Source organism: Pantoea sp. X-Soil-MYKO-1289 (assembly GCF_059730625.1).
On record NZ_AP036004.1, the window covers coordinates 3958142 to 4013718 of the forward strand.

The following is a 55577-nucleotide window of genomic DNA, read 5'->3' on the forward strand; positions in this document are numbered from 1 at the left end:
CTGCTGTGGCTGGCGTGGAGCCTGGCGCGTCCGGCGCGCAAGCTGAAATATGCGGCGGATGAAGTCGCCAGCGGTAATTTGCGCCAGCATCCGGAACTAGAATCAGGGCCGCAGGAGTTTCTCGCCGCCGGCTCCAGCTTCAACCAGATGGTGAGTGCGCTCGAGCGCATGATGACCTCGCAGCAGCGTCTGCTGTCCGATATCAGCCATGAGCTGCGCACGCCGCTGACGCGTCTGCAGCTGGCCACGGCGCTGCTGCGCCGCCGTCACGGCGAAGGCAAAGAGCTGGAGCGTATCGAGATGGAGGCTCAGCGTCTGGACGGCATGATCAACGATCTGCTGGTGCTGTCGCGCACCCAGCACAAGAACGCGCTGGTCAGCGAGGCGATGAAAGCAAATCAGCTCTGGAACGACGTGCTGGAAGATGCGAAGTTCGAAGCCGAGCAGATGGGCAAGCAGCTCGATGTGCCCTATCCGCCCGGCCCCTGGCCGCTCTACGGCAACCCGCATGCGCTGGAGAGCGCGCTGGAGAACATCGTACGCAACGCGCTGCGCTACTCGCACTCGCATATCAGCGTCAGCTTTTCGGTGGATATCAGCGGCCTGACGGTGCACGTCGACGATGACGGCCCGGGCGTCAGCCCGGAAGATCGCGAGCAGATATTCCGTCCCTTCTACCGCACCGATGAGGCGCGCGACCGCGAGTCAGGCGGCACGGGGCTCGGTCTGGCGATTGTCGAAACCGCCATCCAGCAGCACCGCGGCTGGGTGAAGGCTGACGACAGCCCGCTTGGCGGCCTGCGCCTGACGCTCTGGCTGCCGCTCTACTCCTCCAGCCGCCAATAATTTGCTATGCTTCGGCCCCTGTTATCGGGGGCCTTATGCTTAACATCGTCTTATTTGAACCAGAAATCCCGCCGAATACCGGCAATATTATTCGCCTCTGCGCTAATACCGGCTTCAGGCTGCATCTGATTGAGCCGCTTGGTTTCGCATGGGACGACAAGCGGCTGCGCCGCGCCGGTCTCGACTATCACGAATTTACCGCGATTCAGAAGCATGAAAGCTATGAGGCGTTTCTACGCGTCGAGCAGCCCGCGCGGCTGTTTGCGCTCACCACCAAGGGAACGCCGGCGCACAGCGCGGTGAGCTACCAGGCGGGCGATTATCTGCTGTTCGGCCCGGAGAGCCGCGGACTGCCCGCCGAGATCCTCGATGCGCTGCCGCCAGAGCAGAAAATCCGCATCCCGATGCGTGCGGAGAGCCGCAGCATGAATCTGTCGAATGCGGTATCGGTGGTGGTGTATGAAGCCTGGCGCCAGCTTGATTACGCAGGCGCGCGGCGCAGTTAGATCCCGTCGCCGAACTCAAAGCCCGGCACGGTGCCGTTGAAGTGTTGATCCATGTCCATTGAGGGTTTGTCGCTCGCGGGTTTGCCGACGATGCGCGCCGGCACGCCTGCGGCGGTAGTATGCGGCGGCACCGGCTGCAATACCACCGAGCCTGCGCCGATCTTCGCGCCGCGCCCGACCTCGATATTGCCGAGTATCTTCGCCCCGGCGCCGATCATCACGCCCTCGCGGATTTTCGGATGGCGATCGCCGCTGGTTTTGCCGGTACCGCCCAGCGTCACCGACTGCAGGATCGAGACGTCGTTCTCTACGACCGCCGTTTCGCCGATAACGATGCCGGTAGCGTGGTCAAGCATAATGCCGTGGCCGATGTTCGCCGCCGGATGAATATCCACGGCGAACGAGACGGAAATTTCGTTTTGCAGATAGACCGCTAAGGCGCGACGCCCTTCGTTCCACAGCCAGTGGCCGATACGATAGGCCTGCAGCGCATGAAAGCCTTTCAGGTAGAGCAGCGGCGTAGAGTATTTATCAACCGCCGGGTCGCGCTGGCGCACTGCCTGGATATCGAGCGCGGCCGAGGCGATCATCGAAGGATCCTGACGATAGGCCTCTTCGACGATTTCGCGAATGGCGATAGCGGGCATAATGGGATTGGCGAGTTTGTTGGCCAGCATATAGCTCAGGGCGCTGCCGAGATTTTCGTGTTTCAACAAAGTCGCATGATAAAAGCTGGCCAGCATCGGCTCGCAATCGGCCAGCGCGCGCGCTTCCGCTTTGATGTTGTTCCAGACCAGTTCTAACTCATCAGACGACATTGCAGTTTTCTCCCGAAAAAAAAAGCGCCTGAATGGCGCTACAGGTGACTATGCTGCGCATCCCGCATCAGCCTGAACCGTTTTCATCCTTCCTTGTACGGCCTAACAGGCTCAATGCTGCCTCTCGCGCCGGTTTTCCGCAATAGAGCACCTGATAGATTTGCTCGGTAATCGGCATTTCAACGCCGACACGCTCAGCCAACGCCTTGACTTCTTTGGTGTTTTTATAACCTTCTACAACTTGTCCGATAATGCGTTGCGCGTTATCCACCTCTTCGCCCTGGCCCAGCATCAGGCCGAAACGACGGTTGCGCGACTGATTATCGGTACAGGTCAGCACCAGATCGCCCAAGCCAGCCATGCCCATAAAGGTAGTGGCATCGGCCCCCAGCGCGGCGCCGAGACGGCTCATTTCCGCCAGGCCGCGCGTAATCAGCGCGGTACGCGCATTGGCGCCGAAGCCGATGCCGTCGGAGATGCCCGCGCCGATGGCGATGACGTTTTTCACCGCGCCGCCGAGCTGCACGCCGATAAAGTCAGGATTGTTGTAAACGCGGAAGCTCTTGCCGCAGTGCAGCTTTTGCTGCAGATCGTCGGCGAAAGTAGCATCGGTCGCCGCCAGCGCGATCGCGGTCGGCAGGCCCGCCGCCAGCTCTTTGGCGAAGGTCGGCCCGGAGATGACTGCGAGCGGCGTCGCGTCGCCGAGGATGTCGCGCGCCACATCCTGCAGCAGCCTTCCGGTCTCTCTCTCCAGCCCTTTGGTCGCCCAGACGATGCGCGACTCCGCGCGCAGATGCGGTTTAATCTGCTGCAGCACGTCGCCGAACACATGGCTCGGCACCACCACCAGCAGATCGCGGCTGGCCGCAATGGCGCGGGCTAAGTCGGGCTCAAGCTCAAGGTTGTCGGGAAAAGGCACGTCGGGGAGAAAAGCGCTGTTGCAGCGTTCGGCCTGCAGCTGCGCCAGATGCGCGGGATTGTGTCCCCACAGCAGCACGGGATGGCCGTTGCGGGCTAAGGTAATGGCCAGAGCGGTGCCGTACGAGCCGGCACCGATGACGCTAATCGAAGCGTGTGTAGTCATCAGGCATCCTGATGTGGTTCGGCACCTTCGCCTTGCTGCTGCAGGTAGTTCATGAACAGCGCGTCAAAGTTTACCGGCGCCAGGTTAAGCTGCGGGAAGGTGCCGCGAGACACCAGGCTGGTGATGCATTCGCGCGCATACGGGAACAGGATGTTCGGGCAGTAAGCGCCCAGGCAGTGCGCCATCTGCGTGCCTTCGATGCCGCTGATGGTGAAGATGCCCGCCTGCTGAACTTCGCACAGGAATGCGGTTTCTTCGCCAACGCTGGCGGTTACGGTCACGCGCAGCACCACTTCATAAACTTCGTCAGCCAGCTGTGATGACGCAGTATCCAGATCCAGCTTCACTTCCGGCTCCCACTCTTTCTGGAAAACCTGCGGCGCGTTCGGCGCTTCGAAAGAAACGTCTTTGGTGTAAACGCGTTGAATCTGGAATTGCATTTCGTTGGTGTTTTGTTCTGACATCTGACTAAGTCCTGTGAGTTGAAAAATCCTGCGCCGCTCTTACGCCTGCAGTAGCGGATCTAAGCCTTCACGACTGTCCAGCGCGTAAAGGTCGTCGCAGCCGCCGATGTGCTGCGCGTCAATGAAAATCTGAGGCACGGTGGTGCGGCCGCTGCGTTTGATCATCTCTTCGCGTTTCGCGGCGTTCCCGTCGATAGGGATCTCCTGAAACGCCACACCTTTTTGACTCAACAGCGCCTTCGCCCGGTGGCAGAAAGGACAGGTCGCCTTGGTGTAAATCTCGACATTAGCCATGTTGCGTACCTCGGTAGATGTTATTTTCCGCGCACCAGCGGAAGGTTGTCTCCGCTCCAGCCGCTGATGCCGTCTTTCAGAACGGTCACCTGGCTAAAGCCGGCGGCGCTCAGTTTTTCAGCCGGCTCGCTCGCGCTCTGGCCAGTGGCGCACACCACAATTATGGGCTGAGCTTTATGCTTTTCCAGCTCGCCGAAGCTGCCTTTTTTGATATCAGCCGCTGCAACGTTCAGCGCGCCCGAAATATGTCCTTTGCGGTAATCGTCACGCGACCGCACGTCCACTACTACCGCCTCTTCTTTGTTAATCAGGCGGGTCGCTTCGCCGCGGCTGATAACTTTCACCTTAGAAAACATCCCTTTAAAGGTGGTAACAATCACCAAAACCAGTAAAACGACCCATGCCAGACTGAGGATGGTGTGATTGCTTGCAAACTGCATAATTTCTTGCATGAGGGGTAAAGACTCCAGACCGGGCTAATTAAGCTAAAAACAAGGGTTCTGAGTATACCTGCGCCACTTCTCATGTACAGACGCTAAGCGGCCAGAGTTACGATTTGTGCGTCATTTTCTAAAAAAAATTGCCGTATCGCAAAAATGGCACAACCCTTATTCGGCATCAGGATAAATACCGACATCTTTGGAAAAGGAAATCCCGCGGCGTTGCGCTGGTAAGCGGCTGTTCATCGTGGAATAATCACTGGCCTATGAAGGGAAAAGCGACTGTTTTAGCCACAAGGACTCGTCACAGCGGAAAGAAACGCCCGTTGACTGCACACCTGTCCACTCTCTCCTTCAGCCTGCTCTGCGCGGGCGTTCTGTTATTGCCTGCGGCCGCCCACAGCGCCGACGACAGTAAATCGCAGCTGAAATCCATTCAGCAAAATATCGCCGAAAAAGAGAAAAGCGTTAAGGCGCAGAAGCTTGCGCGCAGCAAGCTGCTCGATCAGCTGCAGAGCCAGGAAAAAATCATTGCGCAGGCCAGCCGCCAGCTGCGCGACACCCGCAACAGCCTGAACGCGCTCAGCCGCGAAGTCAGCCAGCTCACCGCCTCGATCGCGCGGCTCGAAAAGCAGCAGGCGCAGCAGGAAACCCTGCTGGCTCAGCAGCTGGACGCGGCTTTCCGTCAGGGCAAGCATAACGGCGTGCAGCTTCTGCTGGGCGGCGAAGAGAGCCAGCGCAGCGAACGTATTCTCGCCTACTTCGGCTACCTCAACGACGCGCGCCAGCAGAGCATCGACGCGCTGCAAAAAACGCGTCAGACGCTGAGTGAGCAAAAAGCGTCGCTGGAGCAGAAACAGCAGCAGCAAAAAACGCTGCTGGCCCAGCAGCAAGGCCAGCAGGAGAAGCTGCAGCAGGCGAGCGCGGCGCGCAAGAAAACGCTGAGCGCACTGGAAAACGCGCTGGAAAAAGACCAGGCGGATCTGGTGGAGATGCGGCAGAACGAAAGCCGCCTGCAGGACAAAATCGCCCGGGCCGAACGCGAGGCGCGAGAGCGCGCGGCGCGCGAGGCGCGGGAAGCGGAAAAAGTGCGCCAGCGTCAGGCGCAGGCGAAAGCCAAAGGCTCGACCTACCAGCCTACCCAGAGCGAGCGCGAGCTGGTGGCGCGAACCGGCGGTCTGGGCCGCGCAGGCGGCCAGGCGCTGTGGCCGGTGCGCGGACGTATCGAACATCGCTTCGGCGAACAGCTTCAGGGCGAACTGCGCTGGAAAGGGCTGGTGATCGATGCGCCGGAAGGCGCCGAAGTCAAAGCGATTGCCGACGGCCGCGTGCTGATGGCCGACTGGCTGCAGGGTTACGGGCTCGTCGTCGTGCTTGAGCACGGCAAAGGTGATATGAGTCTCTACGGCTATAACCAGAGCGCGCTGGTTAGCGTTGGCGCCCAGGTGAAGGCAGGACAGCCTATCGCCCTTGTGGGCACCAGCGGCGGACGCGGTACGCCGTCGCTCTATTTTGAAATCCGACGTCAGGGACAGGCTGTCAATCCACTCCCGTGGTTAGGAAGATAAGTGTTTTTTCAACGTCGCCATCTCGCCGCCGCTATTGGCGGACTGCTGTTAAGCTGCGCCGCCCATGCGGGCAAACTCGCCATCGTTATCGACGACTTCGGCTATCGCCCTTCTGAAGAGAACAAAGTGCTGCAAATGCCCGCCGCGATCTCCGTCGCGGTGCTGCCTGACGCGCCCGGCGCGCGCCATATGGCAACGAAAGCGCACCAGAGCGGTCATGAGGTGCTGATCCATCTCCCTATGGCGCCGCTCAGCAAACAGCCGCTGGAGAAGGATACCTTGACGCCGGAGATGAGCAGCGAAGAGATCGCGCGCATCCTGCGCAGCGCGGTCAACAGCGTGCCCTACGCCGTCGGCCTGAACAACCATATGGGCAGCAAAATGACCTCCAGCCTGCCCGGCATGGTAAAGATGATGCAGGCGCTTAATCAGTACAACTTTTACTTTCTCGACAGCATGACCATCGGCAACAGCCAGTCGGTGCCCGCCGCGCAAGGCACGCGCGTGAAGGTGCTGAAGCGCCGCGTCTTTCTCGACGACAGCCAGGATATCAACGCGATTCGCCAGCAGTTTACGCGCGCCGTGAAGCTGGCGCAGCGCGACGGCTACGCCATCGCTATCGGTCATCCGCATCCTAATACGGTGCGCGTGCTGCAGCAGATGCTGCCGACGCTGCCTGCGGATATTACGCTGGTACGCCCAAGCCAGTTGCTGAACGAACCGCTGCACGGCGGGACGGCGCCAGCGAAACCGCAGCAGCCGTCGCGTCCGCATAAGCCGGGTTTCCAGCCGCCAGGCATGTGTAAAGTGCAGCCGCAGCCGGTTCCGGCGACCAGAGCGCTTGATGCGGTATGGGAGAGCGCGAGCCAGAGCGTAGTGGTAACAGGACTGAAACAGCTTTTTTAATAAGCCATTTCATGCCGCGCTTCGGCCTTAACATTAATATTCTTTTCTGAACAGAAATCACTATAATCCGGTGCGAGTGGCGCAGACCGGTTATAAGGATTTCTGTCAGGATGAGGACGGCGAAACAAAAGATTATGCTGCTGGATAACGGCAGAGAATGGGGCGGCGGCACCAACAGCATGCTGGAGCTGCTTAAGCGCATCGACCGTGACGCTTTCGATATCACCTGCTGCTTCTACCACAATTACGCGCGCGGCAACGGTGAAACCATCGAATCTGTGCTTAACGCCATCGCCATACCTGTCGTCTTTATTCCTCAGAAAAAGCAGCCCGGCTGGGCGAAGCTCGCGAAGGAAGCGGCACGCGCCCTGCTTTTCTTCAATCGCCGCCTGAAAAAAGAGGCGGTCGACGCTATCGACGCGCGCTGGCGCGTCCGGCCAAACGCCCGCAAGCTGCGCGCGCTGCTGCAGCAAGGCCGCTACGATACGCTCTATATGAATAACCAGCCCAGCACCAATGTCGAGGGCTATCTCGCCGCTCAGGGTCTTGATATTGCCGTGGTACAGCACTGCCGCATTGAGCCGCTGATGAATACCCGCCTGGCGAAACTGGTGAATGATGAGTGCGATGCCGTTATCGCCGTCTCTCACGGCGTGAATCAGACCTTGCGCGACGGCGGCGTTGAGGCGTCGCGCTGTTTTACCGTTTCCAACGCCATTGATATCCACCAGCCGTTGCCTGAGCGCGCGGCGGTGCGCCAGCGCTTAAACCTGCCGGCGGAGAGCTTTATTTTCGGCACCATCGGCTCGCTGATCCTGCGTAAGTCGAACCACCATGTTCTGCAGGCGCTGGGCCATTTCAAACAGGCCTGTCCCGAAGCGAACTGGAAAATGATCGTGGTCGGCGATGGCCCTGAAGCGGCTGCGCTGCGCCAGCAGGCCGCCAGAGAAGCGATTCTCGATCGGGTCATCTTTACCGGCTTCCAGAATAACGCGCTGGATTACCTCGCCGCTTTCGACGTCTTTATTTTGGCTTCCCGCAGCGAGGGTCTGCCGCGCGTGGTGCTGGAAGCGATGCTGGTCAATACGGCGGTGACTGGCTCACGCGTGGTCGGCACAGAGGAGTTAATCAGCCATAACGACACCGGCCTGCTGTTCGAATATGGCGACGTGGCGCAGTTAACTCAGCACCTCGTCACGCTCTGGCAGGATGAGGCCTTGCGTCAACGATTAACCCAGGCCGCGTCGACGCGCGTTCGATCGCAGTACGCCATCGAAAACTATGTCAACGGCGTGGAAACCATCTTAAAAAGCGTCACAAGGAAGAAGCATGCTTAACTTTCTCAATCCCCGTTTTCGTCACGTGCGCGCACGCCATAATCTGCCTTACGCGCAGTCCGATGTGCAGGGCACCATCCCCGTGACCTCTATCGTTATTCCCTGTACCGGAGCGGATTACGTCGAAGAGGCGAAGCTCAGCGCGCTGTTTGCCGAGCGCTTTGCTACGGCGGCGCAGGAGATCGTTATCGTTAGCGACCAGCCCGCCGCCGCATTTGGCGAGCTGACGCCTAAAACCCGCGTTGTGACGCTGGCGGTGCCGCATCGCGAAGAGGCCTATCCTTACAAGCAAATTTATCGCAGCCGGCTGATAAAGATGCAGGCCCCGCTGCATGCGCAGGGCGACGGGATCCTGATGATCGATTCCGATCTCAACCTGCTTAAAATGCCGGAAATTCACATGAAAGACGGCCATTTTTACTCCAGCTTTCGCCAGGGAAAGATGATTGCCAAGCTGGCCGGCGCGGCGCAGGAGACGATCCCCGCCTACTATCAGCTCAGCGTGCGTCCCTACCTCGAAGATCACGTCAACGGCGCCTATCTGGCGGCCACGCGTCAGACCTGGCAGCGCGTCTGCCCGCTCTGGCTGACGCTGTTCGACGACACCTGGAAATTAATGAACGACAGCCAGCCGCCGACCGATCAGCTGCCGCTGGCGTGCCTGCTGGATCTGCTCGACCTGCGCACCGTCAACCTGGGCGAGTGGGCGAACTGGCCGGTATCCAAACGCATCGGCGGCAAGCCGGGCGTCATACCGCCAGAGGTGGTAGGCGCGCACGGCGGCTTCCCGCTTTCCGAATGGCAAAAATATCTGGCCGATCCTCGTCAGCCGCTGACCTTTAAAGGTCAGGACTACACCCGCAAGGTGCGCTATCTGACGGATGCGGAGAAGCAGCAGCAATAAGCCAAAGCCGCCGACGCGGCTTTTTTTTAATCCCAGCTCAGCACCACTTTCCCTGAACGTCCGGAGCGCATCTCATCGAAGCCCTGCTGGAAGTCGTCGATAGCGTAGCGGTGCGTGATCACGGGCGTCAGATCGAGCCCTGACTGAATCAGCGCCGCCATCTTGTACCAGGTTTCAAACATCTCGCGGCCGTAGATGCCCTTAATAAACAGCCCCTTGAAGATCACCTGATTCCAGTCGATCGCCATCTCGCCCGGCGGGATGCCCAGCAGCGCAATACGCCCGCCGTGATTCATCACCTCCAGCAGGGTGCGAAACGCCGGCGGCGCGCCGGACATCTCCAGCCCCACGTCGAACCCTTCCGTCATGCCCAGCTCGCGCATCACCGCGCGCAGATCTTCATGCGCCACATTGACCGCGCGCGTCACGCCCATGGTGCGCGCCAGCTCAAGGCGATAGTCGTTGATGTCGGTAATGACCACGTTGCGCGCGCCGACATGTTTACACACCGCCGCCGCCATAATGCCGATAGGCCCGGCGCCGGAGATCAGCACATCTTCGCCCACCAGATCGAACGACAGCGCGGTATGCACCGCATTGCCGAAGGGATCGAAAATCGCGGCCAGCTCGTCGGAAATATTGTCGGGAATGCGGAAGGCGTTAAAGGCGGGGATCACCAGATATTCGGCAAAGCAGCCCTGTCGGTTGACGCCGACGCCAATGGTATTGCGGCACAGATGGGTGCGGCCGGCGCGACAGTTGCGGCAGTGTCCGCAGGTAATATGCCCTTCGCCGGAGACGCGATCGCCGATGCTGAAGCCGCGCACCTCCTGGCCGATGGCGACCACTTCGCCGACATACTCATGCCCGACGATCATCGGCACCGGAATGGTTTTGCGCGACCAGTCATCCCAGTTGTAAATATGAATATCGGTGCCGCAGATGGCGGTTTTGCGGATTTTGATCAGCAAATCGTTATGGCCCGGCTCTGGGATCGGCGCATCGGTCACCATCCAGATGCCTTCCCGGGCGTGAAGTTTGGCTAACGCTTTCATGCAGAAGCTCCTCAGGCGATGACGCCAAGCTGTTGTCCAATGCGGGTAAAGGCCTCGATCGCTCGCTCCAGCTGCTGCTGGGTATGCGCCGCCGAAATCTGCGTGCGGATACGCGCCTGGCCGCGCGGCACCACCGGATAGAAAAAGCCGGTAACGTAAATGCCCTCCTGCTGCAGCAAACGGGCGAATTCCTGCGCCACGTTCGCTTCTCCCAGCATCACGGGAATAATGGCGTGATCGGCGCCCGCCAGGGTAAAACCGGCCGCCGTCATCTTCTCGCGGAAGAAACGGGCGTTGTCCCACAGGCGCTGCCGCAGACCGTCGCCTTCGCTCAGCAGGTCGAGCACGCGGATCGAGGCGGCAACGATCGCCGGCGCCAGCGAATTAGAGAAGAGATAGGGACGCGAGCGCTGGCGCAGCCATTCGACGACCTCGGCGCGAGCGGCGGTATAGCCGCCGGAAGCGCCGCCCAGCGCCTTGCCCAGCGTGCCGGTAATAATGTCGACGCGATCCATAACGTCGCAATATTCATGCGTGCCGCGACCGGCCGCGCCGACAAAGCCCACCGCATGGGAGTCATCCACCATCACCAGCGCATTGAACTCGTCGGCGAGATCGCAGATGCCGCGCAGGTTGGCGATCACCCCGTCCATCGAGAAGACGCCGTCGGTGGCGATAAGAATATGGCGCGCGCCTTTCTCCCGCGCCTCAACCAGACAGGCGCGCAGCGCCTGCATATCGTTATTGGCGTAGCGATAGCGCTGCGCCTTACAGAGGCGTACGCCGTCGATAATCGAGGCGTGATTGAGCGCGTCGGAGATAATCGCGTCTTCCGCGTCGAGCAGCGTTTCAAACAGGCCGCCGTTGGCGTCGAAGCAGGAGGAATAGAGAATGGCGTCCTCCATGCCGAGAAACGCCGCCAGCTTTTTCTCCAGCTGCTTATGCGTATCCTGCGTGCCGCAGATAAAGCGCACCGAGGCCATGCCGAAACCGTGCGTTTCCATGCCCTCTTTCGCCGCCTGAATCAGCGCCGGATGGTTTGCCAGGCCTAAGTAATTGTTAGCGCAGAAGTTAATGACCTGCTGCTCGCCCACCTCAATATCGGTTTGCTGCGCGGAGGTAATAATGCGCTCCTGCTTAAACAACCCTTCCCGATGCGCCGTATCCAGCTGCTGGCGGATCTGCTGATAAAATTGCGCTGTCATCATTGTTCTCCTCAGATGGCATAAATTCGGCACATCTTACTGAAGAAGAAGGGGGCTAACGATAAATCCACCAGGAGAATGTTAATTTTGCAGCATAGTTCACGTCAGAGAGCGTGGAGGGGGCGGCGTGTCAGAGTCATCTGGCTGTCTGCTCCGTGATGAAATGTTATGATGTGAGACATTAGCGCGTGAAACCGCCTGTTTCATGCCCCAACGTTTAAAGGTAGAGCACATGATTATCGTCACTGGCGGCGCAGGAATGATTGGCAGCAATATCGTCAAGGCGCTCAACGATCGCGGCATCAGCGATATTCTGGTCGTCGACAACCTGAAAGACGGCACCAAGTTCGTCAATCTGGCCGATCTGGATATCAGCGACTACATGGATAAAGAGGAATTTCTGACCTATATCGCCGCAGGCGAGGATTTCGGTCCCGTCGAGGCGGTATTCCATGAAGGCGCCTGCTCCGCAACCACGGAGTGGGACGGCAAGTACATGATGGACAACAACTATCAGTACTCGAAAGATCTGCTGCACTACTGCCTCGAGCGCGAAATTCCTTTTCTTTACGCCTCCTCCGCCGCCACCTACGGCGGCCGCAACGACAACTTTATCGAGAAGCGTGAATATGAGCAGCCACTGAACGTCTACGGCTACTCTAAAATGCTGTTCGATCACTATGTGCGCCAGATCCTGCCGGAAGCGGATTCGCCGGTGTGCGGCTTCCGCTACTTCAACGTTTACGGCCCGCGCGAAGGCCACAAAGGCAGCATGGCGAGCGTGGCGTTCCATCTCAACACCCAGATCGCCAACGGTGAAAATCCTAAGCTGTTTGAAGGCAGCGAGGGCTTCCAGCGCGACTTTATCCACGTTGACGACGTGGTCGCGGTAAATCTGTGGTGCTGGGAAAACAAGATCTCCGGTATCTATAACTGCGGCACCGGTCGCGCCGAATCGTTCCAGGAAGTGGCGGACGCGGTGCTGAAATTCCACCAGAAAGGGCAAATTGAGTACATTCCCTTCCCGGAAAAACTCAAAGGCCGCTATCAGGCCTATACTCAGGCGGACCTCACCAGTCTGCGCGCGGCTGGCTATGACAAGCCGTTCAAAACCGTCGCGCAGGGCGTGGCCGAGTATATGGCCTGGCTGAACCGTAGCGCATAAGGAACGCGTACCCGCGATGAAAATTCTGGTTATTGGCCCATCGTGGGTCGGCGATATGATGATGTCGCAAAGCCTCTATCGCACCCTCAAGGCTCACCATCCCGACGCTGTGATTGATGTGATGGCGCCGGCCTGGTGCCGTCCGCTGCTGTCGCGCATGCCGGAAGTGAGCCAGGCGCTGGCGATGCCGCTCGGGCACGGCGCGCTGGCGCTCGGCGAGCGTCGGCGCATCGGCAAATCGCTGCGCGCCAGCGGCTACGATCGCGCCTATGTGCTACCGAACTCGTTTAAATCCGCGCTGGTGCCTTTTTTTGCCGGGATTAAACGTCGCATTGGCTGGCGCGGCGAGATGCGCTACGGCCTGCTGAACGATGTGCGCGTGCTGGACAAGGTGGCGTTTCCGCTGATGGTGGAGCGCTATATTGCGCTAGCCTGCGACGCGCCGGTCGCTTCGGCGCAGCAGCTGCCGCAGCCGCTGCTCTGGCCCCAGCTTCAGGTAGAGGACCAGGAGAAAATCGAAACCTCCGCCCAGTTTCAGATCCCGGCGGAGCGGCCGCTGATCGGTTTTTGCCCGGGCGCGGAGTTTGGTCCGGCGAAGCGCTGGCCGCACTATCACTATGCGGCGCTGGCGCAGCAGCTGATTGCCGAAGGCAAACAGGTCGTGCTGTTCGGTTCGGCCAAAGATCGCGAATGTGGTGAAGAGATTATCGCGGCGCTGCCCGCCGAGGCGCGCCACTACTGCCGCAACCTGGCGGGCGAGACGCAGCTTGAGCAGGCGGTTATCCTGATTGCGCGCTGCGACGCCGTGGTCAGCAACGATTCGGGACTGATGCATATCGCCGCCGCGCTCAACCGGCCGCTGGTGGCGCTGTATGGCCCAAGCAGCCCCGATTTCACGCCGCCGCTTTCAAAGCAGGTGCGCATTATTCGCCTGATTACCGGCTACCATAAGGTGCGCAAAGGCGATGCCGCGCAGGGCTATCATCAGAGCCTGATCGACATCCCGCCGCAGCGCGTTTATCAGGAACTGAGCGAACTGCTGGCTCATCCGCAGGAGACGGCATGCACGTCCTGATCGTCAAAACGTCGTCGATGGGCGATGTGCTTCATACCCTTCCCGCGTTAACCGACGCCATGCAGGCGATCCCTGGCATTCGCTTCGACTGGGTGGTGGAAGAGAATTTCGCCCAGATCCCCTCCTGGCATCCGGCAGTGGACAAAGTCTTGCCGGTCGCCATCCGCCGCTGGCGCAAACACTGGTTCGGCAGTCAGCAGCGCGAAGAGCGGGTGCGCTTCAAGCGCGATTTGCAGTCGCGTCAGTATGATGTGGTGATCGACGCGCAGGGGCTGATCAAAAGCGCTGCGCTGGTGACCCGTCTCGCCAGAGGCGTCAAGCATGGCCAGGACAGCCGCAGCGCGCGCGAACCCTTCGCCAGCTGGTGGTACGACCAACGCCATGAGATTGATAAAAAGCAGCATGCGGTAGAGCGCACGCGCGAGCTGTTCGCGAAGAGTCTCGGCTACGAGAAGCCGCAAACCCAGGGCGACTACGCCATCGCCGCGCATTTTCTGCGCGACGTGCCGCAGGATATCGCCCCCTATCTGGTGTTTCTCCACGCCACGACGCGCGACAACAAGCACTGGCCGGAAAGCCACTGGCGCGAGCTGATCGGCCTGCTCCAGCCCTCGGGACTGCGTATCAAGCTGCCGTGGGGCGCCGAGCATGAGCATCAGCGCGCCCAGCGCCTGGCGGAAGGCTTCGACTATGTCGAGGTGCTGCCGAAGCTGACGCTGGAAGCGATAGCGCGCGAACTGGCGGGAGCGAAGGCGGTGGTGTCGGTAGATACCGGACTAAGCCATCTCACCGCGGCGCTCGATCGTCCCAATATCACGCTTTATGGGCCGACGGATCCGGGGCTGATTGGGGGATATGGACAGAATCAGCAGGCTCTCTGCCCACCTCAGGGCAACAGCATGTCAGAGATCAGTGCGCAAGCGGTGGCCGAAAGGCTGGAGACGTTTTTGGGATGAAAAAGCTCCACATTATCAATCTCGGCAAGATGGGCGGCGTCGAGCGTCTTTTTCTTCAATATATCAACGACTTTTCTGATGGAAAAGATGAGGTTATCTGCATCAGCAATGAGATTGACGAAGATATCCGACGCCAGATGCCGCAGCAAAAGATCGTTTTCGCCAGCCGGTTAGTTAATGGCCTTAGGCTAAAAGCGCCGCAGTTTCTCAGGAAGTATCTGTTGCAGAAGCGGGTTGAAGCCAGCGATGCGCAGGTCATCGTCGTCTGGGACCTGGTGCCGCGACTGACGGCCAGGCCGAAACGCGCGAAGCTGGTCTATTACGACCATGGCTGCTCCTGGCGCTATCCAGAGAATCATAAGACCCTGAGCTTTATGCGCATGCTAGATGGCGTCATCTCCGCCTCGTCAGCCTCTTCTCAGGTGATGAAGCATCGTTTTAACCTGCCCTGCCCCCATTATGTGGTCATTAACCGCATCATGACGCCGCCCGGCATACGCCCGGAACCGCGCGTGCTCACGTCGCCGATCAAAATCGGCACCGCCTCGCGTCAGGTCAGCCTGAAAGGTATAAGCGTCACGCTGTTGACGCTAAAAGAGCTGCTGAGCCGCGGTCATGACGTGACGCTTGAGATCGCCGGCAAAGGGCCCGATCGCGACGCCTTTATCGCGCTGGCCAGCAGGCTGGGCATTGAGGATAAGGTCACCTTTAGCGGCTTCCAGCAGGATATCGCGCCCTTTTTCAACCGCATCGATATCTATATGAGCACGCCGGTAACGGAACCTTTCGGTCTCTCCTGCATGGAGTCTCTCTATTTCGGCGTGCCGGTTATTTATCCATTGGTTGACGGGCAGCCTGAAGTCATAAAAAACGGCGTGTGCGGCATCGGTCTTACGCCTTCCGTCTCTATTGAAGAGCATGAAAAGCTGACGGGAATACGCGTCGATTTTCCTTACGACGTCTACGATCCCGTGCGAAATATCATGACCTGTCCGCTGCTGCTTTCGCATGTCGCCTGCGCGAATGCGGTAGAAACCTTATTTGATCAGCAGACCTATCAGCGTTTTAGCCAGCAGGCGAAACAGTGGACAAAAGAGCATTTTGATTACGCCGTTTTCAGGACTGAATTCAACGGCGCGCTGAGCGCTATAACGGGTAGTAACGATGAACATTAAGCTGACGCTATTTCGACAGGATAGGCCGCATCTCTATTTTAGCCTGCTCATTTTCGCCGGCTGCGCGCTCGCCTTTTTGACCGCGCCCTTCGGCGGTTCATTCGGCAGAAACGTTTTTTACATCACCAGCTATCTGGCGCTGGCGGGTTTTATCATCCACGCCAGATATTATCTGGAAGAGAAAAAGCATCTGGTGTTGCCTGTCGCCCTTTTTCTGGTCGGACTGGTGAGCATTCTCTGGACGACGATCTATAAACAGCCGGGCGATTACATCACGCTCTACCGCCAGTATCAGTCAACCGGCAGGCTGCAGATTGCCGCCTCGTTTCTGCTGCTGGTTACGCTGAATGACCAGCGCATCCGCCAGCGAAGCGCGCTGGTTGCCGCCATGATTACAGGACTCGCGGTAAACGCCTATGCGCTGTATCAGGGCATCCATCTCGAGATCGGCCGCGTTGAGCTTAATTACGATCGCGCCACCATCGCCGCCTATATTCTTACCGCGGTGAACCTGATTTTTATTAAATCCGCGCTGTTATTCAGAACGCGGCATAAAGTCTGGCTGTTTGCCCTGCTGTTTATGGTGACCTATACCACCATCATTCTGACCGGCACGCGCGCGGCTATGCTGGCCTATCCCATTCTGGTGCTGATCCAGGTGCTGTTCACCAAAGATGTCATACAGCGTAAGCATAAAATTATTCTCTTTACCGCCCTGCCGGTATTGCTGGTGATTAGCGCGCTGGTGTTTCAGAGCAAAATTCAGGCGCGAATTCAGGATCTCAAAGATAACATTGCGATGATGCATGAGACGCAGGGAGAGAATTCAATTATCTCCCGTCTCAGCATGCAGACCGTCGCCATGAAAACCGGCGTTACCGCTCTGGCAGGGCAATCGGCCGAAGAGCGCGGCGAGAAAGCGGAAGCCCTTATCAAACAAAACCCCAGCCTGTATGGCGCGCGAATCTATCTCAGCGTGCATATGCATAACGAAGTGCTGGAAAACTTTTCAATTAAAGGTCTGTTTGGCATTGTTTCGCTTATCGGCCTCTACCTGAGCCTGATTTACAGCGCCTTCAGGCCGCTGCGCAACCCGGCGTTACTCTCTGTCGGGATCTCGCTCATTATTTATGGCCTGAGCGACGTTATTTTCTTTAGCACGGAAGGGACGCTGCTTTATTGCCTGGCGATTATCTTCAGCGTCATGATTGTGAAACAGCCTTCTCCATCCGAGGATCGGCGTTAATGGCACAGCGGCGCTACCTGCTGAGCGTCATTGTGCCTTTTCACAATGACGAGGCGTTTATTACCGCCTGCCTGACCTCGCTGCTGACTCAGGCTGATGACGATATGCAGATCGTTGTTATCGATGACGGTTCGACCGACGGCTCAACCCAGCAGGTTACAGATCTGGTAGCGCGCTTCGCTCACCTCCATATCACCTTTATCCGCCAGAAAAATCAGGGCATTGCGACAACGCGCAATGTGGGATTACGGCATGCGCAAGGCGAGTTTGTGACCTTCCTGGACGGCGACGACCTGGTAAGCAGCAACTACTATGCGGTCATTAAGCCCGTGCTGCTTGCAGATAACGATGACCTGATTGATTTCAACTATGCACGCTTTGACGAGACGCCGCCTGTCGCGCCGCAGCGCGAAACGGCGCAGCGAACGCCCTATGATTTCTCTTCGCAGGGCCTCGCCTGCCTGCAGCCGCTGTTTCAACGCGCGATGTGGCATTTGTGGAATCGCATTTATCGCCATACCCTGCTGGCAGATGAGCGTTTTGAAGATGGCCGTCGCTATGAAGATGTTATTTTTACGCCCTTTCAGTACTTTAAAACGCGCCGGATTAGCCATCTGGAGAATACGCTCTACTACTACCGCGACAATCGCCGCGGCATAACGCGCAACGTTCGTCCGAGCGATATAGGCGACATGCTGTTCGCTCTGGAAAAAATACGAACAATGGCTGAAGCGAGACGCAGTGAGCCTGATTTTCAAAGGCTGGCGACGGGCATGATGCTGAATTGCTTTAGCGAAGTAAAAAGCATGTCAAAGGCGCTGTATGGCTACTACTACTACTCCGCCGCTACCCGAAAAGCGCTAAAAGCCGCCGCCGTGCTGTGTCGAGGCTACTGCAGGCCGAAGAAGTACTGGCAGATGCGCTATCCCGGCCTGGATACCTTTTTCTCTTCGCTGCGCCGCATCGGCAAAAAAAAGCCCGCTACGGCGCTATACCGCCGGGAGTAACGGCTGCTTTTTCTGCACGGCGAACTCCGTCAGCGTCAGGCCACGGGTGCGGCTCTGCAACCAGCTAAACAGCTGCTCCAGATCCTCATACAAACGCTCAATATCCGCCTCATTTTTAAAGGTCGGGCTGCCGTCGGGCATAAACTCGGAAGAGTGCAGCATAAACTCGACGTAGTCGCTGCCCTGGCTTAAGCACTGCTCTGCTACCCGCTTCATCTGCGCCACGTTGCCGCCGACCGGCCGGAGCCAGTTTACGGAAGGTCCCCGCTGTTTGCCGCGCAGGCCATCCCAGGCTTTTTTCAACCGGCAGGTAAAAACGCCGTGCCGGTACTGGATGCTCATGGGCACTTCCAGCAGGCTTGACTGGCCAGGCTGCGAGATATCGTTGAGATCGAGGAAATAGGCGTGGTCGGGGAAACGGCTGTAATCGGTGCCGCCCTTTCCCTGCGGCGCGCCGGCAGAGCCGCGCCAGTCAACGCGCGGCGTGACGGAACAGTCGACAAGATAGCCGTTATCCACCAGCGCCTGCGCATAGATTTCGTTGAACGCCCAGCGACCTGCGCGATGGCTGCACATTTTGGTCTGAAACGTCTCCTCCAGCAGATCGGTCATAAAGGCGACTTTGTCGCGCAGGATCTGCTCAGGGTATTCAATAAGGTAGGGCTGATAGCGCCAGTCATCATCGGTAAGCGCGTGCGCGGGCGGACTATGCCAGGCGTGCAGGTGCATACCCACTTCGCCTTGTCCGCGGGCCAGAAAATCGCGGGCAAAATCGACATAGGCGGGATCGCTCGCCATCTCGTAATTGGTCAGCCAGGTCGGTTTAAAACCATATTTTTCACAGAGCGCCTGAAAACGCGGCAGAAAACGGACGTTATGCGTCGTGACCTGGCCGCTACGGTTGCGCCACAGGTTATCGCCTTCAGTATCGAGCGTAATTAAAAATGCTGGTTTTTCCATGACTTATCCGTAATGCGAGATGCCGCTATAAAGCGTTATGTTACGCAGGCTGAGCACAAGTCGCAAAAAATTTAACCGCGCCTCCCTTTGCTTCTCTTAAAGCAGAGCATGTTTGGTTAAACTAAACTTATTTACGCTGTAATTTCTTAAGCCTTGTTAAGTTAAGGTTATGAAAAACAAGGTTAGGCTTTTCCAGCGCGGCTCCCTTAAAATCGAGCCGATAATAAGATTAGTGTTTATACACTTTTTGCTGCCAGGTCGAGACAGCCTTAGGTTTTACTCTATACAGGCTGGCATGTTGAGGTAGGTATTTTGGCAAAACGCATACTGATGATCATTGATGGCTTGCCTGGCGGAGGCGCTGAAAAAGTCGTGCTGACCCTGGCGGAAGGGCTGGTGGCGCTGGGACATCGCGTCTCGCTCTTCTCTTTACGTAGCGTATGCGACTACCCTATTCCTGAAGGCGTCGATTTCAAGGTGATCAAAGATCGCTGTAAATTGCCCTGGCGTAAACTCACCGAAACGCATCGGCGCGCGCGCCTGCTCGATCAGGCGGTTAACCAGGCACAAAAGGCTGAGGGCGCGTTCGACCTGGCGCTGTCACACCTCCATAAAACCGATCGTATCGTCAAACACTCACGCGTGCTGGATCCTCGTAAAACCTGGTATTGCCTGCACGGCGTCTTTTCAGCCTCTTACCTGGCGCGTAAGTCGGGATTCTCTCTGTGGCTGAAACGCTTAAAAATCCGCCATGTCTACCATAACAGCCAGCTGATTGCCGTCTCGCCTTATGTGCTTGAGGATTTAATTGAAAACGTCGGCGTGCGGCCGAGCCGTACCCAGGTGATCGCCAATCCATTCGATTTCGAACAGATTCAACAGCTGGCGGCGAAACCCTGCCCGCTGGCCGGCACCGATTTCATTCTTCATGTGGGCCGCTTCCACGAAACCAAACGCCACGACAGGCTGCTTGAGGCCTATGCGCAAAGCGGTATTCAGGCTCCGCTGGTGCTGCTTGGCCAGGGCAGTCCTGAACGCGCGGCGCAGCTGCGCCGCCTGGCGGATAGCCTGGGTATTGCAGAGCGGGTGATCTTTCAGGGATTTCAGGCGAATCCCTATCCCTGGATACGCCATGCCCGGCTGCTGGTCGTCAGCTCCGATAGCGAAGGATTCGGCAACGTGCTGGTCGAAGCGTTAATCTGCCAGACGCCGGTCGTCAGCACGCGCTGCCCGGGCGGACCGGCAACGATCCTGACGCACGATTTAGCGCGTGGGCTCGCTGAGATGAACGCCGCCTCTCTGGCGGAGAAAATGCGTGAAATTTATCATTACCCGCCCGAGTTGCATCATCTCGACCTAAGCATTTATAGTCTCTCCGTTATTTGCGAGCAGTATCTACAGCTTGCGCAGCGGTCGCACACGGAATTATCTGCCGCTCCGCAGCTTACGAGCTAAAAAGGTCTCCCTTTCGGCGTGACCGGATAAAGGGAAAATATTTTGAATTACGTAATACTTTTTCTGCTGTTTCTGCCGGTGAAGTGGGCGATGAAGCTGCTGCATCCTCGCACGGGTAAAAATCTGGTGATTCAGACAGCAAAAATCGGCGATTTCGTGAATATCACGCCGCTGCTTGCCCATCTGCAAAAAAGCGATGCGCTGTTAAGCCGCAGCGTTGCGCCGCTGGCGGAGCGCGACGATACGCTGGAGACTCTCTGGTATATCGAAGATCACAAAAGCAGCCTGATAAAGAAGTTCAGGCTGATTTGGCAGCTACTCAATCGTTACGACAATATCTATCTGCTGCACCCCAACAACCTGAATTTATTTATCGCCGCCTGCTGCAACGCCAGCAATAAGCAATTTTTAACCACCTATAAGCGTAAAGCCTATCAGGACATTTTTTACCTGACCGCCAGCGGCGTGGTCAGCCATGAAAAAAACACGCTAACGGTAGAGAACTATTTAAAACTGGCCGACCGCTCTTTTACCAAAGAGAGCTACCCTACTCACGCTACCCGTCCGCTCTGGCAGCCGGAAAAGCTGCCGGAAGAGATTTATGCGGGTCAGGGCGCCAGGATCGGCTTTAGCATCACCGCAGGCAACCAGGCTAAAACCATCCCGCCCGCCATCTGGAAAACGCTGTTCGATAGCCTGGACGATTTACCCTGCACGTTTTACGCCTTTGGCGCCCCCAATGAGCAGACCCGTATGCAGGAGCTCTTCAAGGTAACCGGCGAGCGAGAGAATATTGTTAGTCTCATCGGTAAGCTTCCGCTGGAGAGCCTGCCGGCCGCTATTGGCGAAATGGATTTTTACGTCGCCTCGGACTCCGGAAATGTCTATATCGCGGACGCGCAGCAGGTGCCGGTGATCCTGATATACGGGCCGTGCAGCGTTGAGGAGCAACGTCCTCTTGGTGACGTGCTGTTGATTGGCCCAGACCACATAGCGCCCTCCTCGTTTGTCTTTGAGGCGCTCTATCAGTTTCATCATCCCGCGGAACAGCTCTATAAGCTGGACGCACGCAAGCTTAACGATATCCACGATTTTATTTCCGCCAGGCTGGACAAGCAGCTGGCGCGACGGAAAAACAAACGAACAATATGACAGGACAGCCTGATTCTTCCCCTTTGCTCAGCATCATCTCTCCCATGTACAACGCAGGCGAGATGTTCGATGCCTTTATGCAGTCGCTGCTGGCGCAGACCCTGACCTCGCTGGAAATCATTATCGTCGACGACGGTTCAACCGACGATTCCGGCGCGCGCGCCGACGCCTGGGCGGCGCAGCATCCCCATATCAGGGTGATCCATCAGGAAAACGGCGGCGTATCGCGCGCGCGCAATGCCGGACTGCGAGTCGCGCGCGGCAAGTACGTCACCTTTCCCGATTCAGACGACACCATGCGGCCGGAGATGTATAAAACGCTGGTAGAGATGGCGGAACAGGACGATCTCGACGCCGCGCAGTGCAACGCCGAATGGTTTTTCCAGCGCGACCAGCGCACCAAACCGATGATCCCGCTGGAGCGCCTGCGCAGCACGCCGGTGCTGGATGGCGCGGCGTGGCTGAATACCGCGCTGAAAACCCGACGTTACCTGCATGTGGTCTGGCTGGGCATCTACCGCCGGTCGCTGATCGAGCAGAAGCAGCTCCGGTTCGAACCGGGCTTGCATCATCAGGATATTCCCTGGACCACCGAATTTATGTTCAACGCGCGGCGCGTGCGCTATACCGAACAGGTGCTTTATCGCTACTACATGCACGACGCCTCGATCAGCAACCGCAAGCGTACCGGCCAGCGCAACGTGGAGTATCAGCGCCACTACCTGAAGATCGCCCGCATGCTGGAGGAGATCAACGCGCGCTACAAAGAGAGCGTGACCCTCTATCCGGCTTTTCATGCGCAGATCACTCATGAAGCGCTGAGCGTCTGCCACTGCGTGCGCCGCGAGCCCGATCCGGCCGCGAAACAGGCGATTATCCAGGATATTTTCGCCAGCAAGACGCATCTGCGGATGCTGCGCAACGCGCGCGGCGTTAAACAGTGGTATCAGCTGCTGCTGTGGCTGAGTCGCCTCTGGCGCTGGCGAGACAAATAAGCGCCGCCGCAGGTTTCCCCTCCGAAGGGTTTGCCCTACAATCGCCTCACTGAAAATTAAGAGCATTTGTGTATGGCAAACCCGACTCACGCAGACGTCACCCCACACAATATTTTGCTAATCAAGCTGCGCCACCACGGCGATATGCTGCTTACCACGCCGGTTATCAACGCGCTGCGCCAGCGCTATCCGCAGGCCAATATCGACGTGCTGCTCTACAAAGAGACGCGGCCGATGCTGGAGGCGCATCCGGCGATTCGCCAGCTACACGTTATCGACCGCAAGTGGAAGCAGGAAGGAAGCTGGCGCAAACTACGCCACGAGCGCGACCTGCTCGCCGCCGTGCGCGCCAGCCATTACGATATCGTTATCAATCTCGCCGACCAGTGGCGCAGCGCGCTGATTACCCTGGTTAGCGGCGCGCCGCTGCGTATCGGCTTCGCATTCAATAAGCGCAACAACGCCTTCTGGCGGCGCTGCCACAACTGTCTGGTGCCGACCAGCAACCATAATCAGCTGCATACGGTAGAGCAGAATATGACGGCGCTGACGCCGCTCGGCATCTCGCCGCAGGGCGCGCGCGCCTCTATGCACTACAGCGCCGTCGACGGACAAAAAGTCGATGCGCTGCTGGCTGAACAGGGCGTCGACCAGGCGTTTATCGTCTTTCAGCCCACCTCGCGCTGGAACTTTAAGTGCTGGGAAGAGGAGAAGGTCGCCGCGACCATCGATCAGCTGGCGCAGGCGAACCGCAAAGTGGTGCTGACCGCCGCGCCCGACAAGCATGAGATGGCGATGATCGCGCGCATCCAGGCGCTCTGCACGACGCCGCATCTGGTGACGCTGGCGGGCCAGCTCACGCTGCCGCAGCTGGCGGCGCTGATCGATCGCGCCCAACTCTTTATCGGCGTCGACTCCGCGCCGATGCATATGGCCGCCGCGCTCGACACGCCCTGCATCGCGCTGTTCGGGCCGACCAAGCTGCAGTTCTGGCGGCCATGGGGCGACCATAATCGCGTTATCTGGGCAGGCGATTACGGCCCGCTGCCCAATCCAGACGCCATCGATACCAACACCCGCGAGCGCTATCTCAGCGCCATTCCTGTCGATGATGTGGTCGAAGCCGCAAGGGATTTTCTGCATGACTAAATTACGCCTGGCGATCGTCCGCCAGAAGTATCGCCCTGACGGCGGTGCCGAGCGCTTTATCTCGCGCGCGCTGGAAGCGCTTGGCAGCGAGCAGCTGGATCTCAATATCATCACGCGCAGCTGGCAGGGAACGCCGAATCCCGACTGGCATCTGCACATCTGCAATCCGCCAAAGCTGGGGCGGATTTCGCGCGAGCGCGGCTTTGCGCGCGCGGCGCGCGCCTGCTGGGAAAAAGAGCGGTTCGATATCGTTCAGAGCCATGAACGCATCGCGGGCTGCGATATTTTTCGCGCCGGCGACGGCGTGCATCGCGTCTGGCTGGAGCAGCGGGCGCGCATCGTCTCGCCGTGGCAGCGCATCAGCGCCGCCCTGAGCCCCTATCATCGCTACGTGCTGCGGGCGGAAGCGGAGATGTTCAACGCCGCGTCCCTGAAGGCGGTCATCTGCAACTCAGAGATGGTGAAGCGCGACATCCTGCGCTGCTTTTCGCTGAGTGCGGAGAAAATCCACGTTATCCATAACGCTATCGACGCTCAGCGCTTTCAGCCCGCCAGCGAGGCGAGCCGCCGTGCGACGCGTCAGCAGCTGCAGCTGCCGGAGAACGCGACGGTACTCATCTACGTCGGCTCCGGCTTCGAGCGCAAAGGGTTAAAGGCGGCGATCGAAGCGCTGGCGAACAGCGACCGCTATCTGATTGTGGTCGGCCAGGACAAGCAGCTGTCGCGCTATCAGCAGCTCGCCAGCCAGCTGAACTGCCTCGACAGGCTGCGGTTCGTCGGCGTGCAGCAGGATGTGCAGCCCTTCTACCACGCCGCCGACGGCCTGCTGCTGCCGACGCTCTACGATCCCTTTCCGAATGTCGTGCTGGAGGCGATGGCCTGCGGCTTGCCGGTGATCACCAGCACCGGCTGCGGCGGCGCGGAATTTATTACCGCTGGTCAGGAAGGCTTCGTTTGCGATGCGTTAGATATCAAGGCGTTGAACCAGGCTATTATGGCGATACCGGCGCTTTCGGTTGATTCGCGTTTAGGCGAAGCCGCAAGGCGCAGAATCGAGCCTTACGGCCCTCAGCGTCTGGCGCAGTCGCTGACTTCCCTTTATCAGCAGGTCCTGCTGCGTCGCTGACAAAGTGGTGAGCGTATCTGGGCTTTCTGGTAACATAGATTGATTTATGTGAAATTTTTACTGCCAGGCTGTCGAAACGATAACTATGACAACCCTCTATACCGTTCTGCTCTACCTCATCCAGCCGCTCATCTGGCTGCGCCTCTGGCTGCGCGGCCGTAAAGCGCCGGCGTACCGTAAACGCTGGGCAGAGCGCTACGGCTACTGCACGGGAAAAGTGGAGCCGGACGGCATCGTGTTGCACTCGGTCTCCGTCGGCGAAACCCTGGCGGCCGTTCCCCTGGTGCGCGCGCTGCGTCATCGTTATCCGACCTTGCCGATTACCGTGACCACCATGACGCCGACCGGCTCTGAGCGCGCGCAGTCGGCGTTCGGCAAAGATGTGCATCACGTTTATCTGCCTTACGATCTGCCTGGCGCCATCAACCGTTTTCTCGACACGGTCAATCCGCGGCTGGTGATCATCATGGAAACCGAGCTGTGGCCCAATATTATCCGCATCCTGCATCAGCGCCAGATCCCGCTGGTCATCGCCAATGCGCGCCTGTCGGAGCGTTCCGCTAAAGGCTATCGCAAGCTGGGCGGCTTTATGCGCGACCTGCTGCAGCGCATTACCCTGATCGCCGCGCAGAATACGGAAGATGCCGACCGCTTTCTTGCGCTGGGGCTAAAACGCTCGCAGCTGGCGGTAACCGGCAGCCTGAAATTCGATATTTCCGTGACGCCCGAACTGGCCGCCAGAGCGATAACGCTGCGTCGTCAGTGGGCGCCGCGCCGTCCGGTCTGGATCGCCACCAGCACCCATGAAGGGGAAGAGGCGATTGTGCTGGACGCGCATCGTCGGCTGCTGCAAACCTTTCCCGATCTGCTGCTGATTCTGGTGCCTCGCCATCCAGAGCGCTTCACCGATGCGCGCAACCTGACGCAGAAACGCAACTTCAGCTTTATCCTGCGCAGCAGCGGCGAAATTCCTTCCGGCTCGACCCAGGTGGTGATCGGCGACACCATGGGCGAGCTGATGCTGCTTTATGGCATCGCCGACCTCGCTTTCGTCGGCGGCAGCCTGGTCGAGCGCGGCGGACACAATCCGCTGGAGCCTGCCGCCCACGCCATTCCGGTGCTGATGGGCCCTCATATCTGGAACTTCAAGGATATCTGCGCCAGGCTGCAGCAGGCGCAGGGTCTGATTACCGTCACCGACGTGATATCGCTGGAGAAAGAGGTGACCAATCTGCTGCAGGATGAGGATTACCGTCTTTATTACGGCCGTCACGCGGTCGAGGTGCTGCACCAGAATCAGGGCGCGCTGCAGCGTTTGCTGCAGTTGCTTGAACCCCATTTACCGCCGCGGGCCCACTGATGACCGCTCGCCAACGCCTTTCCGTAGTGATGATCGCCAAAAACGAAGCGGCGCTGCTGCCCGACTGTCTCGCCTCCGTTAGCTGGGCAGACGAGATTATCCTGCTGGACTCCGGCAGCAGCGACGAGACCGCCGAGATTGCGCGCCAGGCTGGCGCTAAAGTCTATCGCGCCGAAGCGTGGGCCGGATTCGGCAAACAGCGCCAGCGCGCGCAGCGCTACGCCAGCGGCGAGATGATTCTGATGATCGATGCCGACGAGCGCGTGACGCCGACGCTGCGCGCCAGCATTGAAGCGGTTCTGACGCGGCCGCCTTCCGGTACCGTCTACAGCCTGAACCGCAGCAACCTCTTTCTCGGCCGATTTATGCGCCACAGCGGCTGGTACCCGGATCGCGTTATGCGCCTCTATCCGCGCGCGCTGAGCTATAACGACAACCTGGTGCACGAGTCGCTGGAAACGCAGGGCGCGCCGGTGGTGCGGCTGCAGGGCGACCTGCAACATCTCACCTGCCGCGACCTGATCGTTTTCCAGCAGAAGCAGCTGGCCTACGCCGCCGCCTGGGCGCAGGAGCGCCACCAGCGCGGCAAGCGCTGCGGCCTCTTCTCGCTCTTTTCCCATACGCTGGGCGCCTTTCTGAAAACGCTTCTGCTGCGCGCAGGCTTTCTCGACGGCAAACAGGGCTGGATTCTGGCCGTGGTCAACGCGCAGTACACTTTCAACAAATATTCCGCGCTGTGGGCGCTGAATCATGCCGCAGACAAAGGCCGTCTATGAGCACTAAAGCGATTTATCCCGGAACCTTCGATCCCGTTACGCTCGGCCATCTCGATATCGTGACGCGCGCCGCGCGGATGTTCGATCGGGTGGTGCTGGCGGTCGCCGCCAGCCCGAGCAAAAAGCCGATGTTTAGCCTGGACGAGCGCGTCGAGCTGGCGCAAAACATGGTGGCGCATCTGCCGAACGTCGAGGTGGTGGGATTTAGCGATTTGATGGCGAACTTCGCCCGGGCGCAGCAGGCCAATGTGCTGGTGCGCGGCCTGCGCGCGGTGTCCGACTTCGAGTATGAGATGCAGCTCGCCCATATGAACCGCCATCTGCTGCCGACGCTGGAGAGCGTATTTCTGATGCCGACCGAAGGCTTCTCTTTCGTCTCTTCTTCGCTGGTGAAAGAGGTGGCACGCCACGGCGGCGACGTCAGCGCCTTTCTACCGCCGCACGTGCTGCAGGCGCTGCTGGCGAAGCTGGCCTGATTAACGCTGGCAGTTGGGGCACCAGAAGGTGCTGCGCTGCCCATGCTTGCCGCTGACGATGGGCGTGCCGCAGGCGCGACAGGGTTCGCCGGCGCGGCCGTAAACCTGCAGCTCCTGAGCGAAATAGCCGGGCTTGCCGTCGCTCTGTAAAAAGTCGCGCAGCGTGGTGCCGCCCTGCTCTATCGAACGCAGCAGCACCGCCTTAATGGTCGCGGCCAGACGCTGCGCCTCTTCATCGCTCAGGCTCATCGCCGGACGATCGGGCAGGATCCCGGCCGTGAACAGCGACTCGCTGGCGTAGATATTGCCGACGCCGACCACCACCTTGTTGTCCATCAGCCATTGTTTAACCGCCGTACGCTTGCCGCGCGACTTCTCATAGAGATAGTCGCCGCTAAAGGCGTCGCCGAGCGGTTCAGGCCCCAGGTGCGCCAGCACGTTGCTGCCTTCGGGATCGGTGCTCCACAGCCAGGCGCCGAAGCGGCGCGGATCGGTGTAGCGCAGCACTTTGCCGTTGCTCATCACCAAATCGACATGGTCGTGTTTCGCGGCGGGCTGCTCTTCCGGCAGCACGCGCAGGCTGCCGGACATGCCGAGATGGATAATAATCCAGCCGTGCGGCAGCTCCAGCAGCAGATATTTGGCGCGGCGCTGCACGCTCAGCACAGGCTGGTCGCTGAGCGCATGGATCTCCTGCGACACCGGCCAGCGCAGGCGACTATTGCGCACCACCGCATGTAGAATTTTTTCGCCCACCAGATGCGGTTTTCTATGCCGCGTCGGCTGGTTTCGACCTCGGGTAATTCCGGCATGTTCTCTCCTCAAAAAGCGGCAAAAACAAAAAACCCGGCCTAAGCCGGGTTTTTCACAGAACACCAAAATTATTTAATTTTGGCTTCTTTGTAGATCACGTGCTGACGTACAACCGGATCGAACTTTTTCAGTTCCAGCTTCTCAGGTTTAGTACGTTTGTTCTTCGTGGTGGTATAGAAGTGACCTGTACCAGCAGAGGAAACCAGCTTGATCTTCTCACGAATACCTTTAGCCATGATTCAGTTCCTTAGTACTTCTCACCACGGGCGCGGATTTCGGCCAGAACCGTATCGATGCCCTTTTTATCAATAACACGCATACCTTTAGCAGATACACGAAGAGTAACGAAGCGCTTCTCGCTCTCAACCCAAAAACGGTGTGAGTGCAGGTTCGGAAGGAAACGGCGTTTCGTCGCGTTCATTGCGTGGGAACGGTTGTTACCGGTCACCGGACGCTTTCCAGTTACCTGGCAGACTCGTGACATGTCTATTCTCCAAAAATCAAATCAGCTCGAGCTTTAAAAACTAGGTCTTGGCCGCCTCGTCAGGCTCATAGCCCGCCAGGCGAGTTCCATGTGAACCCGCTAAGCTGGCCCAAACGCCAAACCCGAGATTCTCAAAGGTGGCGTAGTATACGCCGCTCAGCGCAAGTGCTCAAGTCCCGAACAGATAAAGATCCCTGAAGATCGTGCAAAAACCCGCCACCTGCACCTGCCGCACCTGGCTTTTTACAGCCAGCCACGCTCCGCAAAAGAGACATACTCGCCGTGACCGATCACCAGATGATCGAGCAGGCGTATATTCAACAGGGTGCAGGCCGCGCTGACCTTATGCGTAATGTGGCGATCGGCGCGGCTCGGCTCCGCCATGCCGGAAGGATGATTATGCGCGAGAATAATCGCCGCCGCGTTAAGCTTCAGCGCCTCGCGCACGATTTCGCGCGGATGCACCTCGACGCTGTTGATAGAACCCATAAAGATCTTCTGCGCCTGTAATACGCGGTGCTGATTATCAAGAAACAGCGCCATAAAGATTTCCCGCTCCTGATGCGCCAGCACGCTCTGCAAATAGTGTCGCGTGACCTGTGGGTTCGCCATGACATCTTCCCGCGCCATCTGACTGGCGAAAAAGCGCCGCGCCAGTTCAGCAATGGCGTGCAGCTGCGCCAGCTTGGCGGCGCCCACGCCTTTTATCTCGTCGAACTCCGCCGGCGCCGCAGTCATGATGTGGTAAAGGGAGCCGAAACGCTGCAGCAACTGCTGCGCCAGCGTAATGACATTCGCGCCGACCGTGCCGGTGCGCAGAAAGATCGCCAGCAGCTCGACGTCGCTTAACGCCTCTGCGCCCATTGACCGTAATTTTTCCCGTGGTGTCATACTGTCCATAAATGCCTCCTGCCGTTGACGACATCATGGTTAAATACTGTATACTTAACCAGTAACTTCTGTTGGATTTACGAGGCGCCTCGCAAACGCAGGAGATGAAAAGGCGCGGGGGCGGCTTTATGATAGAGTCCTGCCACCCGGCCGCGCCTGACGCGGCATCCAGCGAAATGAGGCCTACAGCATGATGGGATTAGCCGGAAAAAAAATTCTGCTTGGCGTGAGCGGCGGCATCGCGGCGTATAAAGCGCCTGAGCTGGTGCGTCGCCTGCGCGATCGCGGCGCCGAGGTGCGCGTTATGATGACGCCCGCCGCCAAAGCCTTTATTACGCCGCTCAGCCTGCAGGCCGTTTCCGGCCATCCGGTATTCGAAGACCTGCTCGATCCCGCCGCCGAAGCGGCGATGGGCCATATCGAACTGGCGAAATGGGCCGATTTAGTGGTGCTGGCGCCGGCGTCGGCCGACCTTATCGCCCGTTTGAACGCCGGTATGGCCAACGACCTGGTAACCACCGCCTGCCTCGCCACCGCCGCGCCCGTGGCTGTGGTGCCGGCGATGAACCAGCAGATGTATCGCGCTGCCGTCACCCAGCATAACCTGCAGCAGCTTGCGGCGCGCGGCCTGCTGATTTGGGGGCCTGACAGCGGCAGCCAGGCGTGCGGCGACGTAGGCCCTGGCCGTATGCTCGATCCGCTGGCGATTGTCGACCATGCGGCGCAGTGGGCGTCGCCCGTCAACGATCTGCAACATCTCAACATTATGATCACCGCCGGTCCAACGCGCGAAGCGCTCGACCCGGTGCGCTATATCAGCAATCACAGCTCCGGCAAGATGGGCTTCTCCATTGCCGCCGCCGCCGCCAGCCGCGGCGCCAGCGTGACGCTGGTGAGCGGTCCGGTGAGCCTGCCAACGCCGCCGGCGGTGCGCCGTATCGACGTGACCTCCGCGCTGGAGATGGAGGCCGCCGTCATGGCTGACGCGGCGAAGCAGCACATTTTTATCGCCAGCGCCGCGGTAGCGGACTATCGCGCCGCGACGATCGCGGCGGAAAAGATGAAAAAGCAGGGCGGCGAAGATGATGCCGTCACGCTCCAGCTGGTGAAAAACCCGGATATCGTGGCGGGCGTCGCCGCAATGCCGCAGAACCGGCCTTACGTGGTTGGATTTGCCGCAGAAACCCAGAATGTGGAAGAATACGCACGACAAAAACGGGTACGAAAAAATCTGGACCTGATCTGCGCTAACGACGTAGCGAAAGCCGGACAGGGATTTAACAGCGATACCAACGCGCTTCACCTTTTTTGGCAGGAGGGAGAAAAACGCTTACCGCTCAGCGATAAGACGCTCCTTGGCCAACATTTATTAGACGAGATTGTCCGCCTTTATGATGAAAAAAATCGACGTAAAGATTCTTGATGCGCGCGTAGGCGCGGAGTTTCCGCTGCCGACCTACGCGACCTCTGGCTCCGCCGGGCTCGATTTGCGCGCCTGCCTGGAGAGCGCGCTGGAAATCACGCCCGGTATGACCACGCTGGTGCCGACCGGCCTGGCGATCCACATCGGCGATCCCAGCCTGGCGGCGGTTATCCTGCCGCGCTCCGGCCTGGGTCATAAGCACGGCATCGTGCTGGGCAATCTGGTGGGCCTGATCGACTCCGACTATCAGGGCCAGCTAATGGTATCGGTCTGGAACCGCGGCCAGCAGAGCTTTACGCTGCAGCCAGGAGATCGTCTTGCGCAGCTGGTCTTCGTGCCGGTCGTTCAGGCGGAGTTCAACCTGGTGGAAGATTTCGACGCCAGCGCCCGTGGGGAAGGCGGTTTCGGCCATTCAGGCCGTCAGTAACGCCCATTTTTGCTTAACCATCTGTTTATTTCCACTCAGCCTTAAGCCTCGCGCTTAGGGCTGACAGGAAGGTGTGCCTGTTTAAGGTGAATTTCAGGGGTTTTTAAGGTCATGGCAGAAAAAAAACTCGCCAAACGGAACCGTCGCGAAGAAATTTTGCAGGCGTTGGCGCAAATGCTGGAATCCAGTGACGGTAGCCAGCGCATCACCACCGCCAAGCTGGCAGCCAACGTCGGCGTTTCTGAAGCGGCGCTCTATCGCCACTTTCCCAGCAAAACGCGCATGTTCGATAGCCTGATTGAGTTTATTGAAGACAGTCTGATTACCCGCATCAATCTGATCCTGAAAGATGAAAAAGAGACGATGGCGCGCCTGCGTCTTATCGTGCAGCTGATTCTGGGATTTGGTGAGCGTAATCCGGGGCTGACCCGTATTTTGACCGGCCACGCGCTGATGTTTGAGCAGGATCGCCTGCAGGGGCGTATTAATCAGCTGTTTGAGCGTATTGAAGTGCAGCTGCGTCAGGTGATGCGCGAACGCAGAATGCGTGAAGGCGAAGGCTTCGAGACGGACGAGACGCTGCTGGCGAGTCAGCTGCTGGCGTTTTGCGAAGGCATCCTGTCGCGTTACGTGCGCTCGGAATTTCGTTTTCGGCCAACTGCCGACTTCGATATCCGCTGGCCGCTGCTGGCCGCGCAGCTGGTGTAGTCCGCGCGCGTCAGCCGGGCTGGTTTCCCTTTCCCAGGCGGGAAAGGGAAGCCATCGGCATTAAATGCCGTACTCTTTCTGATAGGCGCGCACTTTCGCCAGATGATCCGCCATTTCAGGCTTCTCTTCCAGGTAGCTAATCAGATCCTTCAGGGTAATGATGGCGGTAACCTGACATTTATAGTCGCGCTCCACCTCCTGAATCGCTGAAATATCGCCGCGTCCGCGCTCCTGTCGATCCAGGGAAATCAGCACGCCCGCCAGCGTGGCGTTATGCGCGTTGATAATGTCCATCGATTCGCGTATCGCCGTGCCGGCGGTGATGACGTCATCCACCAGCATAACGCGGCCCGCCAGCGGGCTGCCTACCAGCAGACCGCCTTCGCCATGATCTTTCGCCTCTTTGCGGTTGAAGCAGTAAGGCACGTCGCGGTCATGGTGATCGGCCAGCGCCACGGCGGTGGTGGTGGCGATAGGAATGCCTTTATAGGCGGGGCCGAACAGCAGATCGAAGTCGACGCCGCCGTCCACTAACGCCTGCGCGTAGAAACGGCCCAGCAGCGCCAGATCGCGACCGCTGTTGAACAGGCCGGCATTGAAAAAATAGGGGCTTTTACGGCCAGACTTCAGGGTAAATTCGCCGAACTTCAGCACCTGCTTGTTCAGGGCGAATTCAATAAACTGACGCTGCCAGGCTTTCATCTCTCACTCCTCTCGCAAAAAAAAGGCGACTCTCTGGTCGCCTGGTAAATCAGTTGTTCAGCGCCGCTTTCTGCGCCTGAATCAGTTCCTCGATGCCGCCGCGCGCCAGCGCGAGCAGCGACAGCAACTCCTCATGGCTGAACGGCTCGCCTTCCGCCGTGCCCTGCACTTCGATCATGCGGCCATCTTCCAGCATCACCACGTTCATGTCGGTTTCGGCGGCGGAGTCTTCTACATACTCCAGATCGCAGCGCGCTTCGCCTTCAACAATGCCGACGGAAATCGCCGCCACCATGCCTTTCATCGGGTTCGCTTTCAGCTTGCCGTCGGCCACCAGCTTGTTCAGCGCATCGGCCAGCGCCACGCAGGCGCCGGTAATCGACGCGGTACGAGTGCCGCCGTCAGCCTGAATCACGTCGCAGTCCAGCGTGATGGTAAATTCGCCCAGCGCTTTGAGATCGACCGCCGCGCGCAGCGAGCGGGCGATCAGGCGCTGGATTTCCAGCGTACGTCCGCCCTGTTTGCCTTTGGCCGCTTCACGCGCCATACGGCTATGGGTAGAGCGCGGCAGCATGCCATATTCGGCGGTTACCCAGCCTTGTCCCTGTCCTTTCAGGAAACGCGGGACACTCTCTTCCACGGTAGCAGTGCAGAGCACTTTGGTTTCGCCGAACTCCACCAGAACTGAGCCCTCGGCATGTTTGGTGTAGTTTCGGGTCAGGGTGACGGGACGCACCTGCTGTGCGCTTCGGCCTGCTGGACGCATGGTAATCTCCGGCTGAAATGAATTGGCTGCGCATTATACGGACTTCCTCGTCGCCTGTCTTGCTGACGGGATTACGCATCGGCGGATGAATTTTCGCGCGGTCTGTGGCTAAATGCGCCTTCCTCACTCACTGAAAATAAAAAGTATGACCTCAATTCTTCATTTCCTGCTGGCGCTGGCGGTGATCTTCGCCCTTGCGCTGCTGGTCAGTCATGACCGCAAACAGATACGCCTGCGTTACATCGTGCAGCTGATCGTGGTGGAAGCCGCGCTGGGCTGGTTTTTCCTGCACTCCGCCAGCGGACAGGCGGCGGTCGGCGCCTTCAGCGGCTTTTTTGAGAAGCTGCTGACCTTCGCCGCGCAGGGCACCGACTTCGTGTTTGGCAATATGAGCAAGCAAGGGCTGGCCTTTATCTTTCTTGGCGTGCTCTGCCCCATTGTGTTTATCTCGGCGCTAATCGGCATTTTGCAGCACTGGCGCATCCTGCCGCTGCTGATTCGGCTGGTGGGTACGCTGCTGTCGAAAGTTAACGGCATGGGCAAGCTCGAGTCGTTCAACGCCGTCAGCACGCTGGTCCTCGGCCAGTCGGAGAACTTTATCGCCTATAAAGGCATTCTTGGCGATATCCCGCCGAAGCGCCTTTACACCATGGCCGCCACGGCGATGTCCACCGTATCGCTCTCTATCGTCGGCGCCTATATGTCGATGATCGAGCCGAAATATGTGGTTGCCGCGCTGCTGCTCAATATGTTCAGCACCTTTATTATTCTCTCGATTATCAATCCCGGCAAAGCGCAGGATGAAGCGGCGATCCCGCTCGACAAGCTGCATGAAGAGCAAAGCTTTTTCGAGATGCTCGGCGAATACATCCTGGCGGGCTTTAAGGTCGCGATGATTATCCTGGCGATGCTGATCGGCTTTATCGCGCTGATCGCCGCGGTCAATGCGCTATTCAGCGCGCTGTTCGGCTACAGCTTCCAGCAGATTCTCGGCTATCTCTTCTATCCCTTCGCCTGGCTGATCGGCATTCCCGCTGCCGACGCGCTGCAGGCCGCCAGCATTATGGCGACCAAGCTGGTGGCGAACGAGTTCGTGGCGATGATTGAGCTGCAAAAGGTGGCGGCCGGCATGACGCCGCGCGGACTGGGCATTCTCTCGGTGTTCCTGGTGTCGTTCGCCAACGTCGCCTCGATCGGCATCGTCGCCGGCGCGATCAAAGGGCTGAACGAACAGCAGGGCAATGTGGTCTCCCGGTTCGGCTGGAAGCTGGTCTACGGCTCCACGCTGGTGAGCCTGCTGTCGGCAGCCTTCGCCGGTCTGTTTATCTAATCTCAGTACGGCGGCCTTGCAGCCGCCGTTTTATTCAAAATCCCACGCACACCGGCGCGTCGACGCGCATCACTGACTCCTGGCCGAAGCGTTGCTTGTAAAGCGTGCGCAGCGCTTCGATATCGTCGTTAACGCCATTCTCCGCGCCGTGAATAAGCATCAGCGCCTTGCTCGGCTCGCGCGCCAGCTTGCCGCTTTTCTCCAGCCACTGGCCGCTGGCGTCGTAGACGCTGAGTCCCGCTTTGAAGCGCGGCGTCACCTCTTTATCGAGGAACTGCTGCCAGTCGTCGCGGCTCACCATTCCGCCCTGCGGCTTACTGAGACCGAACCAGAGCGTGGTTTGCATCATCATTTCGCCGCCTGCGCATACGGCAATCGGTTTGGTCGGCGGCGGGAGCGGACGCGGCGCCTGGCAACCGGCCAGCAGCGCGGCCAGCGCCACGGAAAGGACAACAGAGCGGAACATCGGCGGTATCCTTATCAAAACGGTTAGCGGTCATCATAAGTGTCTGTCCGCAAAAGCGGAAATGTTTCCTTATTCGCCCGCACCTGCGCTTATGCCTGTTAGCGGGCGGCGGGTGTCGCTATACTTGCTGCATAATTTCTGACAAAGAGTAGCCGATTATGATCCGCAGTATGACCGCTTACGCCCGCCGCGAAGCTAAAGGAACCTGGGGCAGCGCCGCCTGGGAGCTTCGCTCCGTTAACCAGCGTTACCTTGAAACCTATATTCGTCTGCCGGAGCAGTTTCGCAGTCTGGAGCCGGTTATCCGCGAGCGCATTCGTCAGCGCCTGACGCGCGGCAAAATCGAGTGCAACCTGCGTTTCGACGCCGATCCTGGCGCGCAGGGCGAACTGATGCTGAATGAAACCCTGGCGAAGCAGCTGGTGCTGGCCGCCAACTGGGTGAAGATGCAGAGCGACGAAGGCGCCATCAATCCGATGGACATTCTGCGCTGGCCTGGCGTGATGTCCGCGCAGGAACAGGATCTCGATGCGATTAACGCCCAGCTGCTGAGCGCGCTGGACGGCGCGCTGGATGACTTCATCGTCGCGCGCGAAAGCGAAGGCGCCGCGCTGAAAGGCATGATCGAACAGCGCCTCGAAGGCGTGAAGCAGGAAGTGGCGAAAGTGCGTGCGCAGATGCCTGAGATCCTGAAATGGCAGCGCGAGCGCCTGGTGGCGAAGCTGGAAGAAGCGGAAGTGCAGCTGGAAAACAATCGTCTCGAGCAGGAGCTGGTGATGATGGCGCAGCGCATCGACGTCGCGGAAGAGCTGGATCGCCTGGAAGCGCATGTTAAAGAGACCTATAACATCCTCGGCAAAAAAGAGGCCGTCGGCCGCCGCCTCGACTTCATGATGCAGGAATTCAACCGCGAATCGAACACGCTGGGGTCGAAATCGATCAATGCGGACGTCACCGCATCGGCGATTGAGCTGAAGGTATTAATCGAACAGATGCGCGAGCAGATTCAGAATATTGAGTAGCATTTCACACATATCCATAAGTATGCAAAATTCCTTATAAGCCCGCTACTTGCGGGCTTTTTTACTCTCAGGAGCTAGCATAAAGATGCAGGGGAGCGCATGATTACCGTGTACACCTGGGTGTACATCTAACGCAAATGCCAGATGTTCAGGTGTACACCGATAACCACTACGGGAATCAGAGATGCCCAAGCTGACTGACGCACAAATACGAGCCTGGATTAAAGCCGGCGTAAGGTTTGAGGGTAAATCGGACGGGAACGGCCTTTACCTGTCTTACCGCGAGAACTACCAGACGCCTGTCTGGCGCTTCCGCTATAAGTTCTCAGGCAAAGCGCGCGCCATGCTTATTGGATCCTATGCGGAGCTGTCGCTAGCCAGAGCAAGAGAAACGGTCAGGGAGTTAGCCGCACGGGTGGCGCTGGGCTATGACGTGTCCGGAGAAAAACGGCAACGCAAAGCTGATGCGCTGGCAAAGATTGAGGCAGAGAAGAACGCCATACGCGTATCCCAGCTGGCGGCGGAATACTTTGAGCGTCAGATCCTGCCACGCTGGAAGCATCCAGATACACTGCGTCGCCGCCTGGATAAAGACATCAATCCCCGTATCGGAAAAATGAAGGTAGAGGACGTTAAGCCCCGCCACATTGATGACATGCTGAAGGCGATCGTAGACCGTGGCGCGCCGACCGTTGCCACTGACGTTCTGCGCTGGACACGCCGCATTTTTGATTACGGCATTAAGCGTCATATTCTGGCAGTTAACCCCTGCTCTGCCTTTGAAATTTCTGATGCGGGTGGTAAAGAGGTTAGCCGCGATCGGTGGCTGAGTCGTGATGAGCTGATAAAACTATTCCAGGCGATGCGAACGGCTAAGGGCTTCAGCCGTCAAAATGCACTCACTTTTAAGCTGCTACTGGCGCTGTGTGTCAGAAAGATGGAGCTGTGCGCTGCGCAATGGGCGGAGTTTGATCTGGATGAGGGTATCTGGCATTTGCCAGCAGAGCGCACAAAGAATGGTGATGCAATCGACATTCCCTTGTCGCTCCCCGCACTGACCTGGCTGAAAGAGCTGCATACCTTTTCCTGCAACAGCAAATGGGTCCTGCCAGCCAGAAAGATGCAGCACCGCATGATCCCCCATATTCAGGAAAGCACGCTGCCGGTGGCGCTGGCAAAAATACGGGCTGAAATGGCGGACGTGCCCAGCTTTACCATTCATGATTTCCGCCGCACTGCACGTACTCATCTGGCTTCGCTGGGATGCGATCCGGTCGTGGCTGAACGATGCCTTAACCACCGCATCAAAGGGGTCGAGGGCGTTTACAACCGGCACCAGTATTTTGAGGAAAGGAAAGCAGCTCTTAGTCAGTGGGCAGATCTGTTAGTAACGCTGGAACGTGGAGAGCGATACAACGTGACGCCTTTAGCGAAGAAAAAGGGTTAATAATGCAATTGCTGAATATTGGCGTTTTCGAACGTATAACCTCACAGAGGATGGTTACAATTGCCGAAGTGATTAATACGCTTTACGGCATCAATCCAAATAAAAAATTGAAAGAATTGCCTGACGACGTAGCGGAAGAGGCGTCAGATATTCGTAAGGCCATAACCCGGAACATTCGTAGCCTGAATATAAGCCTCCTTACAGTGAACGATGAAGTGGATGCCGACCTGGTCTTCGCAGCCGCTCATGATTTTATGCGCCAGGGAATTACGCCAGAAATTATCCTCAAGCGTGGGCGAGAAGCTCTTCTCACATTCCTTTACAGAAACGACTGGGAAAAATACATGTTTGCTTTTGGCGGGCGCTCTTTAGTCGAAACGATGTCATCCGTCAGAAAAACCGGACGCGGCCAGCACAGAAAAACTGATGAGGAAAATGGAACACTAAAAATGATGGGGGCATTGATTAAGTTACTGGCAGCCAAGCATCCAACGGGTAAATATGGCTCCGTCGAAAAACCGACGATATCAGAAATATATAAGGATGTACTGTTCTTGCTTGAAAAAGAAAATGTATCTACCAAAGGCCTTGGAAGATCAACGTTCGCCTCCAAAAGCAAATCATCCTTAGCGTCATTTTACGATGATGAATAGTTAAAAGGGGGACGCTCCTGGCTACCCCTCTAATTGCCTCGTTAACCATTATGAATGCTGACAATGGTTCATATGTTCTCACCCAGATAGCCCACTGTCCTCTTCCATTCTTATCCGTTCGCAATTCTTTTTAACCTTTTCATCCTGCCAGAAATTTAAATGATTTATTTTCAATAGATTGCTGAATAATAAATGCAGTTTGAATTTCACCCTTTCTCAATGGATCGCGTATTTTTCAATGGTTCCAATCCTTCTTTCATCAGAATCCAGTCTTGATGGAATACTGTATTTTTACTCACTACTCTCTTTCATAACGTCGCAAGACAACGCATACGGAACGATAGAAAATCATGTCATTACAGGAACCAGCTAAAGAAACGATTCCAACAAGCGGAATGATCAGACCTAAGCGCCTGGCTGAATTACTCGGTGTGAGTGAGTCCACGATCTGGAGAAAGGCTAAAAATGGCACACTTCCTCGCCCAGTAAAGCTGTCTGAACGCGTGGCCGCGTTTGATGCCGTTGAAATCAACCGCTGGCTGGCGGAGCGCCGCGCAGTGGCTATACCAGCCAGTCAGCGGGCGCAGTAAACGAAACCCATCCTCCTTAGCTGGATGTCTTCGCCGCAACGTAACGGGGCCTGAAAATGAAAACCAGAAAAAATGGATTAAGTTCCAGCGGCTTTGCTCAACCTGAAATCAGCCAGGAATCTCTGCCCGGCTACAACGAAAGCCGCGACGGATTAAAAGCCCCAGGCGCTAAGCAGCACCAGTATATAAATCTGGCACGAGCAGAGGATCGGGTTGCGGGTCCGGGAGAGGATGAACGCGCTGGTGAAAGCGGGCAGAAGTTGAGCATGCTGGTGGTTACGCAAAAAATATCTGATTGGCACTTCGTTAATACTGACTACAGTGAATCTTTGTCATTATCGCGAGCCAGTTTCCGTTGGCGGCGTTTGATCTCACCTTTAGCAGCGGTAACCAAAAATCCAGCTGTGCTTTCACCAATTTCCCGTAATCGCTCAATATCTTCCATCACTTCGTGGGGAATTCTTACGGTGGTCATTTGCGACTTTGCGTTCTTCGCACCAGTTGCCATTGCTCAAAATCCTTGTGTTGGGTGTATTTCATTATACTCAGGAAAAACTAGACGAAAAGACTTGAGGTGTATTTCACTTTGGGCTAACGTCAAAAGCAAAGGTGACATACACCTTCAGGGCGCGAAACCCGGTAGTGCGCGAACACTAACCGGGCTTCTTACCAAACCGTTAATCGGAGTAACAGTTATGGCTATGAACAAGCATACCCAAACTCATCCCAAATATCAGTATCGCCTCCCCGCCATTTCCCGCCAGGACCGGTCTGTTCCCCCGTTTCGTCTCTGCATCGATGCCGGCTCAGAGCAGGAAGCCTGCCGCCTGCTGGCCCCTTGCTTCATCCTTTCTTTCGCGGACCAGCTTCCCGTTCAGGAGGCCCGGAATGCGTGAGCCCATGGATTTAGATCAGGCTGAATATTATGCCGAAATGGCCACCTCCCTGTATGAGGTGATTATGGATAAAGCCTGTGAAGAGTGCTCGCCCCAGATGATGCATCTCATCAGTCTGGCCTGCGATATCAATTTTGAGGTCTACCGGGCGCTCAGGGCAGACGGAGGAAAGCAACATGATCAGTAACGTGAAGTTCAATGAACTGGCCGGCCGGGTCGAGGCGCTTACTGCCCGTGTCGGAGACCTGGAGGCCCGCCTGAATGCGCTGGTGGACTCACAGGGCGGTACCATTCCGCCCGGTATGGCGCCGGTCAGCACGCTGGCGGCTGAATTTGGTATTTCCACCAAAAAAGCCGAGGAAACTGGCGCACAACGCAGGCGTGATGCTGGTGCGGCATAAGACGGGAGGCTATCTGGTGCCGGACGAGAAGTTTCGTGAAGCGGCCCGGCTGGTACTACGTGCTGCCAAGCGTAAATACGGCTCGGCGTACTGGTATCACCCGCTGATTGGCAAGTTCCAGATGAGCGGAGGGATACCGAAATGAGCATGACGGAAATGGAGACGGAGATCCTGTCTGACGCGCTGTTCACCTGCATTTACCTGTGGGTGAATGGCCATCCCCTTGATAAAAAAGCGGTCCATGAGGCCGCTTCACGGCACCGGGATAAACATTCCTGCTACGGCCGACTGGCGCAAAAAATGAAAGACTTTGTGCCGGGCAGTGGCATGAGCTACGAAGCCCTTTGTGAAGACGGCCTCTGTCAGACAGATGCAAAAAAGCAGCGCCAGAAGCGGGTAGACCTGATCGCCGGTTTTACGGGCGAGGAAACGGTTAAGGCACTGCTGTGTGATACGGCACGTATCAACCGACTCTTTAACGCCGGAGAGGAGCAGGGGAAAGCATCCCGCCAGGCAGGGCTTCCTCTTTCCCAGATGGGGCCCAGCCAGCGCGGCGAGGTGCTCCTTAATTATTATAACGGGCAGCTGGCGCTGGATGCTGACTCAGACGTGGTTCATCACTATAACGGCATCGTCTGGCAACCTCTGAGCGACCGGGAGCTGGCACGCCAGATGGCGGCTATTTTTATCGACAGCGAAACGGCGTATTCCATGCCGGCCATGAAGAATGCCGTCGATGCCATGAAGCTGAGCCTGCCGGTGATGGGGGCGCCGTCCCGCCATCTTGTCGGTTTCGTTAACGGGGTTTTTGACACCCGGCAGGGCATTTTTCGCCCGCACGATCCCGGTGACTGGCTGCTTATCGCCAGTGACGTCACCTTCACGGCGGCTGTGCAGAACGAAACGCTGGCAGAGCACGCGCCTGTTTTTCAGCAGTGGCTGAACGGGTGCGCCGGGCATCACCCGCGTAAGGCTGACCGGATACTGGCCGCTCTCTATATGGTGATGGCCAACCGCTATGACTGGCAGCTTTTCCTCGAAGTCACGGGGGCAGGGGGAAGCGGGAAAAGTGTGATGGCCGAAATCTGCACCATGCTGGCCGGCAAGGGCAACACCGTCTCAGCCAGCATGGCCGCGCTGGAGAACCCGCGTGAGCGCGCGCTCATCGTGGGGTACTCGCTCATCATCATGCCGGACATGACCCGCTATGCCGGTGACGGTGCCGGCATCAAGGCCATTACCGGCGGAGACAAGGTGGCAATTGATCCCAAGCATAAGGCGCCATACTCCACGCGCATCCCGGCCGTCATTCTGGCCGTCAACAATAACGCCATGACCTTCAGCGATCGCAGCGGGGGCATATCGCGGCGCCGGGTTATTTTTAACTTTTCACGGGTCATTCCGGAGAACGAACGTGATCCGCTGATGACGGTAAAAATTGAGGCTGAGCTGCCGGTCATCATCCGCCACCTTCTCACCCGCTTTGCAGACCAGCAGGAGGCGCGTCAGCTGCTGTCTGAACAGCAGACGTCTGAGGAGGCCCTGACCATCAAGCGCGAATGCGATGCGCTGGTGGATTTCTGCGGTTATCTGACGGCTTCACCGCAGTGTGACGGCATGTTTATCGGCAATGCAGAAATTGTTCCGTTCAGCCCGCGTCGCTATCTCTACCACGCCTACATGGCTTACATGCGGGCGAACGGGCTGAGCAAGCCGGTATCTCTAACGCGCTTCGGTACGGATATGCCCGGGGCCATGGCTGAGTATGGTAAAGCGTATCTTCGCAGGAAAAGTACCAAGGGCCATATGCGCTCTAACCTCACGCTCAGCCGGGATGCTGAAGCGTGGTTGCCTTTTGCTGCCGGAGAACAGGAAAAATAAATAAATTAAAAAAGTGTCCACTACTCTCCACTTTTAGTGACTTTCACTTTTATAACAACAGATTAATGGGTGGACAGTTAATTATTAACTCTCCACCCATTATTTATATATTTATTGTAAAACAGATAGTTAAGGGGTGGAGAGTCAGAGTGGACAGTCTCCACCTTCCTTCTAAAAAGCAGAAAGAACAGGTGGAGAGTCTGAGGAATGGGTGGAGAGTAGTGGACACTTGAATAACAACTCTCCACCGATTAACAGTATGAAAATAAAGTAAAAAACGCAAAAAGTGGAGAGGCGGAGAGTTAAAGTACTATTCTTTTTTTTCGTGCGTTCAAAACAGAATTGCTGTTTTTTATGTGTCCAATAATTAAGAGGTTGAACAAATCGCCCTGATACTGACCTGCACGAAATTGAAGGATGCTGAGGAGCCGAAGCGCCGGGCGTACGACCTGCAGCCGGTAAAGCTGTTCACGGATGAAGAGGATGAGGAGATTCATTCGCTGGCGGTGCGGGACGTGGCCCGTAATGTTGATGAGCATGATCCACCTTTATCGAGTATCCCTAACCTGAGTGAAAACCATGCCACTCTGTGGGCGCTTATCCGCAGCCGGAGAAAACGGTGAAGCCTGTACCCGCGCATTACTGCGTGATTACATGAAAGCTATGGGTATAGATGTCAGCAAAAACTTCAGTCGCTGGCTGGCTAAGCTTGAAAGCCACGGGATGGTAACAATCAACGATGAAGAAATAATAATTATCAGCTGCCGGAAAAGTAAGGGATAAAGTGAGGAGAGGTGAAGGAAGGTGGCAGTTTGCTTAAACATTACTGCCTGTAGTTACTGATTGCTCAGGCAACCCTATGCCGAATGTCCGCTTTGTGTTAGAAGCGGACCTTGTAAGCTGAGAAGGCCTATGAGCAGGCAGTGTGAAGGGATGTTATGTTTGTTAACGACGGGCTTATGCTTAGGTCATGTAGATGCGCGAAAACTAATACTTAAAGCGAATAGGCCTGGCGGGAGTGAGAGCCTGTTGAACAGTATCAACAACGTTGAAAAGCAGATAGATTGCAATTAGGATAAATCCTAACACTTTCTGAGCAATGGACGCGTTATGCATATCAAGTTAACTGAGTTAAAAGAAAAACTAGATCAGCTTCACACTTTGTTGGAATCGCTTACCTATCCTAATGAAGACATTTCAACATGGAACGCTGCTTTGTTTCCTTCACTTCACATAAATGATTTGATCTACTTACCCGCTGACTTAGCAAATAAAATTACGAAGTTTAAAAAATTTGAGCCTAATGATAATGATGTAAATAGAATAGATTCATGTATAGATGCTATTGAGAAAGCAAAAGGTAGCGTCACTAACATTAGCAGCGGCCAACCTAATACTGCGTCACAGTATATAATTTCTTTCATGTTGACGATGCTTTTTATTAGCAATGAAATCAATGAGCTTTTCTCTTTTGAAGTTCTTGCAAATAGAGAGTTATTGCCTAAGAGTGTACTTAATCGACTTGCAATGTATGATGATAACTTAGAGTCGATAAAATTGAAAGCTGGCGATATTGAAAATAAAATATCGATAATTAATGAGGCCTATGAAGCAGCTGAGCAATTACCTACAACGTTAAAAACCTTAAGATCATTAAGTGAGGATTTAGAACGTATTAGACATCTTTCATCTCAAAGCAATGAAGAGATAGTCAATCTTAATAAAAAATCAATTATAGCATATGATGATTTGTTTGAAAGACGATCAAAGATTCATGATCTAACTAATGAGATGAATGATTCAATCAATGAATATATGCAAAATTATTCTACAGAAGCGCAGTCATATATTGATCGATGTGAAATTGCTTTTAGGACTACTACTACCAAAGGCTTGGCAGGTGCATTCGAAGATAAAGCACAAAAGCTGAATGCTAGCATACGATGGTGGGTTTTTGGTTTAACAGGAGCCTTAGCAACAGGCGCAGTGGTTGGCTATTTTAGGCTCCAAGTCTTGGAACATTATTTATCAAATACAGATGCTTCCTCGATGAAATTACTTGTTCAGTTATTTCTTTCGCTCCTCAGTGTAGGTGCTCCGCTGTGGTTTGCTTGGCTGGCGACAAAGCAAATTGGACAAAGATTCAGATTAGCTGAAGACTATGAATTCAAAGCGTCTGTTTCTAAAGCTTATGAGGGTTATAAAAACGAGGCAATAGGTTTAGATGAATCTTTCTCTCAGCGTCTTTTTGGAAATGCTTTATCGCGCTTAGAAGAAACCGCCGTTGAGGTTTGTGGAGGATTCTCATCCGTCTTCGCCGCTAATGGAGGTGTTATCATCACCAAAATTTAAAGAATACATATCGAAAGGAGACGAATCAGTTGATGCACTGCTCAAAAAAGCTGGTTTGCGCAGGGAGCGAGAAGAGAAAAAAGAAATTCTAACGCCTTCACCTCAAAAGACAGATGATGAAGATGCTAATTAAAAATATTTTTTAGATGTTATTCTACATTAATTGAGCAAATTATTTGACTGCTCAAACTGTTTTTTGTGGCGGCATGTGATCATTGCGCATAAATAGGCGGCTGACCTTCTCCACGTCACCGTGCTCACCGTTATTTTTCGGGGTCATGCCCATCACTGCGGTGGCACCCGCTGAAAGGACAGCATATCGTCGTGGCTCACATTATTGATGCTCAGAAACTCGTTTTGGCCGCTTTCTCTGAAATCGAAATGCTCTTAATACCATCCTTTTTCCTACTTTACGCTTTTCATTCTAAAAAGGAATTCATGGAGAGCATGACCTGTGTCACTCAAAGTGAGGGCGGATGAAATAAACAATAGCTTACGTACTCTGTGCCTGACCGAAGAGCGAGGCAGTCCTCAAACTAGTGACCGCATTGAGAGTTAAGAGGCTGGTGGTCACTGTGACCACTCGTAATAAAATCAGGAAGTTATTCATTAATCATTTTACTGCCAGCTCTCGCAGGGCAGTCAAAGTGACGGTCTCGGACAAATCAAGGACTTAGGCTGTGTTTGAATGTTCGCCCCTACTTAGAAGCCATTGCAACAGTCTGAAGGTTTTGCACTATTTGGGTAAAACCCTTACGTGCCTGATTTTCATTTTCTAAACCGATCACCAGCCTGTTGATGGTGAGCCACTGTGGCCGGCAGGACGTGGAAAAACGAGCGGGTCCTCCCGGCGGGGTACCCTAACCACGAGGCGGCGGCCCCGCGGAAAACGGCTGATTTTTGCATTTTCATGGTGGCGGCGGCAGGTCAATTAAATTATTGATAATTAAGGTTAATATTCAAAATCACTTGTACACTTTTTTCCTGGGGGTGTCATTAGACCAGTTCTTAAAGTCATGAAATTAATGAATAAAAATGGTTTCCACCTGCCAGACTGAGCTACCTGGTCAAATTAAAACCACTTGTGATGCCTTTCTCTGATGCATTTTTTTAAATCGCCGAGGACATGGGGATTTTATAACACCACCATAAGTTGACAGGTGAAGTCGAAGAATTACAGGGCGTAAGCGCCTTTGGGCTGCTCCGGACGCAGAGTTTCAGGTGAAGCGTTAAGATGATTACATATCTCTGATACAGGCTGGCCTGCATCAGGGTTATACCAACGAGAGCAAAGCCTCTAACCATTATTCAGCCTGAGCGGCAATATGCATTTGCTGAGCCTGAAGCTTGCTATCTTTGCGCACAGCCAGAATTGCATAGCAAATACCAGCCTATATAGCGACCGGATAAGCAGACCTAACAATATTGCATGACGGATATTTGAAGCGGATAGGGGGATTGGTGCTGATCCAGTAACTATCTGTTTAGAATAGCGTTATTCGTTTTCTGGACACAAAATTAAGAAGTCGCGCTGATGCGCTTGCAGTGTGAAATCCTAACCCTACGCCAGCAGCACCTTCAGCAAACACTTCAGTCGCTGGCTGGCCAGGCTTGAAGGCCACTGGATGGTAACAGTCAACGATGAAGAAACAACAATTATCAGCTGCCGGAAAAGTGAGGGATAAAGTGAGGAGTAAAAAGTGAGGGAAGCGCGGAGTTTCAGCTTGCTTACACATTGCTGGCCTGACGTTAAAGCTCACAAAGGAAAGCTCAGGCAAAATGTCCGCTTCGTGACTTAAGCGGACATAGGCAATTTTCATTATATATTACATCAAACAAGTTCCCATCGTCGGAAGAGAACGCTTGCATTCACACCACCAAACCCGAATCCATTTGATAACGCATGCCGGATGGAAGAATAACGCGCCTTCAACGCAACCAGGTCTAGCCCCTCAGCAGCTTCATCAGGATGGTGTAAATTCAGCGTCGGCGGAATAACCTGATCACGCAGAGCCAGCACGGTAAAGATGGCCTCAATACCGCCAGCCGCACCCAGCAGATGTCCGGTAGCTGATTTGGTAGAACTGATGGCAACTTTGCTGAAGTTGCCAAATATGTCCCGGATGGCCGAGAGTTCACCTTTATCCCCAACCACTGTTGAAGTGGCATGAGCATTGATGTGCTGTACATCATCGGCACTCGCATCTGCCTGAGCCAGGGCAAGCTCAATGGCTCTGCGAGCTCCGCTTCCATCTTCAGGTCCGGCAGTAAGATGCCATGCATCAGCGCTGGTGCCATATCCCACCAGCTCAGCCAAAGGTGTTGCACCACGTTTTAGAGCATGCTCCAGAGACTCGATGACCAGTATTCCGGCTCCTTCGGCCATCACGAATCCATCCCGATCTTTGTCAAACGGTTTTGAGGCTTCACCAGGCTTGTCTCCATTGTTTGTGGACAGCGCACGGGCAGCAGCAAAACATCCCAGTGTGACGCGATCTATTGCGGCTTCTGTACCCCCGCAAACCGCAATGTCTGCTTCTCCTGCTTTAATCAACCTCGCTGCATCACCGATAGCCTGTACACCCGCTGCGCATGCCGTTATTGGCGCGCCGATAGGTCCCCGGAAACCATGCTGGATAGAGACATGCCCGGCAGCCATGTTGGCGAGAAAAGAGGGCGCGGTAAAAGGTGATAAACGACGAGGTCCGCGTGTATCGGTCGTTCTCACTGCATCGGCAATCGCACCGAATCCTCCCACCCCCGAGGCAATGACAGTTGCCGTTCGTGCACGGGCGTGTTCATTATCGGGCTGCCAGCCCGCCTGAGTCAGGGCTTCCTGAGCTGCAATCAGAGCAAACTCAATGAAACGGTCCATTTTTTTGCGCTCTTTAGCGGTGATGTAACGTTCTGGCTCATAACCGGCTTCAGGATCTTCTGCGATTGATGGAACCCTTCCGGCAACGGATATACCTGTGCCCTCTCTGATTTCAGGCGGAAGCATTGTTATTCCCGACCGGCCCTCAATAAGTCTGCGCCAGACGGTCTCCGTACCACATCCTAAGGGGCTGACAATACCGCAGCCGGTGATGACGATTCGCCCGGAGTTATTCTGATTCATGCTGAAAACCTCATGCTTTTGATTGCATAGCGTGCTGACCTAAGCCAGCGTACAGGGAGACGTATCCCCCTGAGATTTACGATTATTCTGCGGCTTTAGCTTCCGCATGCTTCTGATTTTCAGGACGAATCCTGAACCAGATGGCATACATAGCAGGCAGGAAAACCAGCGTAACGATAGTGCCGGCGAAGGTTCCGCCGATCAGCGTGTAAGCCAAGGTTCCCCAGAAAACAGAATGCGTGAGCGGTATAAATGCCAGAATGGCGGCCAGTGCCGTCAGTAAGACGGGTCGGGCGCGCTGAACCGTTGCTTCCACAACGGATTCAAATGGTGTCAGCCCTTCATGCTCATTGTGATGGATCTGCCCTATCAGAATTAATGTGTTACGCATCAGAATTCCCGACAGCGCGATAAGCCCTACCAGCGCATTTATCCCGAACGGCTGACCAAAAAGTAAAAGGATCGGTACAACGCCAATCAGCCCCAGTGGTGCAGTCAGAAACACCATCACCATCGCCGACATCGAGCGCACCTGCAGAATGATGATCAGCAGCGTGATGGCAATCATGATCGGGAACAGCGGAGCCATTGCTTTTGTTGCTTTACCTGACTCCTCGATAGGGCCTCCCTGCTCAATACGGTAACCGGCCGGCAGCTTAGCGATAATGGGCTGCAACTGTTTCAGAATCGCCATAGAAACATCGGGCGGCTGCATGCTGTCTGCAATGTCGCCTCTTACGGTAATAGTCGGGGTCCGATCGCGACGCCGCAGCACGGGGTCTTCCATTCTGACCTCAACATCACCTATCTGAGACAGCGGAACGCGCTGGCCTGACGATCCCACCAGCGTAAATCCGGATATTTTAGCGGGGTCGAGCCTGATATCGCCTGCTGCGCGCCCCATCACCTGAACGGAGCGGATATCTTCACGAACGGACGTAATGGGCACGCCAGAGAGCAGGAACTGGAGTTGCTGCGAAACGGCACCCGATGTCAGCCCTACAGCCTGAAGGCGATCCTGATTCAGTGAAAAGTGCAGCGTCGGCACGCGCTGTCCCCAGTCCGTATTAACGGTCCTCATCAGGGGGCTGGTCTGCATGACAGCCTCTACTTTGCTGGCTATCTCACGCAATTTAGCCGGATCAGGTCCCATTACCCGGTAAGCCACCGGATAAGGCGAGTACGGACCAAATACCAATTGTGTTACGCGAACACGTGCTTCCGGAGCCAGCCCGCTGGCTGCGGCTTCACGCAGTCGATGTTTGAGGATATCGCGGGCATCCTGGCTGTCTGTCAGGACGACAATCTTCGCAAATGAAGGATCGGGAAGCTCAGGTGCCATTGCAAGGTAGAAGCGGGGCGATCCCTGCCCGATGTAGGAAGTAACAATTTTTGCCTCTTTCTGCTTTTTCAGCCAGTCTTCGATTTTTGCCGTGGTTGCACTGGTCTGTTCAATCGAAGTGCCGTAAGGCATCTGAACCTCAATCAACACCTCAGGACGATCGGATGTCGGGAAGAACTGTTTCTTAACAATGCCCATGCCGAGAATAGCAATGGTAAAGACGATGATCACCGTTCCTGCAACTATCCATTTCCGGGCGATAAAGCGAGTCAGTAACTGGCGAAAACGGTTATAGCGCGGCGTGTCATAGATTGCGGCGTGGCCACCTGATATCGTTTTGATTTCCGGCAGCATTTTCACGCCCAGATAAGGTGTGAAGACCACGGCGACTACCCAGGAGGCTATCAGCGCAATACCGACTATCCAGAACATGTTACTCGTATATTCACCGGCGGTAGACTGCGCAAAGCCGTTAGGCATAAAGCCCACGGCCGTAACCAGGGTTCCTGCCAGCATCGGAGCGGCAGTATGGCTCCAGGCATAGGCTGAGGCTTTAATACGATCGTATCCCTCCTCCATTTTTACAACCATCATTTCAATCGCAATGATGGCGTCATCCACCAGCAGTCCCAGCGCCAGAATCAGTGAACCCAGAGTTATGCGGTCGAAGTTCTTACCTGATGCCTCCATGACGATGAAAACGACCGCCAGCGTCAGCGGTACGGCAGCGGCAACCACTACGCCTACACGCCAGCCCATGCTGACGAAGCAGACCACCATCACCACCAGCAGCGCAACAAAGAATTTGATCATAAATTCATCTACTGCAGAGCTGATGTTCACCGACTGATCGGTGACTTTCGTCAGTGTCATTCCCAGTGGCATTGATGCGTTAATACTGGCGGCCTCGGCATCAAGAGATTTGCCCAGTTCCAGTCCGTTCCACCCTTCCCGCATGATAATGCCCAGCAGCAGAGTGGGTTCTCCCTGATTCCGGATTAGAAACGTCGCAGGATCTTCATATCCCCGTTCAACGGTAGCAATATCCGACAGCTGCAGCGTTCTACCATTCACGACAACAGGCGTTTTGCGGATCTGTTCCAGTTTGTTAAAAGCTCCGTCAAGGCGGATAAACACCTGAGGTCCCTGAGTGTCAATTGAACCCGCAGGCGTCAGGACATTCTGGTTGTTCAGTGCTGAAAATATGTCCTGGGCCGAAACGCCAAGTGTGGCCAGCCTGTCGTGGAAAAAAGAGATAAAAATGCGTTCCGTCTGCTCGCCAATGATGTTGACCTTTTTGACACCCGGTACATGGAGCAGACGCTGACGCAGCGATTCTGCATCGCGCACCAGTAAACGCTGAGGTTCACCTTTAGCTTTCAGAGCAAAAAGGGAAAATGTGACATCCGAAAATTCGTCATTAACCATAGGTCCGATGACGCCTTCAGGCAGGTTTTTAGTTTCATCATTCAGTTTCTTACGTGCCTGATAAAACTCTTCCTGCACCTGCGACGGAGGTGTACTGTCCTGCAGCCAGAGCACGGTGAATGCCATTCCCGGTCGGGTGTAGGTTTCGGTCCGGTCATACCACTTAAGCTCCTGCATGCGCTTTTCAAGCGGTTCAGCAACCTGGTCCTGCATTTCCTGCGCCGTCGCACCCGGCCACGCGGTAACGATCGTCATCTGTTTGACTGTAAACGGCGGATCTTCTGCCCGACCCAGCTCAAAAAAAGCGAGGATGCCCGCGACCGTGATAAGGATGATCAGGAATAAGGTAATTGAACGCTCCCGCACGGCTAGCGCAGAGAGATTGAAACGGGCGTTACTCATGAGGCTGGCCTCCGGCAATGCTGCCATCACCCTGAAGCGCTACGCGGACGGTTTCGCCGTCATGCAACAGGTGAGCTCCAAGCGCAACCACTTTATCGCCGGCACTGATTCCACTGCTGACTTTTGCCATATCGTCACTCAGGCCCTCTGCCTGTACCGCCCGCCAGGATACCCGGGCGGGCTGACCGGTAATAACCCATACTCCCGGGCCATTGCCATTGTCTATGAGTGCAGTCAGGGGGACGACCATTACCTTACGGGAAACTTTTTCGTCAGCAATACGTAGCGTGACCGTTGCACCCAATGGCGCACTGGCCAGCGCACCTTCAAGTACATAACGCGCTTCAAAAGTACGTGTTAATGGGTCTGCTGCATCAGAAAGCACGCGAAGCCGTGCATTTACGAACTGATCTTTAGCGACGTATAGTGTCGCTTCAGCCTGGCTTTCAGGAGCTGGCCTGAGTGTTTCAGGCAACTGGACAAGGGCTTCACGCTGCCCCGCCCGGGCTAACCTTATCACCGGCTGGCCTGCGCTGACTACCTGGCCTGGTTCAGCAAGCGTATCCATTACCACGCCATCAGAGTCAGCAAGAAGTACGGCATAGCTCCTGGCATTCTGTGCAACATTTGCCTGCGCCTGTGCAGCGCTGAGATCGGCATTTGCAGTATCTGCAGCGGCCTTAATCTGATCATACGCTGATGCTGAAACGGCGCCTGCTGCCACAAGGCCGCGGTAACGCGCTTCATCCTGAGAAGCTTGCCGGGCGCGGGCGCGGGCGGCAGTTACCGCCTGCTGCTGTGCCTGAGCCTGAAGACTGAGATCAGCAGGGTCGAGGCGCATGAGCGGCTGTCCACGTTTAACCGTTTCTCCTGTGTCAACGAGGCGTTCAAGAATTTTTCCCTGAACCCTGAAGCCAAGGTCACTCTGTGTACGCGCAACAACAATGCCGGTGAATGAACGGTAAAGAGCGTTCGCCGCCCCCACGTTAACAGCTCTTACAAGGGGAGGCTGAGTGCGTGGATCATCGGTAGCAGAATTGTCACCGCAGGCCACCAGGGCCAACGGCAACAGGCATACAGCCAGGGTGACAGGTTTTATCCTGAACATGGGTTACCTGAATAAAGTAAAAGGAAAGTAACCGCATTTTTATTCTAGTGACCATAAATGTCAATAGTCACAACATCAGGGGGCAAGGCTTCGTAATATGAGTGAGGAAAGAAGGGCAGCAGCGGATGCAGCAGAATCAAGGTTGTACTGCAGCTGAACCGGGCTGATGTAAGGTCTCATGACCAGAAAAATAGCCTGAGTTGCTTCGTCAAGAGGCGTTTTTCGCTCGAATTCTCCCGAACTTCGTCCTTCAATGATTATCTTTTCAATGAGTTGCTGAATGCGTTCTTCATGCACCGCAGCTGATGGCCATTTATCACGTGCAGCAACGGCGGCTATGTCATAGAGCTTGCGGTCGTGAAAGAAAAGATCACTTCCGGATTCTGTCAGCGCTTTAAGCAGCTGTCTCAGCTTTTCAGATGCCGTCGGGGAGCCGGCAACTGCGGAGTTGACAATTTCCATTATCATACTCAGACGATTGGAGCAGATTTGCTCTCCAATTGCCTGTTTAGAATCGAAAAATTTGTATATATAGGCCTTAGAAAATCCTATGGCTTTTGCCAGATCGGAGACCGTAGTTTTTTCATAACCGAAGTGCCCGAAGTGTTCCGTCGCAGCTGCAACCACCTGGTCACGGATCATATGTTCTGAAGGCCCCCGGGAGGGGTGAGCAGTGATGTATTTATTCATTTTTCCAGCTTATCGTAACAAACGCTGATTGACAACGAGTGACTATTTGGTAATTTAGTCACAATCTTAATTTATCACAAGGAATATTCCTTGTTCCTCACACGCCCTTTTGCAGTGATGTTGATTACCAGTTTACTGGCAGGTTGCGCCGTCGGACCAGATTATCATCGCCCGGATGCCCCCCTAGCGAAGCGTTACATGGGTGAATCTGCACTCCTGAGCAGAAGTGTATCCCGACCTGCCAGTTTTGCCGTCTGGTGGGAAGGGTTCAATGATCCCCTGCTGAGTAAATTTGTAACGGACGCTCTGTCGCAGAATCTTGATCTTGCCCAGGCGACAGCCCGGGTGACACAGTCACGCGCCGGACTGGGCGCGGCCTCAGCAGCACTATTACCTTCAGCAAACGTCAGCGGTCAGGGAGCACGTGCGTATCAGTCAGATGAAACACCCCTGGGGCAGGTTCTCAGTTCCAGACCGGATTACAACCGTTACGGTAACAGCTATGAGGCCGATCTCAATGCAGGGTGGGAGATTGACCTTTTTGGCGGTCTGCGTCGCGGTCGCGAGGCTGCTCTTGCTGACTATCAGGCCTCTGAAGCGGGGGTAGCCGCCACCCGCCTTGCTGTGGCTGCACAGACGGCTGATATTTATATTACCCTGCGTGGATTACAGGCCAGGCTGGATATCGCGGAAAAACAGGTCCGAACGCAGCAGGAGCTGCTTGAAAAAGTGAAGCTGCTTCAGACCAAAGGACTGGTTCCCATGTTTCAGGTTCGTCAGGCGGAGGGAGCGCTGGCACAGATACAGGCAACCGTGCCGGCTCTTCGAACAGGACTCGACAGCGCCATGAATGCGCTGGATGTGATGCTTGGAACGCCGCCGGGTACCCACCGCAGGCAGCTGGCATTACCGGCAGCCATTCCGCAAGCGCCACAATTAACTTCTACAGGAACACCTGCCGACCTGTTACGCCGCCGGCCTGACATTATCGTGGCCGAGCGTAATCTTGCGGCCTCAAATGCGCGTATAGGCGTTGCCATGAGCGAGTATTATCCGAAGTTTACCCTCAGTGCCTTACTCGGCAGCGCGACGTCTGTATCAGGCGATAATCTTTTCTCCGGCGGTGCCAGCCAGGCTGCAGGCGTCCTGGGGCTGCGCTGGCGGCTTTTCGATTTCGGTCGTATTAACGCGCAGATAGACCAGGCGAAGGGGCGGGAAGCGGAAGCACTTGCCGCTTATCGCCTGAAAGTATTGCGTGCCAGTGAAGAGGTTGAAAATGCTTTCTCGTCTCTGCTCAACAGGGAATTGCAAACCAACACGCTTTCCAGAGGGGTAACCGCACTGTCTGATGCCCGTCAGTCGTCTTTTATTGCATGGAAACAGGGTACCGCAAGCCTGATTGACGTTTTACATGATGATGAAAATCTTCTTAAGGCTTCAGATGCAAAAGCACAGGCTCAGACCGAAAGCGCGCGTGCAGCGGTAGCCGCTTTTCGGGCTCTTGGCGGAGGGTGGCTGCCGCCTGAGATGAGCGACATCGCATCCTGATATTCGAAAGAATAGCAATCCAGCTTTGCCCGCATCAAAAGCAGAATTTTTACCGATATAACGATGTGAGGCTGTTGCCCGGGGGATATATGTGCAGAATAGGATTTATAGGTCTGAATTCATTATCTGAAAGCATTATTATGGCAATTTTCCGTGCCATGCCTGAAACGCAGGTGTTTCTTTACCCTTCCGACTGCAGTCGCGTTCAGAAACTGGCAACTGCATTTCCTTGCTGGAGCCTGGATGATTACCAGTCTGTTTCAGAGGAAGCAGAGATAATTATCCTCAGTCCCTGTCGCTGTGATTTAAGTTTGATATTTCAGAGCCTGCATCTGACTTCTTTTCATACTGTTATTTCGCTAATCCCGGAAATTTCAGTACAGCACTTACGGCTTTTTCTTCGACATCCAGATTGCGTGAGGATGGCAATGATGACCCAGGCAGAAAACATCAAGCCAAGGCTGGTTCTCACTGACCATAAACACCATTTGGACGATTTTCTTTGGCGGGCTGGATTCCTGACAGTAACAACGAGCGAAGTTCAGTTTGATTTCATGTTGCAATTGACTGAAAAAATACCTCTTAAATCTTGATCCAGTTTAATTGGTTAATAAACCCTCAGTAAGAAACACTGCTATCTTTTTTATTTATCAGGTCAACATTTTTTAATAACATAATGACTTCTGGAGTTATCAATATGAAAAATACAAGCGTAGAATGGGTAATGATCACCGGGGCTTCCGGAGGGTTTGGAGAAGAATTTGCCCGCCAGTTTCGCCGCTCAGGGAAGATCGGTCATTCTGGTAGCACGAAGACTCGATAAACTTGAATCCCTGGCGCAGGAAATCCGTGAGCGTTATTATACTGATGTCCTTGTTGAGCAGGTTGACCTTTCTGACATGGATGCAGTCAGGGATCTTCATCAGCGTTTAATGGCACGGAATATTCAGGTTGAGACTCTGATAAACAACGCAGGCTACGGGTTACAGGGACGGTTTCTTGATCATTCTCTTGATGAATCATTGAGTATAATCAACCTCGATATTGCCAGCCTGACTGCGGTAACCCGGTTATTTGCAGCAGACATGAAGCACGCCGGAAAAGGGCGTATTCTGATGGTTGCCAGCCTGCTTTCCTATCAGGGAGTGAAAAATTTTGCCGTTTATTCAGCAGCAAAAGCTTATGTGCT

56 protein-coding genes and 2 pseudogenes (2 of these 58 running past the window's edge) are annotated in these 55577 nt (G+C 55.8%); 36 read left to right on the forward strand and 22 right to left on the reverse strand.

All coding sequences use genetic code 11. The features are described from left to right. On the forward strand, window positions 1-846 hold the 3' portion of the coding sequence (gene cpxA / locus AC6I7Z_RS18760; RefSeq protein ID WP_033792852.1) for an envelope stress sensor histidine kinase CpxA. Its footprint begins 534 nt before the window's first position; only the last 846 of its 1380 coding nucleotides appear in the window; the start codon falls outside the window, past its left edge; it ends in the stop codon at window positions 844-846. Between the two features lie 35 nt (window positions 847-881). Then, window positions 882-1352 carry a tRNA (uridine(34)/cytosine(34)/5-carboxymethylaminomethyluridine(34)-2'-O)-methyltransferase TrmL gene (gene trmL, locus AC6I7Z_RS18765; protein WP_497815290.1) on the forward strand — a complete coding sequence of 157 codons (471 nt, stop codon included), beginning with the start codon at window positions 882-884 and terminating at the stop codon, window positions 1350-1352. On the opposite strand, the gene cysE is transcribed toward trmL, so the two are convergent. The 5 genes from cysE to AC6I7Z_RS18790 form a co-directional block, all read right to left on the reverse strand. Further along, on the reverse strand, window positions 1349-2170 hold the full coding sequence (cysE, locus tag AC6I7Z_RS18770; RefSeq protein ID WP_033754376.1) for a serine O-acetyltransferase: 822 nt from the start codon (window positions 2168-2170) through the stop codon (window positions 1349-1351). The two genes, trmL and cysE, sit on opposite strands and share 4 nt — an antisense overlap. A gap of 67 nt (window positions 2171-2237) precedes the next feature. Next, window positions 2238-3254: an NAD(P)H-dependent glycerol-3-phosphate dehydrogenase gene (gene gpsA, locus AC6I7Z_RS18775; RefSeq protein WP_497815291.1), complete on the reverse strand. Its 1017-nt coding sequence runs from the start codon at window positions 3252-3254 to the stop codon at window positions 2238-2240. Continuing rightward, window positions 3254-3718 carry a protein-export chaperone SecB gene (gene secB / locus AC6I7Z_RS18780; protein ID WP_033754370.1) on the reverse strand — a complete coding sequence of 155 codons (465 nt, stop codon included), beginning with the start codon at window positions 3716-3718 and terminating at the stop codon, window positions 3254-3256. Before secB ends, gpsA begins: the two co-directional genes overlap by 1 nt. 39 nt (window positions 3719-3757) lie before the next feature. Further along, the gene (gene grxC, locus AC6I7Z_RS18785; RefSeq protein WP_497815292.1) at window positions 3758-4012 is read right to left on the reverse strand and encodes a glutaredoxin 3; all 255 of its coding nucleotides are present in this window, start codon (window positions 4010-4012) and stop codon (window positions 3758-3760) included. A gap of 20 nt (window positions 4013-4032) precedes the next feature. Then, complete coding sequence (locus tag AC6I7Z_RS18790) at window positions 4033-4464, reverse strand: rhodanese-like domain-containing protein (RefSeq protein ID WP_081137831.1); 432 nt, start codon at window positions 4462-4464, stop codon at window positions 4033-4035. Window positions 4465-4718: 254 nt separating this feature from the next. Between AC6I7Z_RS18790 and envC the strand changes: the two genes are divergently transcribed. The 4 genes from envC (at window position 4719) to AC6I7Z_RS18810 (ending at window position 9167) form a co-directional block, all read left to right on the forward strand. Further along, the gene (gene envC / locus AC6I7Z_RS18795) at window positions 4719-6020 is read left to right on the forward strand and encodes a murein hydrolase activator EnvC (RefSeq protein ID WP_497815293.1); all 1302 of its coding nucleotides are present in this window, start codon (window positions 4719-4721) and stop codon (window positions 6018-6020) included. Continuing rightward, window positions 6021-6926: a divergent polysaccharide deacetylase family protein gene (locus AC6I7Z_RS18800; RefSeq protein WP_497815294.1), complete on the forward strand. Its 906-nt coding sequence runs from the start codon at window positions 6021-6023 to the stop codon at window positions 6924-6926. A 110-nt stretch (window positions 6927-7036) separates the two neighbouring features. Continuing rightward, window positions 7037-8263, forward strand: a complete 1227-nt coding sequence (locus AC6I7Z_RS18805; RefSeq protein WP_497815295.1) for a glycosyltransferase — start codon at window positions 7037-7039, stop codon at window positions 8261-8263. Further along, entirely contained in the window at window positions 8256-9167 is a 912-nt protein-coding gene (locus tag AC6I7Z_RS18810; RefSeq protein ID WP_497815296.1) for a hypothetical protein, read from the forward strand. Before AC6I7Z_RS18805 ends, AC6I7Z_RS18810 begins: the two co-directional genes overlap by 8 nt. 26 nt (window positions 9168-9193) lie before the next feature. Here AC6I7Z_RS18810 and tdh read toward each other — a convergent pair whose 3' ends face one another. Beyond that, entirely contained in the window at window positions 9194-10222 is a 1029-nt protein-coding gene (gene tdh / locus AC6I7Z_RS18815) for an L-threonine 3-dehydrogenase (RefSeq protein WP_497815297.1), read from the reverse strand. Window positions 10223-10233: 11 nt separating this feature from the next. Then, window positions 10234-11427, reverse strand: a complete 1194-nt coding sequence (locus AC6I7Z_RS18820; RefSeq protein WP_497815298.1) for a glycine C-acetyltransferase — start codon at window positions 11425-11427, stop codon at window positions 10234-10236. A gap of 232 nt (window positions 11428-11659) precedes the next feature. On the opposite strand from AC6I7Z_RS18820, the gene rfaD reads away from it, so the two are divergent. Genes rfaD through AC6I7Z_RS18850 form a run of 6 tightly spaced genes read left to right on the forward strand, consistent with a single transcriptional unit; the run spans window position 11660 to window position 18051 of the window. Continuing rightward, window positions 11660-12592 carry an ADP-glyceromanno-heptose 6-epimerase gene (rfaD, locus tag AC6I7Z_RS18825; RefSeq protein ID WP_497815299.1) on the forward strand — a complete coding sequence of 311 codons (933 nt, stop codon included), beginning with the start codon at window positions 11660-11662 and terminating at the stop codon, window positions 12590-12592. A gap of 16 nt (window positions 12593-12608) precedes the next feature. Then, entirely contained in the window at window positions 12609-13667 is a 1059-nt protein-coding gene (gene rfaF / locus AC6I7Z_RS18830) for an ADP-heptose--LPS heptosyltransferase RfaF (protein ID WP_497815300.1), read from the forward strand. Further along, on the forward strand, window positions 13655-14623 hold the full coding sequence (gene rfaC, locus AC6I7Z_RS18835; RefSeq protein ID WP_048782894.1) for a lipopolysaccharide heptosyltransferase RfaC: 969 nt from the start codon (window positions 13655-13657) through the stop codon (window positions 14621-14623). Before rfaF ends, rfaC begins: the two co-directional genes overlap by 13 nt. Then, window positions 14620-15798: a glycosyltransferase gene (locus tag AC6I7Z_RS18840; RefSeq protein WP_497815301.1), complete on the forward strand. Its 1179-nt coding sequence runs from the start codon at window positions 14620-14622 to the stop codon at window positions 15796-15798. Before rfaC ends, AC6I7Z_RS18840 begins: the two co-directional genes overlap by 4 nt. Then, window positions 15788-17044 (forward strand): O-antigen ligase family protein, encoded by a 1257-nt coding sequence (locus tag AC6I7Z_RS18845; protein ID WP_497815302.1) that lies wholly within the window; start codon window positions 15788-15790, stop codon window positions 17042-17044. The genes AC6I7Z_RS18840 and AC6I7Z_RS18845 overlap by 11 nt, the downstream gene beginning before the upstream one ends. Then, entirely contained in the window at window positions 17044-18051 is a 1008-nt protein-coding gene (locus AC6I7Z_RS18850; protein ID WP_497815303.1) for a glycosyltransferase, read from the forward strand. Before AC6I7Z_RS18845 ends, AC6I7Z_RS18850 begins: the two co-directional genes overlap by 1 nt. Here the strand turns inward: AC6I7Z_RS18850 and AC6I7Z_RS18855 are convergent. Beyond that, window positions 18034-19011, reverse strand: a complete 978-nt coding sequence (locus AC6I7Z_RS18855; RefSeq protein WP_497815304.1) for a polysaccharide deacetylase family protein — start codon at window positions 19009-19011, stop codon at window positions 18034-18036. The genes AC6I7Z_RS18850 and AC6I7Z_RS18855 overlap by 18 nt on opposite strands. A 330-nt stretch (window positions 19012-19341) precedes the next feature. On the opposite strand from AC6I7Z_RS18855, the gene AC6I7Z_RS18860 reads away from it, so the two are divergent. The 8 genes from AC6I7Z_RS18860 to coaD all read left to right on the forward strand — a co-directional run bounded on the left by AC6I7Z_RS18860 (window position 19342) and on the right by coaD (window position 27500). Next, window positions 19342-20466 carry a glycosyltransferase gene (locus AC6I7Z_RS18860; RefSeq protein ID WP_497815472.1) on the forward strand — a complete coding sequence of 375 codons (1125 nt, stop codon included), beginning with the start codon at window positions 19342-19344 and terminating at the stop codon, window positions 20464-20466. A 42-nt stretch (window positions 20467-20508) separates the two neighbouring features. Then, window positions 20509-21618 (forward strand): glycosyltransferase family 9 protein, encoded by a 1110-nt coding sequence (locus AC6I7Z_RS18865; RefSeq protein ID WP_497815305.1) that lies wholly within the window; start codon window positions 20509-20511, stop codon window positions 21616-21618. Next, window positions 21615-22613: a glycosyltransferase gene (locus tag AC6I7Z_RS18870; RefSeq protein ID WP_497815306.1), complete on the forward strand. Its 999-nt coding sequence runs from the start codon at window positions 21615-21617 to the stop codon at window positions 22611-22613. The genes AC6I7Z_RS18865 and AC6I7Z_RS18870 overlap by 4 nt, the downstream gene beginning before the upstream one ends. Window positions 22614-22685: 72 nt before the next feature. Further along, on the forward strand, window positions 22686-23762 hold the full coding sequence (gene rfaQ, locus AC6I7Z_RS18875; RefSeq protein ID WP_497815307.1) for a putative lipopolysaccharide heptosyltransferase III: 1077 nt from the start codon (window positions 22686-22688) through the stop codon (window positions 23760-23762). Beyond that, window positions 23755-24888 carry a glycosyltransferase family 4 protein gene (locus tag AC6I7Z_RS18880; protein WP_497815308.1) on the forward strand — a complete coding sequence of 378 codons (1134 nt, stop codon included), beginning with the start codon at window positions 23755-23757 and terminating at the stop codon, window positions 24886-24888. The genes rfaQ and AC6I7Z_RS18880 overlap by 8 nt, the downstream gene beginning before the upstream one ends. A gap of 85 nt (window positions 24889-24973) precedes the next feature. Continuing rightward, entirely contained in the window at window positions 24974-26248 is a 1275-nt protein-coding gene (waaA, locus tag AC6I7Z_RS18885) for a lipid IV(A) 3-deoxy-D-manno-octulosonic acid transferase (RefSeq protein WP_048782874.1), read from the forward strand. Next, complete coding sequence (locus AC6I7Z_RS18890) at window positions 26248-27024, forward strand: glycosyltransferase family 2 protein (protein ID WP_497815309.1); 777 nt, start codon at window positions 26248-26250, stop codon at window positions 27022-27024. Before waaA ends, AC6I7Z_RS18890 begins: the two co-directional genes overlap by 1 nt. Further along, window positions 27021-27500 carry a pantetheine-phosphate adenylyltransferase gene (gene coaD / locus AC6I7Z_RS18895; protein ID WP_497815310.1) on the forward strand — a complete coding sequence of 160 codons (480 nt, stop codon included), beginning with the start codon at window positions 27021-27023 and terminating at the stop codon, window positions 27498-27500. The genes AC6I7Z_RS18890 and coaD overlap by 4 nt, the downstream gene beginning before the upstream one ends. Here the strand turns inward: coaD and mutM are convergent. The 4 genes and pseudogenes from mutM to radC form a co-directional block, all read right to left on the reverse strand. Then, window positions 27501-28312, reverse strand: a pseudogene (gene mutM, locus AC6I7Z_RS18900) (bifunctional DNA-formamidopyrimidine glycosylase/DNA-(apurinic or apyrimidinic site) lyase). It abuts the gene before it with no gap. A 69-nt stretch (window positions 28313-28381) separates the two neighbouring features. After that, window positions 28382-28549, reverse strand: a complete 168-nt coding sequence (gene rpmG, locus AC6I7Z_RS18905) for a 50S ribosomal protein L33 (RefSeq protein WP_001051798.1) — start codon at window positions 28547-28549, stop codon at window positions 28382-28384. Window positions 28550-28560: 11 nt separating this feature from the next. Next, window positions 28561-28797 carry a 50S ribosomal protein L28 gene (rpmB, locus tag AC6I7Z_RS18910; protein WP_010616494.1) on the reverse strand — a complete coding sequence of 79 codons (237 nt, stop codon included), beginning with the start codon at window positions 28795-28797 and terminating at the stop codon, window positions 28561-28563. Window positions 28798-29040: 243 nt separating this feature from the next. Beyond that, window positions 29041-29697 (reverse strand): RadC family protein, encoded by a 657-nt coding sequence (radC, locus tag AC6I7Z_RS18915; RefSeq protein ID WP_497815311.1) that lies wholly within the window; start codon window positions 29695-29697, stop codon window positions 29041-29043. Window positions 29698-29878: 181 nt separating this feature from the next. On the opposite strand from radC, the gene coaBC reads away from it, so the two are divergent. The 3 genes from coaBC (at window position 29879) to slmA (ending at window position 32246) form a co-directional block, all read left to right on the forward strand. Next, the gene (gene coaBC, locus AC6I7Z_RS18920; RefSeq protein ID WP_497815312.1) at window positions 29879-31111 is read left to right on the forward strand and encodes a bifunctional phosphopantothenoylcysteine decarboxylase/phosphopantothenate--cysteine ligase CoaBC; all 1233 of its coding nucleotides are present in this window, start codon (window positions 29879-29881) and stop codon (window positions 31109-31111) included. Continuing rightward, window positions 31080-31538, forward strand: coding sequence for a dUTP diphosphatase (gene dut, locus AC6I7Z_RS18925; RefSeq protein ID WP_434126454.1), 459 nt, complete (start codon window positions 31080-31082; stop codon window positions 31536-31538). Before coaBC ends, dut begins: the two co-directional genes overlap by 32 nt. Window positions 31539-31649: 111 nt before the next feature. Continuing rightward, entirely contained in the window at window positions 31650-32246 is a 597-nt protein-coding gene (slmA, locus tag AC6I7Z_RS18930) for a nucleoid occlusion factor SlmA (protein ID WP_497815313.1), read from the forward strand. A gap of 60 nt (window positions 32247-32306) precedes the next feature. On the opposite strand, the gene pyrE is transcribed toward slmA, so the two are convergent. Both pyrE and rph read right to left on the reverse strand, forming a co-directional pair. Next, entirely contained in the window at window positions 32307-32948 is a 642-nt protein-coding gene (gene pyrE, locus AC6I7Z_RS18935) for an orotate phosphoribosyltransferase (protein WP_033754300.1), read from the reverse strand. A 49-nt stretch (window positions 32949-32997) separates the two neighbouring features. After that, on the reverse strand, window positions 32998-33714 hold the full coding sequence (gene rph, locus AC6I7Z_RS18940; protein ID WP_033754298.1) for a ribonuclease PH: 717 nt from the start codon (window positions 33712-33714) through the stop codon (window positions 32998-33000). A gap of 145 nt (window positions 33715-33859) precedes the next feature. On the opposite strand from rph, the gene AC6I7Z_RS18945 reads away from it, so the two are divergent. Next, window positions 33860-35044 (forward strand): NupC/NupG family nucleoside CNT transporter, encoded by a 1185-nt coding sequence (locus tag AC6I7Z_RS18945; protein WP_316555931.1) that lies wholly within the window; start codon window positions 33860-33862, stop codon window positions 35042-35044. A 34-nt stretch (window positions 35045-35078) separates the two neighbouring features. Here AC6I7Z_RS18945 and AC6I7Z_RS18950 read toward each other — a convergent pair whose 3' ends face one another. Then, on the reverse strand, window positions 35079-35510 hold the full coding sequence (locus AC6I7Z_RS18950) for a DUF3574 domain-containing protein (protein WP_497815314.1): 432 nt from the start codon (window positions 35508-35510) through the stop codon (window positions 35079-35081). Window positions 35511-35668: 158 nt separating this feature from the next. Between AC6I7Z_RS18950 and AC6I7Z_RS18955 the strand changes: the two genes are divergently transcribed. From AC6I7Z_RS18955 to AC6I7Z_RS18970, 4 genes are all read left to right on the forward strand, one after another. Beyond that, window positions 35669-36532: a YicC/YloC family endoribonuclease gene (locus tag AC6I7Z_RS18955; protein ID WP_497815315.1), complete on the forward strand. Its 864-nt coding sequence runs from the start codon at window positions 35669-35671 to the stop codon at window positions 36530-36532. A 184-nt stretch (window positions 36533-36716) separates the two neighbouring features. Beyond that, on the forward strand, window positions 36717-37979 hold the full coding sequence (locus AC6I7Z_RS18960; protein WP_238561307.1) for a tyrosine-type recombinase/integrase: 1263 nt from the start codon (window positions 36717-36719) through the stop codon (window positions 37977-37979). 2 nt (window positions 37980-37981) lie between these two features. Then, complete coding sequence (locus AC6I7Z_RS18965) at window positions 37982-38632, forward strand: hypothetical protein (protein WP_497815316.1); 651 nt, start codon at window positions 37982-37984, stop codon at window positions 38630-38632. A gap of 350 nt (window positions 38633-38982) precedes the next feature. Beyond that, window positions 38983-39222: a helix-turn-helix transcriptional regulator gene (locus AC6I7Z_RS18970; RefSeq protein ID WP_132466170.1), complete on the forward strand. Its 240-nt coding sequence runs from the start codon at window positions 38983-38985 to the stop codon at window positions 39220-39222. A 316-nt stretch (window positions 39223-39538) separates the two neighbouring features. Here AC6I7Z_RS18970 and AC6I7Z_RS18975 read toward each other — a convergent pair whose 3' ends face one another. Continuing rightward, window positions 39539-39730 carry a YlcI/YnfO family protein gene (locus tag AC6I7Z_RS18975; protein ID WP_497815317.1) on the reverse strand — a complete coding sequence of 64 codons (192 nt, stop codon included), beginning with the start codon at window positions 39728-39730 and terminating at the stop codon, window positions 39539-39541. Window positions 39731-39923: 193 nt separating this feature from the next. On the opposite strand from AC6I7Z_RS18975, the gene AC6I7Z_RS18980 reads away from it, so the two are divergent. From AC6I7Z_RS18980 to AC6I7Z_RS18995, 4 genes and pseudogenes are all read left to right on the forward strand, one after another. Next, the gene (locus AC6I7Z_RS18980) at window positions 39924-40118 is read left to right on the forward strand and encodes a host cell division inhibitor Icd-like protein (RefSeq protein WP_497815473.1); all 195 of its coding nucleotides are present in this window, start codon (window positions 39924-39926) and stop codon (window positions 40116-40118) included. After that, a complete protein-coding gene (locus AC6I7Z_RS18985) occupies window positions 40111-40305 on the forward strand; it encodes a hypothetical protein (RefSeq protein WP_497815318.1) in 195 nt (64 codons plus the stop codon). The genes AC6I7Z_RS18980 and AC6I7Z_RS18985 overlap by 8 nt, the downstream gene beginning before the upstream one ends. Continuing rightward, window positions 40295-40664, forward strand: a pseudogene (locus AC6I7Z_RS18990) (hypothetical protein). Before AC6I7Z_RS18985 ends, AC6I7Z_RS18990 begins: the two are co-directional and overlap by 11 nt. Next, window positions 40661-42400: a DNA primase family protein gene (locus AC6I7Z_RS18995; protein ID WP_497815319.1), complete on the forward strand. Its 1740-nt coding sequence runs from the start codon at window positions 40661-40663 to the stop codon at window positions 42398-42400. Before AC6I7Z_RS18990 ends, AC6I7Z_RS18995 begins: the two are co-directional and overlap by 4 nt. A 302-nt stretch (window positions 42401-42702) precedes the next feature. Here the strand turns inward: AC6I7Z_RS18995 and AC6I7Z_RS19000 are convergent, their stop codons facing one another. Next, entirely contained in the window at window positions 42703-42939 is a 237-nt protein-coding gene (locus AC6I7Z_RS19000) for a hypothetical protein (protein WP_497815320.1), read from the reverse strand. A gap of 571 nt (window positions 42940-43510) precedes the next feature. Here AC6I7Z_RS19000 and AC6I7Z_RS19005 point away from each other — a divergent pair. After that, on the forward strand, window positions 43511-44752 hold the full coding sequence (locus tag AC6I7Z_RS19005) for a hypothetical protein (RefSeq protein ID WP_497815321.1): 1242 nt from the start codon (window positions 43511-43513) through the stop codon (window positions 44750-44752). Window positions 44753-46236: 1484 nt separating this feature from the next. On the opposite strand, the gene AC6I7Z_RS19010 is transcribed toward AC6I7Z_RS19005, so the two are convergent. The 5 genes from AC6I7Z_RS19010 to AC6I7Z_RS19030 all read right to left on the reverse strand — a co-directional run bounded on the left by AC6I7Z_RS19010 (window position 46237) and on the right by AC6I7Z_RS19030 (window position 52840). Further along, on the reverse strand, window positions 46237-46572 hold the full coding sequence (locus AC6I7Z_RS19010; protein ID WP_497815322.1) for a hypothetical protein: 336 nt from the start codon (window positions 46570-46572) through the stop codon (window positions 46237-46239). A gap of 11 nt (window positions 46573-46583) precedes the next feature. Further along, window positions 46584-47870, reverse strand: a complete 1287-nt coding sequence (fabF, locus tag AC6I7Z_RS19015) for a beta-ketoacyl-ACP synthase II (RefSeq protein ID WP_275027140.1) — start codon at window positions 47868-47870, stop codon at window positions 46584-46586. Between the two features lie 82 nt (window positions 47871-47952). Then, entirely contained in the window at window positions 47953-51042 is a 3090-nt protein-coding gene (locus AC6I7Z_RS19020; protein WP_497815323.1) for an efflux RND transporter permease subunit, read from the reverse strand. Continuing rightward, window positions 51035-52150 carry an efflux RND transporter periplasmic adaptor subunit gene (locus AC6I7Z_RS19025; RefSeq protein ID WP_497815324.1) on the reverse strand — a complete coding sequence of 372 codons (1116 nt, stop codon included), beginning with the start codon at window positions 52148-52150 and terminating at the stop codon, window positions 51035-51037. Before AC6I7Z_RS19025 ends, AC6I7Z_RS19020 begins: the two co-directional genes overlap by 8 nt. Window positions 52151-52225: 75 nt before the next feature. Further along, entirely contained in the window at window positions 52226-52840 is a 615-nt protein-coding gene (locus AC6I7Z_RS19030; protein WP_238561321.1) for a TetR/AcrR family transcriptional regulator, read from the reverse strand. A gap of 117 nt (window positions 52841-52957) precedes the next feature. Here AC6I7Z_RS19030 and AC6I7Z_RS19035 point away from each other — a divergent pair, with 117 nt between their 5' ends. The 3 genes from AC6I7Z_RS19035 to AC6I7Z_RS19045 all read left to right on the forward strand — a co-directional run. Then, entirely contained in the window at window positions 52958-54388 is a 1431-nt protein-coding gene (locus AC6I7Z_RS19035; RefSeq protein WP_497815474.1) for an efflux transporter outer membrane subunit, read from the forward strand. A gap of 140 nt (window positions 54389-54528) precedes the next feature. After that, window positions 54529-54981 carry a hypothetical protein gene (locus tag AC6I7Z_RS19040; RefSeq protein WP_497815325.1) on the forward strand — a complete coding sequence of 151 codons (453 nt, stop codon included), beginning with the start codon at window positions 54529-54531 and terminating at the stop codon, window positions 54979-54981. Between the two features lie 156 nt (window positions 54982-55137). Further along, window positions 55138-55577: the 5' portion of an SDR family NAD(P)-dependent oxidoreductase gene (locus AC6I7Z_RS19045; protein WP_497815326.1), read on the forward strand. It continues 295 nt past the right edge of the window; 440 of the gene's 735 nt are visible here — the first part of the coding sequence; its start codon is at window positions 55138-55140; the stop codon falls past the right edge of the window.

Excerpts from the sequence above, each read along its gene's own strand:
- trmL (WP_497815290.1), top strand. The coding sequence starts at position 882 with ATGCTTAACATCGTCTTATTTGAACCAGAAATCCCGCCGAATACCGGC.
- cysE (WP_033754376.1), bottom strand. The coding sequence starts at position 2,170 with ATGTCGTCTGATGAGTTAGAACTGGTCTGGAACAACATCAAAGCGGAA.
- gpsA (WP_497815291.1), bottom strand. The coding sequence starts at position 3,254 with ATGACTACACACGCTTCGATTAGCGTCATCGGTGCCGGCTCGTACGGC.
- secB (WP_033754370.1), bottom strand. The coding sequence starts at position 3,718 with ATGTCAGAACAAAACACCAACGAAATGCAATTCCAGATTCAACGCGTT.
- grxC (WP_497815292.1), bottom strand. The coding sequence starts at position 4,012 with ATGGCTAATGTCGAGATTTACACCAAGGCGACCTGTCCTTTCTGCCAC.
- AC6I7Z_RS18790 (WP_081137831.1), bottom strand. The coding sequence starts at position 4,464 with ATGCAAGAAATTATGCAGTTTGCAAGCAATCACACCATCCTCAGTCTG.
- envC (WP_497815293.1), top strand. The coding sequence starts at position 4,719 with ATGAAGGGAAAAGCGACTGTTTTAGCCACAAGGACTCGTCACAGCGGA.
- AC6I7Z_RS18805 (WP_497815295.1), top strand. The coding sequence starts at position 7,037 with ATGAGGACGGCGAAACAAAAGATTATGCTGCTGGATAACGGCAGAGAA.
- AC6I7Z_RS18810 (WP_497815296.1), top strand. The coding sequence starts at position 8,256 with ATGCTTAACTTTCTCAATCCCCGTTTTCGTCACGTGCGCGCACGCCAT.
- tdh (WP_497815297.1), bottom strand. The coding sequence starts at position 10,222 with ATGAAAGCGTTAGCCAAACTTCACGCCCGGGAAGGCATCTGGATGGTG.
- AC6I7Z_RS18820 (WP_497815298.1), bottom strand. The coding sequence starts at position 11,427 with ATGACAGCGCAATTTTATCAGCAGATCCGCCAGCAGCTGGATACGGCG.
- rfaD (WP_497815299.1), top strand. The coding sequence starts at position 11,660 with ATGATTATCGTCACTGGCGGCGCAGGAATGATTGGCAGCAATATCGTC.
- rfaF (WP_497815300.1), top strand. The coding sequence starts at position 12,609 with ATGAAAATTCTGGTTATTGGCCCATCGTGGGTCGGCGATATGATGATG.
- rfaC (WP_048782894.1), top strand. The coding sequence starts at position 13,655 with ATGCACGTCCTGATCGTCAAAACGTCGTCGATGGGCGATGTGCTTCAT.
- AC6I7Z_RS18840 (WP_497815301.1), top strand. The coding sequence starts at position 14,620 with ATGAAAAAGCTCCACATTATCAATCTCGGCAAGATGGGCGGCGTCGAG.
- AC6I7Z_RS18845 (WP_497815302.1), top strand. The coding sequence starts at position 15,788 with ATGAACATTAAGCTGACGCTATTTCGACAGGATAGGCCGCATCTCTAT.
- AC6I7Z_RS18850 (WP_497815303.1), top strand. The coding sequence starts at position 17,044 with ATGGCACAGCGGCGCTACCTGCTGAGCGTCATTGTGCCTTTTCACAAT.
- AC6I7Z_RS18855 (WP_497815304.1), bottom strand. The coding sequence starts at position 19,011 with ATGGAAAAACCAGCATTTTTAATTACGCTCGATACTGAAGGCGATAAC.
- AC6I7Z_RS18860 (WP_497815472.1), top strand. The coding sequence starts at position 19,342 with ATGATCATTGATGGCTTGCCTGGCGGAGGCGCTGAAAAAGTCGTGCTG.
- AC6I7Z_RS18870 (WP_497815306.1), top strand. The coding sequence starts at position 21,615 with ATGACAGGACAGCCTGATTCTTCCCCTTTGCTCAGCATCATCTCTCCC.
- rfaQ (WP_497815307.1), top strand. The coding sequence starts at position 22,686 with ATGGCAAACCCGACTCACGCAGACGTCACCCCACACAATATTTTGCTA.
- AC6I7Z_RS18880 (WP_497815308.1), top strand. The coding sequence starts at position 23,755 with ATGACTAAATTACGCCTGGCGATCGTCCGCCAGAAGTATCGCCCTGAC.
- waaA (WP_048782874.1), top strand. The coding sequence starts at position 24,974 with ATGACAACCCTCTATACCGTTCTGCTCTACCTCATCCAGCCGCTCATC.
- AC6I7Z_RS18890 (WP_497815309.1), top strand. The coding sequence starts at position 26,248 with ATGACCGCTCGCCAACGCCTTTCCGTAGTGATGATCGCCAAAAACGAA.
- coaD (WP_497815310.1), top strand. The coding sequence starts at position 27,021 with ATGAGCACTAAAGCGATTTATCCCGGAACCTTCGATCCCGTTACGCTC.
- rpmG (WP_001051798.1), bottom strand. The coding sequence starts at position 28,549 with ATGGCTAAAGGTATTCGTGAGAAGATCAAGCTGGTTTCCTCTGCTGGT.
- rpmB (WP_010616494.1), bottom strand. The coding sequence starts at position 28,797 with ATGTCACGAGTCTGCCAGGTAACTGGAAAGCGTCCGGTGACCGGTAAC.
- radC (WP_497815311.1), bottom strand. The coding sequence starts at position 29,697 with ATGGACAGTATGACACCACGGGAAAAATTACGGTCAATGGGCGCAGAG.
- coaBC (WP_497815312.1), top strand. The coding sequence starts at position 29,879 with ATGATGGGATTAGCCGGAAAAAAAATTCTGCTTGGCGTGAGCGGCGGC.
- dut (WP_434126454.1), top strand. The coding sequence starts at position 31,080 with ATGATGAAAAAAATCGACGTAAAGATTCTTGATGCGCGCGTAGGCGCG.
- slmA (WP_497815313.1), top strand. The coding sequence starts at position 31,650 with ATGGCAGAAAAAAAACTCGCCAAACGGAACCGTCGCGAAGAAATTTTG.
- pyrE (WP_033754300.1), bottom strand. The coding sequence starts at position 32,948 with ATGAAAGCCTGGCAGCGTCAGTTTATTGAATTCGCCCTGAACAAGCAG.
- rph (WP_033754298.1), bottom strand. The coding sequence starts at position 33,714 with ATGCGTCCAGCAGGCCGAAGCGCACAGCAGGTGCGTCCCGTCACCCTG.
- AC6I7Z_RS18945 (WP_316555931.1), top strand. The coding sequence starts at position 33,860 with ATGACCTCAATTCTTCATTTCCTGCTGGCGCTGGCGGTGATCTTCGCC.
- AC6I7Z_RS18950 (WP_497815314.1), bottom strand. The coding sequence starts at position 35,510 with ATGTTCCGCTCTGTTGTCCTTTCCGTGGCGCTGGCCGCGCTGCTGGCC.
- AC6I7Z_RS18955 (WP_497815315.1), top strand. The coding sequence starts at position 35,669 with ATGATCCGCAGTATGACCGCTTACGCCCGCCGCGAAGCTAAAGGAACC.
- AC6I7Z_RS18960 (WP_238561307.1), top strand. The coding sequence starts at position 36,717 with ATGCCCAAGCTGACTGACGCACAAATACGAGCCTGGATTAAAGCCGGC.
- AC6I7Z_RS18965 (WP_497815316.1), top strand. The coding sequence starts at position 37,982 with ATGCAATTGCTGAATATTGGCGTTTTCGAACGTATAACCTCACAGAGG.
- AC6I7Z_RS18970 (WP_132466170.1), top strand. The coding sequence starts at position 38,983 with ATGTCATTACAGGAACCAGCTAAAGAAACGATTCCAACAAGCGGAATG.
- AC6I7Z_RS18975 (WP_497815317.1), bottom strand. The coding sequence starts at position 39,730 with ATGGCAACTGGTGCGAAGAACGCAAAGTCGCAAATGACCACCGTAAGA.
- AC6I7Z_RS18980 (WP_497815473.1), top strand. The coding sequence starts at position 39,924 with ATGAACAAGCATACCCAAACTCATCCCAAATATCAGTATCGCCTCCCC.
- AC6I7Z_RS18985 (WP_497815318.1), top strand. The coding sequence starts at position 40,111 with ATGCGTGAGCCCATGGATTTAGATCAGGCTGAATATTATGCCGAAATG.
- AC6I7Z_RS18995 (WP_497815319.1), top strand. The coding sequence starts at position 40,661 with ATGAGCATGACGGAAATGGAGACGGAGATCCTGTCTGACGCGCTGTTC.
- AC6I7Z_RS19000 (WP_497815320.1), bottom strand. The coding sequence starts at position 42,939 with ATGCTCATCAACATTACGGGCCACGTCCCGCACCGCCAGCGAATGAAT.
- AC6I7Z_RS19005 (WP_497815321.1), top strand. The coding sequence starts at position 43,511 with ATGCATATCAAGTTAACTGAGTTAAAAGAAAAACTAGATCAGCTTCAC.
- AC6I7Z_RS19010 (WP_497815322.1), bottom strand. The coding sequence starts at position 46,572 with ATGAAAATTGCCTATGTCCGCTTAAGTCACGAAGCGGACATTTTGCCT.
- fabF (WP_275027140.1), bottom strand. The coding sequence starts at position 47,870 with ATGAATCAGAATAACTCCGGGCGAATCGTCATCACCGGCTGCGGTATT.
- AC6I7Z_RS19020 (WP_497815323.1), bottom strand. The coding sequence starts at position 51,042 with ATGAGTAACGCCCGTTTCAATCTCTCTGCGCTAGCCGTGCGGGAGCGT.
- AC6I7Z_RS19025 (WP_497815324.1), bottom strand. The coding sequence starts at position 52,150 with ATGTTCAGGATAAAACCTGTCACCCTGGCTGTATGCCTGTTGCCGTTG.
- AC6I7Z_RS19030 (WP_238561321.1), bottom strand. The coding sequence starts at position 52,840 with ATGAATAAATACATCACTGCTCACCCCTCCCGGGGGCCTTCAGAACAT.
- AC6I7Z_RS19035 (WP_497815474.1), top strand. The coding sequence starts at position 52,958 with ATGTTGATTACCAGTTTACTGGCAGGTTGCGCCGTCGGACCAGATTAT.
- AC6I7Z_RS19040 (WP_497815325.1), top strand. The coding sequence starts at position 54,529 with ATGGCAATTTTCCGTGCCATGCCTGAAACGCAGGTGTTTCTTTACCCT.